General features: G+C 58.7%; 43 protein-coding genes and 1 pseudogene (1 of these 44 running past the window's edge). 32 read left to right on the forward strand and 12 right to left on the reverse strand.

The window, feature by feature from the left end; translation table 11 throughout:
• A protein-coding gene (gndA, locus tag ACI5FR_RS25375; RefSeq protein ID WP_405459616.1) for an NADP-dependent phosphogluconate dehydrogenase crosses the window boundary here: on the forward strand, positions 1 to 450 show its 3' portion. Its footprint begins 966 nt before the window's first position; only the last 450 of its 1,416 coding nucleotides appear in the window; the start codon falls outside the window, past its left edge; it ends in the stop codon at positions 448 to 450.
• A gap of 19 nt (positions 451 to 469) precedes the next feature.
• Here gndA and ACI5FR_RS25380 read toward each other — a convergent pair whose 3' ends face one another.
• Positions 470 to 787 (reverse strand): hypothetical protein, encoded by a 318-nt coding sequence (locus tag ACI5FR_RS25380; RefSeq protein WP_405459618.1) that lies wholly within the window; start codon positions 785 to 787, stop codon positions 470 to 472.
• 90 nt (positions 788 to 877) lie between these two features.
• Here ACI5FR_RS25380 and ACI5FR_RS25385 point away from each other — a divergent pair, with 90 nt between their 5' ends.
• A complete protein-coding gene (locus ACI5FR_RS25385; protein ID WP_405459698.1) occupies positions 878 to 1,411 on the forward strand; it encodes a shikimate kinase in 534 nt (177 codons plus the stop codon).
• On the opposite strand, the gene ACI5FR_RS25390 is transcribed toward ACI5FR_RS25385, so the two are convergent.
• On the reverse strand, positions 1,408 to 1,716 hold the full coding sequence (locus ACI5FR_RS25390; protein ID WP_405459621.1) for a rhodanese-like domain-containing protein: 309 nt from the start codon (positions 1,714 to 1,716) through the stop codon (positions 1,408 to 1,410). The two genes, ACI5FR_RS25385 and ACI5FR_RS25390, sit on opposite strands and share 4 nt — an antisense overlap.
• Before the next feature lie 86 nt (positions 1,717 to 1,802).
• Here ACI5FR_RS25390 and crcB (ACI5FR_RS25395) point away from each other — a divergent pair, with 86 nt between their 5' ends.
• The 10 genes from crcB (ACI5FR_RS25395) to ptsP all read left to right on the forward strand — a co-directional run bounded on the left by crcB (ACI5FR_RS25395) (position 1,803) and on the right by ptsP (position 10,068).
• Positions 1,803 to 2,222, forward strand: a complete 420-nt coding sequence (gene crcB, locus ACI5FR_RS25395; RefSeq protein WP_405459622.1) for a fluoride efflux transporter CrcB — start codon at positions 1,803 to 1,805, stop codon at positions 2,220 to 2,222.
• The gene (gene crcB / locus ACI5FR_RS25400) at positions 2,219 to 2,581 is read left to right on the forward strand and encodes a fluoride efflux transporter CrcB (protein WP_405459623.1); all 363 of its coding nucleotides are present in this window, start codon (positions 2,219 to 2,221) and stop codon (positions 2,579 to 2,581) included. The genes crcB (ACI5FR_RS25395) and crcB (ACI5FR_RS25400) overlap by 4 nt, the downstream gene beginning before the upstream one ends.
• Before the next feature lie 42 nt (positions 2,582 to 2,623).
• Positions 2,624 to 3,916 carry a 3-phosphoshikimate 1-carboxyvinyltransferase gene (aroA, locus tag ACI5FR_RS25405; protein WP_405459625.1) on the forward strand — a complete coding sequence of 431 codons (1,293 nt, stop codon included), beginning with the start codon at positions 2,624 to 2,626 and terminating at the stop codon, positions 3,914 to 3,916.
• Between the two features lie 25 nt (positions 3,917 to 3,941).
• Complete coding sequence (locus ACI5FR_RS25410; protein ID WP_405459627.1) at positions 3,942 to 4,742, forward strand: C39 family peptidase; 801 nt, start codon at positions 3,942 to 3,944, stop codon at positions 4,740 to 4,742.
• 23 nt (positions 4,743 to 4,765) lie between these two features.
• Complete coding sequence (locus ACI5FR_RS25415) at positions 4,766 to 5,197, forward strand: CoA-binding protein (protein WP_405459628.1); 432 nt, start codon at positions 4,766 to 4,768, stop codon at positions 5,195 to 5,197.
• A gap of 148 nt (positions 5,198 to 5,345) precedes the next feature.
• Positions 5,346 to 5,768: a hypothetical protein gene (locus ACI5FR_RS25420; protein WP_405459630.1), complete on the forward strand. Its 423-nt coding sequence runs from the start codon at positions 5,346 to 5,348 to the stop codon at positions 5,766 to 5,768.
• A 16-nt stretch (positions 5,769 to 5,784) separates the two neighbouring features.
• On the forward strand, positions 5,785 to 6,003 hold the full coding sequence (locus tag ACI5FR_RS25425) for a hypothetical protein (protein WP_405459631.1): 219 nt from the start codon (positions 5,785 to 5,787) through the stop codon (positions 6,001 to 6,003).
• 16 nt (positions 6,004 to 6,019) lie between these two features.
• Positions 6,020 to 6,349: a spore coat protein gene (locus ACI5FR_RS25430; protein ID WP_405459632.1), complete on the forward strand. Its 330-nt coding sequence runs from the start codon at positions 6,020 to 6,022 to the stop codon at positions 6,347 to 6,349.
• Between the two features lie 120 nt (positions 6,350 to 6,469).
• Positions 6,470 to 8,371, forward strand: a complete 1,902-nt coding sequence (locus tag ACI5FR_RS25435; RefSeq protein ID WP_405459634.1) for a glucose PTS transporter subunit IIA — start codon at positions 6,470 to 6,472, stop codon at positions 8,369 to 8,371.
• Complete coding sequence (gene ptsP, locus ACI5FR_RS25440) at positions 8,368 to 10,068, forward strand: phosphoenolpyruvate--protein phosphotransferase (RefSeq protein WP_405459636.1); 1,701 nt, start codon at positions 8,368 to 8,370, stop codon at positions 10,066 to 10,068. The genes ACI5FR_RS25435 and ptsP overlap by 4 nt, the downstream gene beginning before the upstream one ends.
• Positions 10,069 to 10,647: 579 nt before the next feature.
• On the opposite strand, the gene ACI5FR_RS25445 is transcribed toward ptsP, so the two are convergent.
• The gene (locus tag ACI5FR_RS25445; RefSeq protein ID WP_405459700.1) at positions 10,648 to 11,283 is read right to left on the reverse strand and encodes a transposase; all 636 of its coding nucleotides are present in this window, start codon (positions 11,281 to 11,283) and stop codon (positions 10,648 to 10,650) included.
• 72 nt (positions 11,284 to 11,355) lie between these two features.
• A pseudogene (locus tag ACI5FR_RS25450) lies at positions 11,356 to 11,529 on the reverse strand (transposase); the annotation flags it as partial.
• 723 nt (positions 11,530 to 12,252) lie between these two features.
• On the opposite strand from ACI5FR_RS25450, the gene ACI5FR_RS25455 reads away from it, so the two are divergent.
• The 8 genes from ACI5FR_RS25455 (at position 12,253) to ACI5FR_RS25490 (ending at position 25,541) form a co-directional block, all read left to right on the forward strand.
• Positions 12,253 to 13,224, forward strand: a complete 972-nt coding sequence (locus ACI5FR_RS25455; RefSeq protein ID WP_405459638.1) for an ABC transporter permease — start codon at positions 12,253 to 12,255, stop codon at positions 13,222 to 13,224.
• Positions 13,225 to 13,239: 15 nt separating this feature from the next.
• The gene (locus tag ACI5FR_RS25460; RefSeq protein ID WP_405459639.1) at positions 13,240 to 14,109 is read left to right on the forward strand and encodes a carbohydrate ABC transporter permease; all 870 of its coding nucleotides are present in this window, start codon (positions 13,240 to 13,242) and stop codon (positions 14,107 to 14,109) included.
• A 45-nt stretch (positions 14,110 to 14,154) separates the two neighbouring features.
• Entirely contained in the window at positions 14,155 to 15,738 is a 1,584-nt protein-coding gene (locus ACI5FR_RS25465) for an extracellular solute-binding protein (protein ID WP_405459702.1), read from the forward strand.
• 74 nt (positions 15,739 to 15,812) lie between these two features.
• Positions 15,813 to 18,317 (forward strand): glycoside hydrolase family 38 N-terminal domain-containing protein, encoded by a 2,505-nt coding sequence (locus tag ACI5FR_RS25470; protein ID WP_405459641.1) that lies wholly within the window; start codon positions 15,813 to 15,815, stop codon positions 18,315 to 18,317.
• Between the two features lie 38 nt (positions 18,318 to 18,355).
• Positions 18,356 to 19,558 carry a DegT/DnrJ/EryC1/StrS family aminotransferase gene (locus ACI5FR_RS25475; RefSeq protein ID WP_405459642.1) on the forward strand — a complete coding sequence of 401 codons (1,203 nt, stop codon included), beginning with the start codon at positions 18,356 to 18,358 and terminating at the stop codon, positions 19,556 to 19,558.
• Positions 19,559 to 19,588: 30 nt separating this feature from the next.
• Positions 19,589 to 21,337: a polysaccharide deacetylase family protein gene (locus ACI5FR_RS25480; protein ID WP_405459643.1), complete on the forward strand. Its 1,749-nt coding sequence runs from the start codon at positions 19,589 to 19,591 to the stop codon at positions 21,335 to 21,337.
• On the forward strand, positions 21,337 to 23,031 hold the full coding sequence (locus ACI5FR_RS25485) for a polysaccharide deacetylase family protein (RefSeq protein WP_405459645.1): 1,695 nt from the start codon (positions 21,337 to 21,339) through the stop codon (positions 23,029 to 23,031). Before ACI5FR_RS25480 ends, ACI5FR_RS25485 begins: the two co-directional genes overlap by 1 nt.
• 20 nt (positions 23,032 to 23,051) lie before the next feature.
• On the forward strand, positions 23,052 to 25,541 hold the full coding sequence (locus ACI5FR_RS25490) for a hypothetical protein (RefSeq protein ID WP_405459646.1): 2,490 nt from the start codon (positions 23,052 to 23,054) through the stop codon (positions 25,539 to 25,541).
• Here ACI5FR_RS25490 and ACI5FR_RS25495 read toward each other — a convergent pair.
• From ACI5FR_RS25495 to ACI5FR_RS25515, 5 genes are all read right to left on the reverse strand, one after another.
• Complete coding sequence (locus ACI5FR_RS25495) at positions 25,513 to 26,394, reverse strand: helix-turn-helix transcriptional regulator (RefSeq protein ID WP_405459648.1); 882 nt, start codon at positions 26,392 to 26,394, stop codon at positions 25,513 to 25,515. The genes ACI5FR_RS25490 and ACI5FR_RS25495 overlap by 29 nt on opposite strands.
• Before the next feature lie 112 nt (positions 26,395 to 26,506).
• On the reverse strand, positions 26,507 to 29,059 hold the full coding sequence (locus ACI5FR_RS25500) for a hypothetical protein (RefSeq protein ID WP_405459650.1): 2,553 nt from the start codon (positions 29,057 to 29,059) through the stop codon (positions 26,507 to 26,509).
• 114 nt (positions 29,060 to 29,173) lie between these two features.
• Complete coding sequence (locus ACI5FR_RS25505) at positions 29,174 to 30,241, reverse strand: response regulator (RefSeq protein WP_405459652.1); 1,068 nt, start codon at positions 30,239 to 30,241, stop codon at positions 29,174 to 29,176.
• Between the two features lie 14 nt (positions 30,242 to 30,255).
• On the reverse strand, positions 30,256 to 32,100 hold the full coding sequence (locus ACI5FR_RS25510) for a cache domain-containing sensor histidine kinase (RefSeq protein WP_405459654.1): 1,845 nt from the start codon (positions 32,098 to 32,100) through the stop codon (positions 30,256 to 30,258).
• 41 nt (positions 32,101 to 32,141) lie between these two features.
• A complete protein-coding gene (locus ACI5FR_RS25515; protein WP_405459655.1) occupies positions 32,142 to 33,296 on the reverse strand; it encodes a trans-sulfuration enzyme family protein in 1,155 nt (384 codons plus the stop codon).
• A 125-nt stretch (positions 33,297 to 33,421) separates the two neighbouring features.
• Between ACI5FR_RS25515 and ACI5FR_RS25520 the strand changes: the two genes are divergently transcribed.
• The 6 genes from ACI5FR_RS25520 to ACI5FR_RS25545 are packed head-to-tail and all read left to right on the forward strand — an operon-like array spanning position 33,422 to position 39,073.
• Positions 33,422 to 34,264 (forward strand): class I fructose-bisphosphate aldolase, encoded by an 843-nt coding sequence (locus ACI5FR_RS25520; protein ID WP_405459658.1) that lies wholly within the window; start codon positions 33,422 to 33,424, stop codon positions 34,262 to 34,264.
• Positions 34,264 to 35,448, forward strand: a complete 1,185-nt coding sequence (locus ACI5FR_RS25525) for a Gfo/Idh/MocA family protein (protein WP_405459661.1) — start codon at positions 34,264 to 34,266, stop codon at positions 35,446 to 35,448. Before ACI5FR_RS25520 ends, ACI5FR_RS25525 begins: the two co-directional genes overlap by 1 nt.
• Positions 35,445 to 36,674 carry a carbohydrate kinase family protein gene (locus ACI5FR_RS25530; RefSeq protein WP_405459663.1) on the forward strand — a complete coding sequence of 410 codons (1,230 nt, stop codon included), beginning with the start codon at positions 35,445 to 35,447 and terminating at the stop codon, positions 36,672 to 36,674. The genes ACI5FR_RS25525 and ACI5FR_RS25530 overlap by 4 nt, the downstream gene beginning before the upstream one ends.
• The gene (locus ACI5FR_RS25535) at positions 36,671 to 37,216 is read left to right on the forward strand and encodes a cupin domain-containing protein (RefSeq protein WP_405459665.1); all 546 of its coding nucleotides are present in this window, start codon (positions 36,671 to 36,673) and stop codon (positions 37,214 to 37,216) included. The genes ACI5FR_RS25530 and ACI5FR_RS25535 overlap by 4 nt, the downstream gene beginning before the upstream one ends.
• Positions 37,217 to 37,253: 37 nt before the next feature.
• Positions 37,254 to 38,297 carry an aldose 1-epimerase family protein gene (locus ACI5FR_RS25540; RefSeq protein WP_405459668.1) on the forward strand — a complete coding sequence of 348 codons (1,044 nt, stop codon included), beginning with the start codon at positions 37,254 to 37,256 and terminating at the stop codon, positions 38,295 to 38,297.
• 5 nt (positions 38,298 to 38,302) lie between these two features.
• Positions 38,303 to 39,073 carry a DeoR/GlpR family DNA-binding transcription regulator gene (locus ACI5FR_RS25545; RefSeq protein ID WP_405459670.1) on the forward strand — a complete coding sequence of 257 codons (771 nt, stop codon included), beginning with the start codon at positions 38,303 to 38,305 and terminating at the stop codon, positions 39,071 to 39,073.
• A gap of 191 nt (positions 39,074 to 39,264) precedes the next feature.
• Here the strand turns inward: ACI5FR_RS25545 and ACI5FR_RS25550 are convergent, their stop codons facing one another.
• Positions 39,265 to 39,792, reverse strand: coding sequence for a type 1 glutamine amidotransferase domain-containing protein (locus ACI5FR_RS25550; protein WP_405459672.1), 528 nt, complete (start codon positions 39,790 to 39,792; stop codon positions 39,265 to 39,267).
• A 158-nt stretch (positions 39,793 to 39,950) separates the two neighbouring features.
• Here ACI5FR_RS25550 and ACI5FR_RS25555 point away from each other — a divergent pair, with 158 nt between their 5' ends.
• The 5 genes from ACI5FR_RS25555 (at position 39,951) to ACI5FR_RS25575 (ending at position 43,254) form a co-directional block, all read left to right on the forward strand.
• Entirely contained in the window at positions 39,951 to 40,358 is a 408-nt protein-coding gene (locus ACI5FR_RS25555; RefSeq protein ID WP_405459675.1) for a VanZ family protein, read from the forward strand.
• Between the two features lie 113 nt (positions 40,359 to 40,471).
• A complete protein-coding gene (locus tag ACI5FR_RS25560; RefSeq protein ID WP_405459677.1) occupies positions 40,472 to 40,894 on the forward strand; it encodes a hypothetical protein in 423 nt (140 codons plus the stop codon).
• 123 nt (positions 40,895 to 41,017) lie between these two features.
• A complete protein-coding gene (gene ytxJ, locus ACI5FR_RS25565; protein ID WP_405459680.1) occupies positions 41,018 to 41,365 on the forward strand; it encodes a bacillithiol system redox-active protein YtxJ in 348 nt (115 codons plus the stop codon).
• A gap of 138 nt (positions 41,366 to 41,503) precedes the next feature.
• Positions 41,504 to 42,508 carry a catabolite control protein A gene (gene ccpA, locus ACI5FR_RS25570; protein WP_405459682.1) on the forward strand — a complete coding sequence of 335 codons (1,005 nt, stop codon included), beginning with the start codon at positions 41,504 to 41,506 and terminating at the stop codon, positions 42,506 to 42,508.
• Positions 42,509 to 42,543: 35 nt separating this feature from the next.
• The gene (locus ACI5FR_RS25575; RefSeq protein ID WP_405459685.1) at positions 42,544 to 43,254 is read left to right on the forward strand and encodes a 5'-methylthioadenosine/adenosylhomocysteine nucleosidase; all 711 of its coding nucleotides are present in this window, start codon (positions 42,544 to 42,546) and stop codon (positions 43,252 to 43,254) included.
• A gap of 200 nt (positions 43,255 to 43,454) precedes the next feature.
• Here ACI5FR_RS25575 and ACI5FR_RS25580 read toward each other — a convergent pair whose 3' ends face one another.
• Both ACI5FR_RS25580 and ACI5FR_RS25585 read right to left on the reverse strand, forming a co-directional pair.
• Entirely contained in the window at positions 43,455 to 44,639 is a 1,185-nt protein-coding gene (locus tag ACI5FR_RS25580) for an acetoin utilization protein AcuC (protein ID WP_405459687.1), read from the reverse strand.
• Positions 44,640 to 44,673: 34 nt separating this feature from the next.
• A complete protein-coding gene (locus ACI5FR_RS25585; RefSeq protein ID WP_405459689.1) occupies positions 44,674 to 45,306 on the reverse strand; it encodes a GNAT family N-acetyltransferase in 633 nt (210 codons plus the stop codon).
• A gap of 254 nt (positions 45,307 to 45,560) precedes the next feature.
• Here ACI5FR_RS25585 and acsA point away from each other — a divergent pair, with 254 nt between their 5' ends.
• Entirely contained in the window at positions 45,561 to 47,285 is a 1,725-nt protein-coding gene (gene acsA / locus ACI5FR_RS25590; protein ID WP_405459691.1) for an acetate--CoA ligase, read from the forward strand.
• Positions 47,286 to 47,572 lie beyond the last annotated feature (287 nt).

Here is a 47,572-nt window from a genome sequence, read left to right on the forward strand (position 1 = left end):
GTTCGCCAAGCCCTCTATGCGAGCAAAATTTGCTCCTACGCGCAAGGCTTCGCTCAAATGCGCTCGGCATCCGAGGAGTATGGCTGGAATTTGAAATACGGCAATATCGCGATGATTTTCCGCGGCGGCTGCATTATTCGCGCCCGCTTCCTGCAGAACATCAAGGATGCGTACGACCGCGATCCGGAGCTGCGCAACCTGCTGCTTGATCCTTACTTCCAATCCGTGGTGGACAACTATCAGGATTCCTGGAGAACGGTAGTGACGACCGCTGTGGCGAACGGCATTCCGGCGCCGGGCTTCGCCTCCGCGCTCGCTTATTACGACAGCTACCGGACCGAGCGTCTGCCGGCCAACCTGCTGCAGGCGCAGCGCGACTACTTCGGGGCGCATACGTTCCAACGCGTGGACCGGGAAGGCTCGTTCCATTTCGAGTGGATGAAAAACTAGGATCACTCCGGCGATTGCTCTAACGGGACCCGAACAGGCGGGGATCATATAAGCCGTAGGCCGCTTCCCGCAAGCAGACGCGGAGGCGGTCGGCTTCTTGCCCGTAGCACATTCTACGGTTCAAGAGGAGCAGGGACGCTTCGGCATAGTGTTGAAAATTTTGGAGCAGGCGTGGCTGATCCAGATCCAGCAACCGGGGATCTCCGTCAGCCACCTTTTTTTTGACGACTTCCAGCACCCACACGACATCTTCCTTCGTAAGCGGATGATCGGCGCTTAAGATAAGCTCCAGCCGGTCGCGGCGGGGGGACGGCATGCCCGAGAACGCTTGTTCCATACAGAGGTTCTCTCCTTTTTCTCTCGTTCTTGTACTATCATCATTACTATTTGGTTTGCGAAATATTCACGAAATTTTGGTAAAATGGGGATGATTGTGTTGCCGGAAAAGGCAATTATATTGGTGGGGTTTATGGGGACCGGCAAATCGACGGTCGCCGAGCGGCTTGCCGCCGAGCTGGGTTGGCGCAAGCTCGATCTGGACCAAGCGATCGAAGACGATCAAGGGTGCAGCATTCCCGAGTTGTTCTCGAGCCGTGGAGAAGCGTACTTTCGCCAAGTCGAGACCGATGTGTTAAAGCGAACGCTGGAGGAGTCGAGGGAGGTCGTCGTAGCGACGGGCGGAGGAGCCGTGCTCGCGGAAGCGAACCGGGAGGCAATGCTCGCTTCCGGCACGGTCGTGGCGTTGACCGCATCCGTCGAGACGATACTCGACAGGGTGCAGAACGACCCGAACCGGCCCTTGCTGAAAGGCAATGCGGCTGAATCCGTACCTCAGCTGCTGGAAGCGAGGAAGCACGCGTATGACTTCGCCCACCTGCGGATCGATACGACGAACCGCTCGGTGGACGAAATCGTGAGGCTTATTCTAGACGGGGCGGGGAACAGCGGAACAACCGCTTAATCGAGATTGTCCCACTCCAACATCCCGCCGTTCATGTTCTTCAAGTTCGGAACGCCGATGGAGTGCAAATATTGGCATGCCCGGTTGCTCCGATTGCCGCTGCGGCAGATCAGGATGATCTCATCAGTCCGCTCGATCTCGCCGTGCCGGTCCGGCAGCTCCCCGAGGCGGATATGCTTCGCGCCGGGGATCATACCGGCGGCCACTTCCTCGTCTTCGCGAACGTCGATCATGTTCAGTTTCTCTCCGTTTGCCAGGCGTGTTTTGATTTCGGCTGGCGTAATCGTTTGAATGTCTTGACTCATCGTTCGGGTTCCCTCCGGATTATGGATTTCATGACACTGTCACACACTCTTGCTACCGATCATAGTAGAATCGCATTGCGAAGTCAATGAAGGGAGGAGACGGCTTGATCGCCTTATACATAGGCCTCGCCGGGATGTGCGGCGCGCTCGTTCGGTATGCGATCGGCGTCGCCTTGGAGTCCGCCAACGCGAACGGATCGGCCGCATTTCCGCTTGCGACCCTTCTCATCAATCTGCTCGGCAGCTTCGCGCTAGCCTGGCTGCTGCACGCCCCGATCGTAAACGCCAGGATGTCCGAACGCTGGCGCACCACGATCGGCACGGGCTTCATCGGCGCATTTACGACGTTCTCCACATTTAGCGTAGAAACGGTTGCTTTGCTGGATTCGCACGCCTGGAGTTTGGCGGTCCTGTACGTTGCCCTTAGCGTGATAGGCGGGCTGGCGTTTGCATGGCTGGGGGGACGCCTGGCGGTTACAGCCGGGGAAAGGCGGGACCGCGTATGACGATGACGCTCACCCATGCGGCGGCGGTGGCGGCCGGCGGTTTTTTCGGCGCGAATGCCCGTTATTTTGCCACCCGGTGGTTTCACAACCGATTCCAAAACGATTTTCCGTATGGTACACTGTCAATAAACCTAATTGGCAGCTTTGCCCTGGGTTGGATCGTAGGGCACGGATGGAATGAGTCGCTCCGGCTCTTGTTCGGAACCGGATTCCTTGGAGCGTTTACGACGTTTTCCACATTAAAGGCCGATTGCCTCAGGCTGTACCGCTCCCGCAAGCTCGGAAGACTGGCACTATATTTGGTGCTTACATATGGAGCGGGCCTCGGTTTGGCGGCAGCCGCCTATTATATGCACTGATCCTGCAAAGCATGACCATGAACAGAGAGAGGGATTCCAGCCATGAAAGCCATCGTTCAGCCTACACCGACATTACAAGGGGAAATTAACGCCCTATCCTCCAAAAACTATACAACCCGTTACATGCTGATCGGGGCGCTTGCGGAAGGGACGAGCACGATCCAATACCCGGCCCATAGCGAAGACAGCGACGCGATGCGCCGCTGTATCCGCGATCTCGGCGCCGAGCTCGACGAGAACGAGGAGCGCATCATTATTAAAGGCTTCGGGCGTCACCCGCGCCCGGTGAAGGAGCTGAACGTAGGCAATGCCGGCGCAGTGCTGCGGTTCCTGATGTCCACGGCCGCTTTCTGTCCCGAAGTGACGTTCGTGAACACGTACCCGGATTCCCTCGGGAAGCGGCCTCATGACGACTTGATAGCGGCGCTGCAGCAAATGAACGTTCAAGTCGAGCACAGGGGCGGCCGGTTGCCGATTACGATCCGTGGCGGGCAGCCGAAGGGCGGGCGCATTCAAGTGTCCGGCTCGGTCAGCTCGCAATACTTGAGCTCCCTGCTGTTTATGACGCCATTGCTGGACGAGGACAGCGAGATCGAAGTGCTGCATGACCTGAAGTCGAAGGTCGTCGTGGGGCAGACGCTGGAAGTGATGCGCCAAGCCGGCATTCAGGTCGAGGCCGCGGACGACTTGATGCATTTCCGCGTACCGGGCCGTCAGCGCTACGCGGCCAAGGAATACGTCGTCCAGGGCGACTATCCGGGCTCGGCCGCCATCCTCGCCGCCGCGTCGGTCACGAACTCCGACGTCCGGGTGCTTCGTCTCGAGGAGAACAGCAAGCAAGGCGAGCGAGCGGTAGTCGACGTGCTGAAGGCGATGCAAGTGCCGCTCACGCATGAGAACGGCGTCGTGCATGTCAAGGGCAACAGCCGGCTGAAGGCCGGGGAATTCGACGGCGATCATTTCACCGACGGAGTGTTGGCGATGGTGGCCGCCGCCGTATTCGCGGAGGGCACTTCCCGCTTCTACAATGTCGAGAACTTGCGGTACAAGGAATGCGACCGCATTACCGACTACTTGAACGAACTGCGCAAAGCCGGAGCCAACGTGGAAGAGCGCCAGAGCGAGATTATCGTACACGGCCGACCCGAAGGCGTGGAAGGCGGCGTGGAGATCGACGCGCACTACGATCACCGCGTCATCATGGCGCTCACGGTTGTCGGCTTGCGCTCGAAGCAAGGGCTTACGATTCGCGACGCCCACCATGTAGCCAAATCGTATCCGCAATACTTCGATCACTTGCGGTCGATCGGCGCCAATGTGGAGCTGCGTCCTTAATATCAAAAGATCGAGTGATGCCTAAATGGTTCATGTGTGGAACGTTACGAAGTATTCGTTCACATTGCTGCTCATAGCGGGCCTTTTATTCTCGAGCGGCGTATTCAGTGTACTGCTCTATGCCAAAATATCAGGGAAGGACTTGGAGTGGTTCGCTCAGTCGGCACCTCTCGCGCCGCTTCCGGCGACGATCGCCACCCCGGCTCCGCAGCCGACGCTCCCGCCGCCGAAGCCGCAGTCCGTCCTTATCGACGCGCCGCTCGTCAGGCAGCTGCCGGAGCTTCCGTCCGGCTGTGAGGTCACGAGCCTGACGATGCTCCTGCAATTCGCCGGAGTGAATAAAGGCAAGATGGAGCTCGTTCCCGAAATGAAGAAGGATCCGACGCCCATCGTGTGGTCCGCTACCGGCATCCAATCGTGGGGAAATCCGAACGTCGGATTTGTCGGGGAGATTACGGCGAAGGGCAAAGGGTTCGGCATTTTCCACGGTCCGCTAATGGAGCTGTTGAAGCATTATGTGCCGAGCGCGATCGACTTGACCGGAGGCTCCTTCGAAGCGTTGGAGCAACAGCTGGCAGCCGGGATCCCATCCGTCGTCTGGACGACGATTGATTACGCGGTACCGTCGCAGTGGGTGGAGTGGGAGACGAAGCAAGGCAAAGTCGTAACGACGTTTATGGAGCATGCGGTGTTGCTGGTCGGGTACGACGACACGAACGTATACGTGAACGATCCGCTCAGCGGCAAGAAGAGCACGCCGATCAATAAGGCTGCATTTATCCAAGTGTGGGAAGCGATGGGCAAGCAGGCATTATCTTATCAATGATCCGGAAAGGCGGGAACGTAAATATGGCATTCGAAAATCCTTCTCGGGAAGCCATCAAGCAGCTGTTAATGAACACTCGTACAATCGCGGTAGTCGGCTTGTCGGATAAGCCGGACCGTACCTCGTATATGGTGTCGGAGGCGATGCAGGCGAAGGGCTATCGCATTATTCCGGTCAATCCGAACGCCAACGGGCCGATTTTGGGCGAGAAGGTATATGGATCGCTTACCGAGATCGAAGAGCCGGTCGACATTGTCGACGTGTTCCGGCGCAGCGAAGACATCGGTCCGATCGCGGAGGAGACGGTGCGAATGAAACACAAGCCCAAGGCGTTTTGGCTCCAACAGGGCATCGTGAACGAAGAAGCCGGTCAAGTCGTAGCGGAGCAAGGCATTCAAGTCATTATGGACCGCTGCATCAAGGTAGAGGACTCGATTCTGCTGCCGAAAAAGTAAGCGGATCTTCGATAGGTGTAAACAGGTTCCAGCCATATTTCCCGAACGGCGCGTGAACACTAAGAAAGGCTTTGGACGACGAGCACGTCTTGAAGAAGGCGATGCTTATGGCCCGAAGACTTTCTTTTTGTTTAGGAGGCCTTATTCGATGAATAGCGGAATGACAAACCGTGGGACCCAGAGCAGCTATCAGCCTGTCGGGTATGTACCGTCGCAGTATAAGGGTGGGCGCCGTGCCGGAGAGCAACCTATTCCGACAAGTTTCATCCAGCAATCCATTCAGCAATCTTTCCAGCAACCGATCCAGCAACCCATTCAACAATCTTTCCACCAGCCGATCCAGCAAACCTTCCAGCAGCCGATTCAGCAAACATTCCAGCAATCTTTCCAGCAACAACAACCATTCCAGCAGCAACAATCTTATCAGCAAACACAACCGTACCAACAGTCGTTCCAAAGCTCGTTCCAAAACGCGATCCAGAATTCGTTCCAGAGCACAATGATGAACCGGAAAAAGAACGAATTGTCATCGCGAATCGCGTCATCGTTCGGAACTTACGGCAGCCGGTAGAGGGGGACTTGAGACGATGCAGCAAAATATGGCCAACACAACGCCGAACCGGAATATGCTGACGGACAAGGAGCTGAACTACGTCAAGGACTTTTTGTCCTGGGAGCTGCTTGCGGTCAAGAAGTGTGAAGATGCCGCGAACGCCTGCACCGACGTGCAGATCCAGAACAAACTCCGGCAATGTGGGCAGAAGCACGTGCAGCACTACAATCAGCTTCTAACTCATTTACAGTAACTCGGGAGGTGTGACGATGGCTACAACAATTGCAATGCCGCAAACGGGCCAGCTGCCGCAAGTCAAAGGGCCGGAGATGAACGACCGGGACTGGGTCAACGACATTCTCTCTTATGCGAAATACTTGACTTACGGCTACAATACCGGGCTGAACGAAGCCCAAAATCCGCAGCTGCATCAGACGGTGCAGACGATCCTGAACGATGTTCATCAGTCGCAATACGAGCTGTTCGATCTGATGTTCCAAAAAGGCTGGTACAAGATGAAGGCGGCCGATCAACAGGAGATCAGCCAAGCCTACACGCAGTTCAACGGGTACAAAACTCAGTTTCCGAGCGGCAGCTGACTCGCACCCGGCAAGCGCCTTGAATCGCCTGATTCAAGGCGCTTCTCTTTTGACAAAATGAGGGGAAGCCAGTACAGTGGAAGAAGATTGCTTCATTATGGTTGGAGGTAGTTAACGCCCATGAATATCAATTGGAATTGGATGGGCAATTTGCAGCAGTTCGGCCGGTCGCTAATGATTCCCACCATTGCGTTGCCGGCAGCGGCCATTTTGCTGTTCCTGGGCAATTTGCCTTGGGATGCATTGAAAATGGGCCAGTTCGGGGACATCCTCGTATTTTCGGGCAATGCCATTTTTACATATTTGCCGTTTTTATTTTCTATCGGAGTCGCACTCGGATTAACGCAAAACGCCGGCATCGCCGCTCTGTCAGCGTTGCTCGGGTATTTCATCTTCGTAACGGCGACGCAATATTTCACCGGCTCGATGTTCGAGATGGGGGTGGCCGGGGGCATCGTCATCGGAGTCATGGCGGCGCTTTCGTATCACCGCTTCAAGACGATCCAGCTTCCGGAATACATTCAGTTCTTCGGCGGTCCGAGGTTCGTGCCGCTGTTCATGTGTTTCGTATCGATCCTTTTCTCCTACATCACGATTCAGATCGGTCCGTCCGCTCAAGCCGTGATGGACCGGTTCGGCGACTGGATTTTGTCGCACGGGGCGTGGGGCACATTCGTATACGGGGTGGCATATCGGCTGCTCGTCCCGTCCGGGCTCCATCACATCTTGAACAACGTCGTCTGGTTCCAGGTCGGCTCGTATCCGCTCGATAACGGTACGGTGCTGTATGGGGATTTGCCGCGGTTTTTCGCGGGCGACCCACAGGCAGGGATATTCATGGCAGGGCTGTACCCGATCATGATGTTTGCTTTGCCCGCTATAGCGTTTGCCATCATCCATGAGGCGCGGGAAGATTTGAAGCCGCAGGTGAAGGCGACCTTCATGACGGCGGCGCTTACTTCGTTTCTCACCGGGGTGACCGAACCGATCGAGTTCGCGTTTTTGTTCGTGGCCCCTTATTTGTTCGTCGTCCATGCGCTTTTATCCGGAGTGGCCATGTGGCTTGCCTACATGCTGGACATCCATCACGGCTTTTCCTTCTCGGCGGGTGTGATCGAATATATCATCAACGAGCATTTATCCCGCAACGGCCTCTTGTTGATCCCGATCGGACTGGTGTTCGGCCTCGTGTATTATATCGTGTTCCGGTGGGCGATCCGCCGCTTCCGCATCCCGACTCCCGGCCGGGAGGAAGGGTCGCAGCTGGAAGAATGGGCGGGAGATATACGCTACCGGGCCCCTCTCATCCTGCAGGCGTTGGGCGGGAAGAACAACGTCGTGCAGATCGAGGCCTGCATCACGAGGCTCCGGCTTACATTAGTGAGCGACAAGATTATGGACACGAACGCCTTGAAGCATTTGGGCGCCGCCGGAGTCATCCGGTTAGGCGGAGGTAACGTCCAGGTCGTGTTCGGCACGTTCTCGGAGCTGATCCGGGAGCAGATCGTGAAGGTGCTGCACAAAGACATTCGTAATGTGCATTTCCATGCGCCCGTGCAGGGCAACATGATTCCGATCGAGGACGTGCCGGACGCCATATTCGCGCAAAAGCTGGTGGGCAATGGGGTTGCATTTTTTCCGGAGCGGGGTGAACTTGTAGCGCCTGTAGCGGGAACAGTCGTGATTCTGTACCCGACGATGCATGCGATTGGCTTGAAGACTGAAGACGGGCTGGAGGTGCTGCTCCACATCGGCATCGATACGTCTCATTTGACGGGAAAATGGTTTCAGGCGGTGGTGCAGGTCGGGGACAACGTCGTGCCGGGGCAGCTGCTGATCAAGTTTGATTTGCAGAAAATCAAAAAGCAAGCGAAGTCGCTCGCCACGCCGATGGTCATTACGAACATGGACATCGTCAAATCCTTGACATTCGCGCCGTTCAAGCATGTGAAAAAGGGACAAGCGTCGGTCATGTCGGTCATCATGAAAGAAGACGCTGCAGGGGGGGACGAGACGAAATGATAAAAGGCAATGGAGCGTCATCCGGCATTGCGATCGGCAAAGCATTCGTCATGCCCGACTGGGAGTGGGAGCTTCCGGATGACGTCATCGACGTGAACGATCTGGCCTTTGAGTTCGAAAAGCTGTACGAAGGCATCCGGCTGTCCAAAACCGAGATTCAAACGATCAAACACGACATCGCCGAGGTGCTCGGTGCGGAAGAATCGAATATTTTTGACGCGCACCTCGCCATTCTGGACGATCCCGTCTTTATGAACGAAGTGTCCGGGATTATCCAAAGGCAGTATAAGGCGGCCGAGGTGGCGGTCAAGGAAGTCGTCGATAAATTCGTAGGGATGTTCGACTTGCTGGACGACGAGTATATGAAAGATCGCGCGATCGATATCAAGGACGTCGGTACGCGGCTGCTCAAGCATTTGCTCGGTTCGGGCGAAGCGTCGCAGCCGCCGCAGGATCAACCGTTTATCGTCGTTGCGAGGGAATTGACCCCATCCCAGCTCGCTCATCTGGATCCGACGCAGCTCCTCGGCATCATTACGCAGCTGGGAGGGACGACCTCGCACACGGCGATCATGGCCCGAGCGATGGGCATCCCCTTCATATTCGGCGTGGAATGCCCATCCCAGACCGGAGACTTGATCATCGTCGACGGAGACGAGGGGATCATTCATTTGCAGCCGGACGATGTCACGATTGAGCTCTACCGGGCCAAAAAGCGCACATGGCTCGAGTATCGGCAAAAGCTGCAGCGCATCATCGGCCTGCCTCCCGTGACCTTGGACGGACGTTCCGTTCGGCTGGGAGCGAATATAAGTTCCCTGAAAGACTTGGAGCTCGCGCTCAGCTACGGTGCTTCCGGCGTCGGGTTGTTCAGGACGGAATTTCTGTATATGGACCGGCATCATCTGCCTCGGGAAGACGAGCAGTTCGAGGTGTACCGCCAAGTGGCGGAACAGCTGAACGGCAAATCGCTCATCATTCGGACACTGGACATCGGCGGAGACAAGCAGCTCGATTATTTGCCGCTGCCTGAGGAGGACAACCCGGCGCTCGGGTATCGGGCGATCCGCATCCTGCTAGACCGCCGTGACATGTTCAAGACGCAGCTCAAAGCGATTCTGCGGGCAGGCTGCTACGGCGATGTGAAGATCATGTACCCGATGATCTCTTCGGTCGAAGAGCTGCGCCGGGCGAATGAAGTGCTGGAGCTGGCCAAGCGCGAGCTGCGCGAGGCGAATGTGCCGTTCCGGGAGTCGATCGACGTCGGCATCATGATCGAAGTCCCGGCCGCTGCGGCTATCGCCGATCTGCTCGCGCAGGAGGTCCAGTTCTTCAGCATCGGGACGAATGATCTCGTCCAGTACGTGCTGGCGGTAGACCGAATGAACGAGCAAATCGCTCACCTGTACAATCCATACCATCCGGCTGTCATCCGGCTCCTGAAACATATCGTCGAAGCTGCCCGGGCCAGCGGCATCACCGTCGGTGTGTGCGGCGAGCTGGCCGGCGATGTGCATGCGCTGCCGATCTGGCTCGGCCTCGGCGTACACGACCTGAGCATGTCGGCCCACTCGATCTTGCCGGTCAAAAACCGGCTGATCGAAACAACCGAGCAGCACTGCCGCGAGCTGTTGAATCAAGTGCTCGCTTGCCGTACAAGCGAGGAGATCCGTGCACTGCTGCATGGCAAGGAGTAGCGGGATTTGATTCGGGTAGCCATGTTTTACAAGTTTGCGAACCGTCCGATTGTGTTCAATCGGGCGGTTTTCTGTATTTGCATAAATCTCCCAGGGCTCCGAGAGAGTGGGGTGGCGCGCCTCTTATGGCCAATATCCCCTCGGCTCAGAAAATGGGATCGAAGGTGATTGGATTCGAATGCCAACAGACAAGACATGCCCAAGGGGACACCGAATCAGCAAACGACCTTGAGATGCATAAAAAACTCCCAGGGCCCGAGAGAGTGGGGGTCTCGCCCCCTTATGGCCATTATCCCCACGGCTCAGGAAATGGGATCGAAGGTGACTGAATTCGGATAACAACAGACAAGACATGCACAAGGGGACACCGAATCAGCAAACGACCTTGAGATGCATAAAACTCCCAGGGCCCGAGAGAGTGGGGGGGCCCGCCCCCTTATGGCCATTATCCCCTCGGCTCAGGAAATGGGATCGAAGGTGATTGAATTCGGATAACAATAAACAGACATGCGCGAAAGGACTCCGAAAGAGAAGATGAGCAAATAACAACTAATTCATAGTGTAATCTTATGTGAATGGTTAAGCAGCGGCTGTTGTCAGATCGGCATAACGAATCTTCTTGGAGGAAGCACAATGGGTGAGCAAAGACAAAAATGGAGGCTGGTCGAGAAGAGATTGGTTGAACCGGTAGCCAAATTCGTTCAAGTAGGCTTGAAGATGTTTGCGGCCCAGACTGTGAAAAGTCGTATTGATCCATCGGCAGGCAGCACGGGCTACTTCCAGGAGCGCTCGAATTCGGTTTCGGGCGTATTGGTTTTTCACAAACTCCAAATCATGTGCTTGAGGATCGATATGCCGATTTGTGAAAAATTGAATGCCGGAGCGAAGAATCCCCTTAGACTCGTTCATATGTTGGTGGACATTGAGCAGTACGAGCTTAATTTGTAGAGGGCTGCCTTGTTCATCCACCGAGGAACCAACGAGGAACGGGTGCTCCTGGGGGTGCCGAAAAACAGAAGGATTATGGGGTCGCCCGTAACAGGCGGGATTCACTCGAACGATACCGGACAATAGACGGTCATCCTCAGATTCGCTTATTGCGTGACGGATTTTGTGCAGCATCAGCCAAGCCGTCTTATATGTAACGCCGATGATCTCGCTCAGCGCAGCTGCAGTGGTGCCGCATTCGGATCGTGAGAGTAACCAGATGGCCAAGAACCACTTCCGGAGATCGGTACGACTCCCTTCCATCACGGTATCTGTAAGCAGGGAAGCCTGATAACTACACTGCCGGCACTCATATAGCGGCAGCCTGCGAGAAGTCATCAAATAGGCATGTCCATGACCGCATCGAGGACAAGCATACCCTTCGGGCCACTTAGTTTGAAATAACTGTTCCAAGCAGGCCTGCTCCGTTGGAAATGATCGATCAAACTCATCAATTATCGAACTCGGAATCATTCGAAATCACCAGCCAAATAGAACGTATGTTTGCATTTTGATTTTACCAAACATTTGTTCTCTTGTCCAGAGCTCGGGTAAACCAAACCTAATGACAAGCTTGATTCCTGAGTCAAGGGGATAGTGCCCATAAGGGGCGAATGGTGCCTTTGTGGAGGGGAAGTCTACCTCGAGGGGCTCTTGTGGAATGATACAGTAGCGAAGGGTACTCAAGGTAATGGTACTAGAGAAAAGGCAACTCGGTGTATACGCGTCTGTATCCGTGCAAGAGTAGTTGAAGAGTGGATCGGAGTCGGTACGAGTGGGTTCAGAATATGGAAAGGGAGCCGAGAGGTTGCCGGGGTCGGCGCTGTTTGTAGGGTTAAATAGAAGGTGGGGAAAATGCAGCTGGGGTGAAGTGGGGTTCAGAGAGGGTACGGAGCGAGTGTAGCTGGGATGAAGCGGATTCAGAAAGGGTACGGAGGGAGTGTAGCGGGATTGCAGAGAAAGCAGTTCGGGGTTCAGTGAGTGCGGAGTGGACACAGTGGGGAAGCGGGAAAGGTTCCGCAGTATTGGAGTGGGTTCTGGGGAAGGGAACACATCTGATTATGAAGATCGGGTAAAGGAATAACAAGCTTTCACAAAAAATCACATGTAAGCGTCATCAGGGAGTCGGTATCATAAAAGCATAAGATTGATTCACCCATACAGGACAAGCCATTTGACAGCAGGAGGGGATGTATGATGGCCGCTCAACCATCCGCGGCAAGCCGGACCGCCGCTAACAGGAAGCCGGCGCCCTCCCTAGCGGTACCGAAGAAGCGTAATTATTTTGTGAAACATTGGCCGATTTACTCGATGATCCTGCCAGGACTGCTCTTCTTCGTCATTTTTAAGTATATTCCGCTTGGGGGAAGCGTCATCGCTTTTCAGAACTACAACATTTTCGACGGGGTGTTCGGCAGTAAGTTTGTGGGATTTAAGCATTTCGAAAACTTGTTCGCCTATCCGGAGTTTTACCGCATTTTCAGAAACACCTTGCTCATCAGCTTATACCAGCTTGTATTTGGCTTTCCGGCCCCTATTCTCTTGGCACTGCTGCTGAATGAGGTCGGGAAGGCGGTGTTCAAACGCACGGTCCAGACAATCCTGTATTTGCCTCACTTCTTATCGTGGGTTATCGTCGGGGGTTTGGTCATCAATTTCTTGTCGCCTAGCGCAGGGCTCGTAAACGATGTGATCGAATGGTTCGGCGGCGAGCCGATCTTCTTCATGCAGGAGCCAAGCTACTTCCGGACGATTATCGTCTCCTCCGGCTTGTGGAAAGAGATCGGATGGAGTACGATCATCTACTTGGCGGCCTTGACCGGCATTAATCCGGACTTGTACGAGGCCGCGGAGGTCGACGGAGCCGGCAAGCTCCGGCAAGTGTTCAGCATCACGCTTCCCAGCATTCTGCCTACCATCATGGTGCTCTTGCTGCTGCGAATCGGGAACATTTTGGACCTCGGCTTCGAGCAAATCTACATTTTCCTGAACCCGCTGGTGACGGAAACCGGTGAAGTGTTCGACACTTACATTTACCGAATCGGGCTGTTGGGCGGACAGTATAGCTATACGACAGCAATCGGGCTGTTCAAATCGGTCATCGGTTTCGTGCTGCTCGTAGGGGCCAACTTCATCAGTCGCCGGACAACCGGCAACTCGATCTATTAAGGGGGGGGAACGCTCATGATTAAACCGGCAAGTTCCCGACGCTCGTTTCTAGTATTCAACTACGCCTTTCTGACGCTGTTCAGCATCTCGATGCTCGTTCCGTTCCTTCATATTTTGTCCGGCTCGTTCAGCGGCAACCGGGCTTTGCTCGAAGGTAGAGTCAGCTTGTGGCCCGTCGATTTCACATTGTCCAACTATGCGGTCGTCTTCACGGATCCATCCATCTGGAGATCGTTCGGCACTACGGTGCTGATTACCGTCCTGGGTACGGGGATCAACTTGGCGATGACGTGCTTGATGGCATACGGGCTTTCGAAAAGCGACCTTAAAGGACGCTCATTCATCTTGCTGCTCGTCCTGTTCACGATGATTTTTCAAGCGCCTCTCATCCCGACATATTTGCTGGTCAAATCGCTTGGGCTGCTCAACAGCATCTGGGCGTTGGTTCTCCCGGGCGCGATCAGCGCGTTCAACATGATTATTATGATCTCGTTCTTCCGGAATATCCCGGACGGTTTGCTCGATTCCGCCAAAATCGACGGCTGCGGCGAGTACCGCACGTTGCTGCAAATCGTGGTGCCGCTTTCGAAACCGTCACTGCTCACGATCGGTCTTTTCTATGCGGTTGGTCATTGGAACAGTTATTTCGCCGCTATGATGTATGTTCGTAATCCGGCGCTGCATCCGCTGCAGGTCAAGCTGCGGCAGCTTATCGTAGAGAGCGACGTCGAGTCGATGATGCAGAATACGGTCGCCTCCATGCAGTCGGTGGAAGGGATCAAGATGGCGTCGATCATGTTCGCCACACTTCCGATTCTCGTGATTTATCCCTGGATCCAGAAGCATTTTGTCAAAGGCTCGATGCTAGGTTCCGTTAAAGGGTAAATTATATAAAAGACAACATGAAAAAGGAGAGGGTTTCAAGTGAAGATGAAGAAAACGTTTTCCGTCTTGCTGAGCACGGTGCTTGTCGGTTCCGCCTTGGCAGGCTGCGCCTCCAAGGATGAAGGCGGCACGTCGCCGTCGAATGGCTCGGGCGGCTCCAGCACTCCCGCTGCCCCTGCGAAAATCAAGGTCGCGTTAGGCACCGGCAACTTGGCGTACGTAACCGGTTCACGCGATATCAACAGCGACAAGTACGTGACCAAGCTGGAGCAATTGTCCAACACCGATCTGGAGCTGCAGCTCATTCCGCATGAAAACTACTCGCAAACCATCACGCTTATGTTCGCCAGCGGCGAAATGCCCGACCTGCTTCAAACGAAAGGCATCAACACCCCGGAGGTAGCGCCGGCCGTCGATTCCGGCAATCTGATGCCTCTGAACGAACTGATCGATAAATACGGCCCCAACTTGAAAAAATACGTCCCTCAAGAGTCCTGGGATTCGGCTCGGGTGAGCAAGGACGGCAAAATCTATGGAATCCCGCAAGAAAACCCGATCCGCAACGGTACGGTCACTTACATTCGTCAAGACTGGCTGGACAAGCTGGGTTTGAAAGCGCCTAAAACGGTAGATGAGTATATTACGGTCCTAAAAGCGTTCAAGGAAAAAGATCCGAACGGCAATGGCAAAAACGACGAAATTCCATTCACGGCGCGCTCGAAATTCTCGTTCGGCAACGCATTCTTCGGGGCGTACGATGTCATTCCAAGCTTGTGGAAATATCAAAACGACCAGCTCGTACCGAACTTCATCCGTCCCGAAATGGTAGACGCTCTGAAAACGTACCGCAAGCTGTACGAAGAAAAGCTGCTAGACAACGAGTTCCTCGTCATGGCTGGAAAAGACTGGGACGCTAAAATCAAGGGCTCTGCCGTAGCCGGCATGTGGGCACACGCCGCGACCTATCCGGACAAGTGGCAGTCGGACGTGCAAGCGGGCGATCCGAACGCCAAAGTAGCCGTCATCTCTTCGCCGGTTGGCCCAAGCGGCAAGCCGGGCGCCGTGGACGAAATCGGCTCCTCCGTGTCCGACTACGTCTGGACCCTTCCGAAGAATACGAAAAATGCGGCCGAGGTTATCAAGTTCCTCGACTGGTACTACAACCCGGACAACAAGGACAAGGACAACTTCTTGCTGTACGGCCTTGAAGGCACGGACTACACGGTAGAGAACGGCAAAATCAAGTACAACTATCCGAAGACGGCAGAAGAGACCGGCGCCGAATTCATGCACCAAGGCTGGTTGGCCTTCACGGGTCCGAAGAAATACCTGACCGACGAGGAGTACATCAAGAATAAGCCGGGCGGCGACAAAATTTTGGCAGCGCTGAAGGTCGCGCAAGCCGAAGGGGCGAAAAACGACGGATTGGGCATGCCGAGTCTGCCAACCCTCCAAGCGCGTCCAGAACTGAAATATGACGGACTGTGGCTGGAGTTCGCCTCCAAAGTCATCACAGGCAAAGAGTCTGTTGACAAATTCAACGATTTCGTAGCAGATTGGAAGAAACGCGGCGGCGATCAGTTGATCAAGGAAGCGACCGACTGGTACAAATCCACTCAGAAGAAATAAGCAGTCATGCCTGGGCGCCCCCGATGCTTCATCGGGGGTTTTCCGTTCAGGCGACCTTAAGGGAGGGTTATAGTGTGGAGAGGAAGCTGCATCTGATTTGCAATGCCCATCTCGATCCGGCGTGGCTATGGGAGATCGAGGAGGGTGCGGGGGAGGCGTTGTCGACGTTCCGAATCGCGGCGCAGTTCTGCGAGGAGTTCGACGGGTTCGTATTCAACCACAACGAGGTAATTCTGTACCAGTGGATCGAGGAATACGATCCTGCCTTGTTCGCGCGCATTCAGAAGCTTGTGCGGGATGGGAAATGGCATATCATGGGCGGCTGGTATTTGCAGCCGGATTGCAATATGCCGAGCGGGGAGTCGTTCGTCCGGCACATGCTCGTCGGGCGGCAATACTTCGCGGAGAAATTCGGGGTGAAGCCGACGACGGCGATAAACTTCGACCCGTTCGGCCATACGCGCGGGCTTGTGCAGCTGATGGCGAAGGCCGGCTTCGACTCGTATATCGTCTGCCGTCCCGGCGACAACGACTGTCCGCTTCCTGCGGAAGACGTGAACTGGATCGGATATGACGGCTCGTCGGTCATCGTCCATCGGGCGTACAAAGCTTACTTGTCGGGAAAAGGAAAAGCACACCTGAAAGTACAGGATTGGCTGAACGACCATCCCGATCGCCAAACCGGCATGCTGCTATGGGGCATCGGCAATCACGGTGGCGGTCCGTCGCGCGTTGACTTGTCGAATCTCCAGGAGCTGAAGGAACAGACGACGAGTCATGTCCTTACGCACTCCACGCCTGAGGCGTACTTCAGGGAACTGCGCGAGTCAGACGCGGAGCTGCCCTCCCACGAAGGGGATTTGAATCCATGGGCGGTCGGCTGCTATACGTCGCAAATCCGGATCAAACAGAAGCACCGGAAGCTCGAGAACGAGCTGTTCCTGACGGAGAAAATGATGTCGCATGCCGCTCTCGCCGGCTTGGTCCCTTATCCCGCGCAGGCGATTACGGAAGCGCAGCAGGATTTGCTGATCGCGCAGTTCCACGATTTGCTGCCCGGCTCTTCGGTACAGCCCGTCGAAGATTACGCGCTGCGGCTGATGGATCACGGCCGGGAAATATTGGCCCGTCTCCGCTCAAGGGCGTTCTTCGCCTTGACCGCGGGCGAACGCCAGGCAGAAGAAGGCGAAGTGCCCGTATTCGTCTACAATCCGCATCCGTACAAGGTGAAAGGATTGTTCGAGTGCGAGTTCCAGCTGCCCAAGTCTTCCAAGGGCCAATATGCGGATATCGTCATGCATCGTAACGGGGAGCCTGTGCCTTGCCAAGTCGAGAAGGAGCTCAGCAACTTGTACATCGATTGGCGCAAGCGGGTCGTCTTTTACGCGGAGCTCGAGCCCGGGCAGCTCAACCGGTTCGACTGCACGGTGCGGTTCTTGGACGAGAAGCCGAAGCCGGCATTGCAGGCAGAAGACGGGAAGCTGGTGTTCCATAACGGCCGGCTGAAAATCGTGGTAAATACGGCTACGGGGCTCATCGACGAGTGGACGTTGGACGGCGTTGCCGTACTGGCGCCAGGGGCGATGCAGCCGATCGTCATGGAAGACAACGATGACGCCTGGGGCAGCCAAGTGCAAAGCTTCCCTAAGCGGATCGGCGCGTTCAAGCTGATGACAAAAGCCCGGGGTTCTCGGATGTCGGGTGTCCGCGGCAAACCGATCCCATCCGTACGCGTCATCGAAGACGGGGAAGTCCGTACCGTCATCGAAGCGGTGATGGAATATGGCAGCTCCACTTTGGTGCAGCGGTATGCGTTGCCTAAACATGGCTCGGATGTCCGCGTTGACGTGCAAGTGAATTGGAACGAAACCCGTAAAATGCTGAAGCTCGCCGTGCCGACGATATGGAAAGAGGCGGCATATCACGGCCAAGTAGCGTATGGCGTGGAAATGCTGCCTACGAACGGCCGCGAGGTTGTCACGCAGAAATGGGTTGCCGCGGTAGGCGAGGAGACCGCTCTGACGTGCGTAAATGACGGCATCTACGGCTCGGATATGTCGGACGGAGAATTCCGGCTGACGCTGCTTCGATCGCCGGGGTATTCCGCGCTTCCGGGCGGAAAGATGAAGCACACGATGCCGAACGACCGCTATTCGAGCCGCATCGATCAGGGCAGCCGCTCGTATTCGTTCTGGTTCCAGGCGGGGCCAGCGCAACAGCGGCTCGAGGATATCGATCGCGAGGCGCTTGGCTACAACGAGAAGCCATATATTTTGTCGTACTTCCCATCGGGAGCCGGCGAGTCGCCGCAGCCGCTTGTCTCGCTGAGCGATCGCGTCGTGCAAGTGGCGGCGTTCAAGCAAGCTGTGTCGCAAGATACCGGCGCGGCTGGCGGTGAAGGAGAGAGCTACATCGTTCGGCTGTTCGAGCCTACCGGTGAGGCGCGCGAGACGGTTTTGTCCATTCCGCTGCTTGGCATTGAGAAGCCGGTTCGCTTGGAGGGCTTCGAGGTTAAGACGTTCCGTGTAAATGTAGGATCGAGGGCGATCGTGGAAGATACGTTAATGGAGTCGATCTAGGAGTCGATCTAGGAGTCGATATAAGGGGGAGAGAGCAAGTGAGCTTGCAACAGTTAGCTATCCATGGCGGAACGCCGGTCCGAACGGAGCCGTTTCCCGCCTGGCCGATATTCGGGGAAGAGGAGGAACGGCTCGTTCTGGAGGTCGTCCGCTCCGGCAAGTGGGGCGGATCCAACCGCAACAAGCTGCCGGAGTTCGAAGCTCAGTTCTCCGCTATGCATGTAGCGAAGCATGCAGTAACGGTCGTGAACGGTACGATCGGCTTGACGATCGCGCTGCAGGCTAGCGGCGTCCGTCCTGGCGACGAAGTGATCATGCCGCCCTACACGTTCATCGCGACGGCGTCGTGCGCGCTGCTGTTCGGCGCGATCCCGGTGTTCGTCGACGTCGAACCGAACTCGATGCTGCTCGATCCCGAGCTGGTCGAAGCGGCCATCACGCCGCGGACGAAAGCAATCATCGCCGTTCATATCGCGGGAGCGCCCGCGAATATGAACCGGCTGAAGGAAATCGCCGACAAGCACGGGCTGCGTCTGATCGAGGATGCGGCGCAAGGCGTCGGAGCAGCGTGGGACGGGCACTCCGTAGGCGCGCTTGGCGATTTTGGGTCGTTCAGCTTCCAGTCCGGCAAAAACGTCACGTCGGGCGAAGGCGGCATCCTGCTGACGAACGACGAGGCGCTGGCCGATATGGCCTGGTCGCTCGCCAACGTCGGGCGCGTCCGGAACGGCGCCTGGTACCAGCACGAGCACATTGGCTGGAACTTGCGGATGACGGAGTTCCAGGCGGCGATTCTGCTCGCGCAGCTGACGCGATATGACGCGCAGCGGGAGCTGCGTGACCGCAACGCGCGGCTGCTGAATGAGCGCGTACGCGAAATTCCCGGCTTGCGGACACTGCAGCTGGATTCCCGGGTCACCAAGCATGCCCACCATATGTTTATGTTCGCTTTGGACATGGAGGCGGTCGAAGGGAAAATAACGAAGGACACGTTCATCCGCCAGATGAATGCGGAAGGCATTCCGCTGCTCCCGGGTTACATTACGCTGAATAAGAACAAAGCCGTCTTGAACGAGATTGAAAAATGGACGGGCGAGCGCCGCGAGACGAGCTGTCCGGTCAGCGAGCGTTTCGCCGAGCAGGAAGGGCTCTGGCTGCATCAGAACGTGCTGCTCGGCAGCGAGTCGGACATGGACGATATTGTGCGGGCCTTAACCAAAGTGATCGGAGCGAGCCTATAGGCATGCTCCGTCCGCTAGGAGGAGACAAGGATGAAGCTGGCAAAAATAGGGGTATTGCTCGATCGGGCGACGATGGAGCGCCGTTGGCAATTCCGCCTGAACGTCTTCGAGCAGTATGTGCTGGAGCTGCTCGGGCATCGGGGCATCCCGTATTCGATCCTTCACTCCATGGAGGAGTTGGACGCGCCGGGCGCGGCGTATGACCTGCTGCTCGTCGCGGTAGCGCCGGACACGCGCGCCGCAGCCGATCGGTTGTGGGCATACGCCGCCGAAGGAGGCCGCCTGATCGCCTGCGGCGGCCTGAACGCGCTCGCGCCGCGCCTCGGCTACGTCCGCGGCGAGACGGCGGGCACCGGCTATGCACGGCTGCCGGAGGCACTCGGCGCGGACCGGCCGCTGCGCTACTTGCAGGCTTTCCCTTGGGTACGCCTGCAAGTAGAGGCGGCGTCGGCGGCGGACGCTCCGGCAGCGGAGAGCGTCGGCGACATGGCCGACGGCCGGCCTGACGGGCCGCGGCTCGGCCCGGCGCTGCAGCGCTTCGCGATCGGGCGAGGGCGCCTCGACCGCTGGGCGGTCGATGTGCCCGGCACGATCGTCGGGCTGCAGCAGGGCGGGGGCCCCGTGTTCGAGGACGGCGTTCCGGCGCCGGACGGCACGGCTGCGGTCGATGACGGCGTGCTGAAGGCCGACGACGTCGTCGAGCTGAACTGGACGTGGGACCGGCTGCACACGGAGACGGGGGCGCCTTACTTCGCCCACCCGTACGCGGACTTGTGGCGCGAAGTGTTCGTCGGCCACCTCGTTCGCTCGGCGGCGGAGCTCGGGCTCTCGCTGCCCTTCGTCGGCTATTGGCCAGACGGCATGGAGCAAGTCGCCCTCGTCTCGCACGACAGCGACGGCAACCAGGACGTCCATGCCGCCTCGACGCTGCAGACGCTGGCCGATTGCGGCATCCACTCGACCTGGTGCATGCTCGAGTCCGGCTATTCGGCCGAGATGTACGAGCAGATCGTCGCGGCCGGGCATGAGCTGGCGTTCCACTATAACGCCGTGGAAGCGGACAACGGCTTCTGGGACGGCGAGGAATTCGCCCGGCAGGCCGAGTGGCTCCGGAGCGCGACCGGACAGGACCGGATTGCCTCCAACAAAAACCATTTGACCCGCTTCGAAGGCTGGGGCGAGCTGTTCCGCTGGTGCGAGACGAACCGGATCGCGTCCGATCAGACACGCGGCCCGAGCAAGAAAGGGAACGTGGGCTTCATCTACGGCACATCCCACCCTTATTTCCCGATCGCCTGGGCCGATGAGCGCAACCGCACCTACGACGTGCTTGAAATCGGGTTTCTCACGCAGGACCTCGACATCGGCAAGTGGTCGGACAGCAGCGTGATCGTGCCGTTCCTGGACGAAGTCCGGAAGGTCGAAGGCGTGGCGCACTTTCTGTACCATCAAGTCCATATTCACAACCGGGAAGAAGTTCGCCGCTCGATGCGCTATCTTGCTGAAGAGGCCCGGAAGCGCAACTATGTCTTCTGGACGTGCGAAGAGATCAACGACTGGGAGCGGGCTCGCCGGGCTTTGAACGTGTCCGGTCTGGATGCGGAATCGGTTGTGATGGCCGTCGATAGTAGGGAGGACGCTACCTGGAGCGGGGGAACCGATTATGACGCGGTTGTCTGGGTCCCTGTATCGGCTAAAGAAGCGGAGTTGGATGGAATCGTTCTAAAATACGGCGTGCCTTGCCGAAAACAGCAGGTGCGCTTGGGAGGACGAGGCTGATGAACCCGAATGCCGATCTGAAGCTGGGCCGGTTAGGCGTGCTGCTCGACGCCGCGTATTGCGAGAAGCGATGGGCGCTCGGCCTGAATGTGTTCGAGCGGTCCATCACCGAATGGTTGGGGCGTGCCGGGTTGACGTTCGAGCTGTACGAAACGGCCGCCGAAGCCGTGCAAGCGCGCCCCGACCTTTTGATCGCGGCGGCGGACTCCGACCGGGAGACCGCGGGCCGGCTGTGGGCGTACGCCGAGCAAGGCGGCACGCTCATCGCCTACGGCGGCTTGAACGCGTTCGCGGCCAAGCTCGGCTGCATGCGAGCCGGGGGGACCGGCCCCGGCTACGCGCTGTTGCCTGACGGGCGGTACACGGCGGACCGCCCGCTCCGCTTCTTGGGCGCCGAGCCGTGGCGCGCCCGTCCCGAAGCCGACGCCGCCGGGGAGGCGGTCGGCGAGCTGCGCCGCGCGGGCCCGGACGGCGAGACCGCCGGGCCCGCGCTGCAGCGCTTCGCGATCGGCCGGGGGCGGCTCGATCGCTGGGCCGTCGCCGTGCCGGCGACGCTCGTCGGCCTGCAGCAGGGCACGCGGCCGGTGCTCGAAGACGGCGTCCCCGCGCCCGACGGCAGCGCCGCCGTGAATGACGGCGTCCTGAAGGCCGACGACGTCGCGGAGCAGGACTGGACGCTCGACCGGCGGATTACGGAGGCGGGCGAGCCCTACTTTGCCCACCCGTACGCAGATCTATGGAAGGAAGTCCTCGTCTCGCATTTGCTGCAGACGGCGCTCGAGCGCGGGTTCACGCTTCCGTTCCTCGGGGATTGGCCGGAAGGCGTCTCGCATGTGGCGCTACTGTCGCTCGACAGCGACCATACGCAGGACGAGGAAGGCACGACGACGCTCGAGCTGCTGGAGGAATGCAGCGTCCCCGCCACATGGTGCATGATGGCGCCGTGGTACAGCCCAGCGCTGTATCAGCGCATCCAGGCGCAGGGGCACGAGCTGGCGCTGCATTACAACGCCGTCCCGGTGGACGGCGGCACGTGGTCGGAGACGGCATTCCGCGAGCAGGCCGAAGCCATGAAGGCATCGGCCGACTTGCCCGGGATCGTCTCCAACAAGAACCACCTCACCCGCGTGGAAGGGTGGGGCGAGCTGTTCCGCTGGTGCGAGGCGAACGGGATCGCCTCCGAACAGTCCCGCGGGAACAGCAAGAAAGGCAGTGTCGGCTTCCTGTACGCCACGGCGCAGCCTTACTTCCCGATCGCCTGGTCGGACGAGCAGAACCGGTTCTATGACGTGCTGCAGATCGGCTTTCATTATGGCGATTTCCTGCAATGCGACCCTAGCATCATCCGGCCTCTTCTGGAGCAAGCGGCTCACGTGCGGGGCGTCGCGCATTTCGTATTCCACCAGATTCACATTCATCGGAAGCCCGCCATTCGCGATTTCCTGCGGAAGTATGCGGAGACGGCGCGGCAGTTGGGTTTCGTCTTCTGGACCGGGCAGCAAATTAACGATTGGGAGCGCGCCCGACGGAAAGTCCGCATAACCGGGATGGGCGCGGATGGCGTCGTCGCTGTAGACTTGCCCGCTTCCGTGCCGAGCGGGGCGATCGTTTGGATTCCCTGTTCCGAGGAGACTACGGTCGGCGGACCTACCGAATACCGGTTCGGCGTACGGTGCCGCCGGCAATTATTATGATCAAGAGGTGAACGTTCATCATGGACTATACCCTATCCACACATATCTGGAGCGTGCCGCCGGTCCGATGGGAGCGGGCGGCGGAGAACGAAATGTCCCGCCGCTTGCACGGCGTATTGCTCCGCTGGGTGCCGTTCGCGGCTCAGCAGTACGGGCGCTGGGAAGGCCGTCCGAACTGCGGCCATTTCTTCGGCGGCACGTTCTGGTATCAGGCCGATTCTGCCCATGTATCCGCAATCTTCGCCACGCTCTCCAAGCTGGGGGAGTTCGATGAGGCGGTGACGGGCGGCATTACGCAGGCGCAATTAAAAGCGATGGCGATCTCCGCGATCCGCTACATGGGCTTCACGCACGACACCGGTCCGGCGGATTGCGTCCGCGCCGCGGGGGTGTTGCCCTATACGAGCGAGAAAAAGTGGGGCGGCCGGGGCGACAGCTTCTTCATGGCGAGCCAGAACGGGCGCAGCGTAGCCGCGATGGCGTGCGCCGCCTGGCTGCTCTGGGACGACCTGGACGAGGAGACGAAGCTCCTCGTGCAGAACGTGACGTCCAGCTACGCCGACCGCTGGTGCGACGACGAGCCTCGCAACGGCGTGTACTACGACACGCAATGCGAGGAGAACGCCTGGACGGCCGCCGGCATATCGGCCGCGCTCGCGATGTTTCCCGAGCATCCGCACCGGGACGCTTGGCGGAAAGGGTTCGTCAATTGGTCGATGAACACGATCTCCACGTTCAAGGACCGGCTCGCGCATCCGTCCGGTCTCGTCGATACGACCGACGGGATGAAGGTGAGCACCGTTACGTTCCATCCGGACTATACGTCGGAGAACCATGCCTTCGTCCATCCGAGCTACTATTCGGCGGGGACGAATCTGCGGGCCGTCCATGCCGTGCTCGCCCTCATGAGCGGGCAGCCGGTATTGGACAGCGCCCTGCACAACAATGTGGCGCTCTACGAACGGACGATCAAGATTTGGTCGCAATTCGACGGCTTGAACGTGCCGGTGCAAGGCCAGGACTGGTGGTACAACCGGCAGCATGAGCGCCAACTGACTCACACGATTCTCAATGTGCTGCACGGCCATCCGGATGCTGCGAGGTTCGCTCGAAGCGCCCTGACGAGTATCGAGTCGATCCAGTCGAGCAACTCGAAGGGAGCATTGCTGGAGGAGAACGGGGAAGAGTGCGTCATCAACCGGGCGCACGCCCAGTTCGCCAAAGATCTGGAGCACGGCTCGGCGTACGACCTGGTTATCTCCTACTTGCTCCACGCGTTCGGCGGGCCCGGCGCCGAGCCGAGCGAGCCGGCGGAGATGGAGCGGCGGCTGGCCGGCGTCTACAGCTACCCGTTCGGCGGCTCCATCATCCAGCGCACGCCCGATACGTTCACGAGCTTCACATGGCGCAACAACGTCATGGCGCTCACGTTGCCTGCTCACGGGTTGTGGAACGTAACGCCGCTGTATGCGAGCTATACGGGAACGCTGCAGGTGGAGGCGCTGCATGAAGAGACTCAGGCCGTCCCTCAAGCGCTGTCCAACGAAGCGATTATTCGCAGCGCAGAGAAGGAGCAGATCCACACGCTCGACCGGGGATTCGGAGCGGTCGTCACGCTTGCCCGCGGCAAGGGAAGGGAGCTGCGGCAGGACGTCGCCTTCATCGCGCTGCCGGACGGGAAGAGCGTGTACGTGGAACATAGCCGTGTCGAGAAGCCCTGCCGCATCGTGAACTGGCAATCCGGCACGATCGGCATTCGGAACGAACGGTACGGGGCGATGCCGCACCTTGCACCAGGGGAGCGAACGCTTTATTTGGAGAGCGGCAGCAAGACCTTCCAAGGTTTTTACGGAAAGGAGCCGGACAGGATCGAGTCGCTCGGCAGACAAGCCTATGTGAACATGGACAACAAGATCGGCTACGTCCTGTTTGGAGGGTCCGGTGTGCGATACTGGAATCGGCATGAGTATCCGAAGTGGAAAGGCGTGGAGGATATTTTGACGCTGAACGACCGGGGAACCGTGGCATATGACCGACCGCAGGCGCTCGCTCCGTTCGCCGTCGTGTCGCTGCCGAATCAGACGGCGGCCGATACCGCGTACAGCCGGGTGAACACGCATCGTTGGGAGACGGGACATGGAGATATCGAGCTGTTCGACGTGGACGGGACGCTCGCTTATGCTTCCTTCGCCGAAGCCGACACCGTGATCACGGCCGCCGTTCCGTTCGAAGAAGGTACCGTGAGCGTATTCGGAGGCAGCTATGAGATCCGGAACAGCGTCTGCACATGGACGGGACGAATCGCCGCCTACCGCAGCGGGTACTGGACGAGCCGCTATCGGCTCGAGGTGGAGAACATCGAAGCGGCCCATCTGGAAGTGATCGCAGCGGATACCCGCACGATCCTCCTGAACCGCTCCGATCACGAACTCTCGGTCTACGTGACCGATCGGGGCTCCGGGCGCCGCGACCGAATGGTGATCAGTCCCGGGGCTTATGCGTTAGTGTAGCTTCCCGGTACTGCTTGGGCGGCATGCCCCGCAATTCCTTGAACACTCTGGTAAACGTGTGGGGATGCTCGAAACCGACTTCGAAGGCGATATCTACGATGTTCATGGTGGTTGTTGCGAGCAAGCTGGATGCCATTTCGACGCGCAGGGCGTGGAGGTAGTCGGTTAATGTTTGGCCTACATGCTGCTTGAAGATCCGGCTTATGTAAGAAGGATGCCAGTTGAACGTACGGGCGAGGGAAGTGAGCGTTATTTCTTCTTGAAAATGCAGATGGACGTACTGCAGCAAATCCAGCACTTTACTTGGAGCAGGAAGCGCAGGTGTTGGGGCAGCAGCATAACGATGGGCGCTCCGAACGAGAAACACAAGCGCTTCGAGCAATTTGGAGCGCAGCAACGAGTCTTTGGCATAGTGCTCGCTCTCATATTCCCGCTGCATGGCGGTAAACAGCTGTTCCATGTACTGCGTGTCCTCTTCATCCAGCTCGTAATGGGAGGGCAGCTCCTTGCCGGTTCGGAGCAAATCGTTAGCCAGCGCAACATCGGTGGGACACGAGAACAGCAGCTGGAAATCGAACATGCAGTTGAATTTGTGCACGTTGGGCCGGTCGATCAGAATTTCATGCATATGATGCGGGAGCAGAAGAGAGACGGTCCCTCGACGGAACCGGTGCGGCTTGCCGTTCAAAATCTCGGTCCCGGATCCGCCCAGGACGATGCTCAGCTCGGCAAAATTGTGGTGATGGAGCGGATAGTTGAACTGCATTCGCTTCTCCAGGATAAAAATGGGCAGCCGGCTCTTGCCGTACAAGCTGTGCGTCAAAACGTCCTGGTATACCGGAGAGTAGGTCATCAGCGCATCCCGCCTAGTTTTTTGCCTTTATTGTAACACAACCGACGAATCGCGAAGAAGCGGACTTCCCCTGGAGGAGAGGTCCGCTTTTTCAGGTTGGACATCGGGTTGATTAAAAGGAGTACCGCCACAAGGCCGTGTCGTTCTTGCGGTAATACAAATTGCCGTCCTTGTCGGCCGCCAGCATGTCGGCCCCTCCGGTGGACTGCAGTACCGTCACGGCTTTCGTCGCTTTGTTCAGCTTGAACAAATATTTGTTGCCTATCGTGCCATAGAGGTGCTCCGGATCCTTCGCCACCGAGACAAGGTCGGCGTCCCGGTATGTGCCGGCCGCGTACGTCACGTCGGCGAATTTCTCCTCCATGTAGTCGAACGACGCCGTCGCCGGATCAAACACGAACAAATACCCTTCGGCGAAGCCCCACAGCTTGCCCTCCACCGAGATTAGCTCCGTGATGGCCGTCAGCTTCTTGCCGCTCGGAGTTGCTGGCAGGCTGTACTCCGCGGTCTTTGTGCCCGACACAGGATCGTACACGAACAATTTCGCTTCCGTCTGCGACGGAATGCTCTCCAGGCCGCCTCGGATCGTAGTACCGCCGTACAGCTTCCCGTCCTGATAGGCGAGCGCGATGATGCTTTGATCGACGACGATATTTTTGTGCACCGTCGTCGTTCCGGTCGCATAATCGTAGACGGACAGAGCGCCAGGCCGGGCTCCCGTCTTGCCGGTCGTGCCCATGAAGACGCGGTTGTCCCCGTATGCAATCGCCTTCGGACGGTCTTGGTCATACCCCGACGTGCTGATAAGAAGCTTGGGGTTAACCCCCGGCGACCATGGCTGTGACGGATCGTATTCATGAAGCTGTCCGCCCGGATACACGCCTAGATACAGCTTGCCGTTAAACGATTCGATTTTGTCGACCTGGCTAATCGGAGCGTAGACGTATTCCGGCTGGCCGTCGTTCGCGTCCCCGGCGAACGGTCGGTATAGGCCCAAGCCTCCGGTCAAGTAGGCGCTTGTGTAGATATTGCCGTCCGGTCCGGCACCGATGCTGTTGATGGCCCCTGGAATACGGGGCGAGCCTTCGACCCGGGCCATACGGAATGCGCCGTTCTGCGGATTGTATTTCATGAGATACGTCTCGTTGTTCGTCGAGCAGAGCGCTATGAGCGTCTCGCCCGGATAGTTCGCCTGATCCTCCAGCGTAACCCAACCGAACCGCTGGACGCGGCCGGGTACGGTTTTCTCGAGCGAGGTCACCGTGGCTGCAGCAATATCGTAGCGGGCCAGCTTACCCGACTTGATCAGATAGACGCTGCCGTCCCGCGCCGGCGACACGCGTGGGGTGGTGCTCGTAATCGCGGCCTCTTCCGTAGTCACCACGCTGCCGTCCGGCTGAGCGTCGACACGCATTACTACGATGTATCCGCCGATGGAGAGGAAGACCCGGTCGCCCTCGTATTCCACCGCTCCCGCCAGCGTGATGTTGGAGTACGCCGCCGGCAAAATATCGGTCTTGGCTCCCGTGGCATGATCGTACCGGACGAGCGAAGCGTTGGCTCCGACCGCCAAGTAGGAGACGTCATGAACCGCATCGTAGGCGAGCGCTCTCGTGTAAGTGATGTTGCGGCCGGGCGGTGCGTAGATCGGCTTGCTGCCGATGGTAGTGAAACCACTCGCCGGGTCGTATTGGAAAAATCCGGCATGATTGTACGTGCCGCCATATACTTTGCCGTCCCGGCCCGCGGCAAGATCATAGACGTACGACTCGCCGGGGATCGCTTGTCCCAAGTCGGTCAGCGACGATGATCCCGGTTCGTACTTATACATTCTTCCGTTCGTGTACGCGCCCAAGTATACATTGCCGTCCGTAGCCGTCGCCGTGGCCCAGACGCCGGTCGGACGTGCGCCTGTCGCCGGCAATGTTACCGAGGTCGTTACATGCTCGGAATCCGCGTCGATCACTTGCATGATGGGCAGGTCGTTGGCATTGCCGGTAATGACCGAATAAATTTTATCCTGGTTGCCGCCGTTGCCGAATGTCGAACCGAGCGGAGCGGCACCGCCGACCTGAACGCCGAGGTTCGTAAACGATTGGGTAATGCGCACGCGATCCCAGTAAGCGGTGCCTGTGTTGGTTTTGTCCGTATAGAGCAGGATAGCAGCGTCGGTCGTGCCCGAAGGCGCTTCCAAGCTTGCCTGCACGGAGGACCAGGCTCCTGCAGCAGGCGTCTTCGCGACGGCTTCGTCCAGCAGGCTGCCTGCCGCGTCATAGAAGCGGAGATGCAGCTCACCTTCGCCGCTAAGCGCTTTCACATCGGCGTAAGCGATATAGGTCGTGCCGGCGGTTACAGGCAGCTTGCGGCTCTCCAAACCATAGGCCCGCGATTTTTTGTTGTCGACCATCATAACGCTGTACGTTCCGTCGGTGGAGCTCTCACTCGAGATGCGGAAGCCGCTTCCTTGATCGTCCTGATCGTTGCCGTTGTCCTTGTCCGTCACGGGCGTCCAGCCATTCAAGTTTTGTTCGAAGCTGAAATTGTCCGTTTGTATATCCGCGGCTCCCGCAGGATATCCGAACACCAGACTGGCCAACATCACCGACACGATCGATGTCGGGACTGCTCGGCGCAGCAGCAGCTTCAACTTGGTCCTCTTGACCATCAACAATTCCTCCATTCCCGGATTGGATGTGTCGTCTGTTCGACAACCCGGAATCATTATCCCATTTCATCCATCTGGAAGCGGTGCAAATGTTGACTTTCGGCCCGCGAATTTTTACCTGATGCCCAATCTCTTCCGATAATCCGTCGGCGATACGCCGAGCTGCTTTTTGAACACTTTGGCGAAGTGCGGATAGTCTTCGTAGCCGACCTGGAGCGCGATCTCGTACGTCTTGAACCGTGCGTCCTCCAGCATCGTCTTGGCCGCGTCGAGACGGAGCTGGGTCAAGTAATGGACGAAGCTGACGCCGAGCTCCTGCTTAAACATCCGGCTGAAGTAGGAAGGCGACATTTCCGCGACAAGGGCGACCCGGTTTAAGTCCACTTCGGATTCGGCATAATGCTCCTTCATGTATTCTACAGCGCGGTGCAAATAATGATGGGCTCCCCATTTCCGCGTGGCGCGAAGCTCCTCCATCCAGCCGCTCAGCACGCGGCGCGCGGCTTGCAGCTGCTCGTCCGGGCTATCGGGCCACCCGTCCGGAGAGGCCGCGATCGGCGAGGCGGTCGACTGCAGCGGCTCCTGCTGCCGGTTCTCCAGCTCTCCGGCGAGCAAGGTGAACAGATCGGCGTACCGCTCCATCAATTGCTCCGGCAACGGGTCGTCGGCGGTGTAATCGGCGTGCAGCCGATCGAGCGCCTCGTAGGCGGTCTCCTCGTTCAGCAGCCAGATGGCGTCGGCGAGCGGGGCGGAGCGGCTGCTCGTCAGGAGCAGCCATTCGCTGCGCTTCGATGCCGCCTCCCGCTTCCGGTCCAGCTTGTCCATCAGCCGCTCCAGCATGTCCCGAAACATCGCCGGCTTGATCGGCTTGAGCAAATAATCGAACGCGCCCATCTGAAGGGCGCGCTGCGCGTAGCTGAAATCGTCGTAGCCCGACAGGATGACGATCTCGGTCGTCCAGCCTCCCGCCGCGATCGCTTCGATCAGCTCGAGTCCGTCCATGACCGGCATCCGGATGTCGGTAATGAGCAGGTCGGGCGACCAGCGCTCGATGAGGGCAAGCGCCTCCCGGCCGTCCTCGGCTTCCCCGACGACCTCGAACGGCGCACCGCTCGTCTCGATCAGCTTCGTAACGCCGCGTTTGATCATATATTCATCATCGGCGAGTACAATTTTGTACATGGTCGTTCCTCCTGCTACGGCTTATCATATGGCAGCTTGATCTGAATCTGCGTACCGGATGCGTCCGAGCGTACAATATGCAGCCCGTAAGCCGGTCCGAACACGAGCCGGATGCGCTGATGGACGTTCCACAAGCCGATGCCTTGCCGAACAGGGCTGTCCCCGGTCGAAGAGTCGTTCTTGGACTCCTGCTCTTCGATAGAATCGGTCGACAAGTCGGCGAATCTGCGATTGAATGCCTCTACCTGCTCGGGCGTCATCCCGCCGCCGCGGTCGGACACCGTGAGCACGTACGCATCCGGTTGGCCGCTCCCGGCGATCCCGATATAATCCGGACGCAGCTTCTTGCGCTCATACCCGTGTTTGAACGCGTTCTCCACGAGCGGCTGGATGAGCAACCGGATCGCCTGCACTCGAGCCGTCTCGGCGTCGTTCGTATCCAGCTCGACGGAGAGCGACCGGTACCGTTCCTTCTGAATTTCGAAATAGCTGCGCAGGTGGACGATCTCTTCCTTCAATGTGACGATTTCATTCGGACTGCCTACGCTGTACCGGAACAAGTCGGACAAGGCGGTCGTCATATTGCTGATCGGAATGACCCCTTCGACGAGCGCATACGAATTGATGACCTCCAGCGTATTGTACAGAAAATGCGGATTGATTTGGGATTGCATCGCCTGTACGACGGCTTCGCGCTGCTTCAGCTGCAGCTCCTTTTCCTTCAGCTCCGACTTGTGCACGACTTCGATCAGCCGGCGAATCTCGCCTACCATCTTGTTGAAGCTGCGGTTGAGCTTGCCGATCTCGTCCTGGCGCCGCTCCGGAGCCTGAACGGTCATGTCGCCGTTCTCCGCCCGCTGCATTAGCCGCTGCAGCAGCAGCAGGGAGCGTGACAAGTAGTAGGAGAAGCTGCTCAGCGCGACCAGAACGAATAGCACGAGCGCGAGCAGCACCCAGACGGACAAGTTGCGAATCCAGATCAAATCCCCGACCAGCTCCCGCAGCGGCACCTCCGACATAATGATCCAGCCGTTCAGCGGGGATCGCTGGAAGACGGTCAAAATCTCGCTTGACCCGCTTCCCTTGAAAAAGTACCCTTCCTGCTTGTCCGCGAACTGGCGGCGGTCGTCTTCGGCGACTTGCTTGCCCCATAGAGAGGGGTCGGTATGATACACAATCGCGCCTTGGGCGTCGATGAGAGACACTTTACCCGTTTTGCCCAATTGGATGTTTTTTACGATCCGGGTCACTTGATTCAGGTTCAGATCGAACATAAGGAAGCCGGTCGTTTCGTACTTCTGGGTATCCCAAAATTTGCGGATGATCGTAACGAGCGGAAGCGGGGTGCCCTTGTCGAACGAAAGGCCCATCACCTTGTACGTTTCCCGGTCGGACAACTCGATCCGGTTCAGCAGCTCCACGGCGCGTTCCCGATCTGTATTTCCGTAGATGGCGTAAGCGCCTTTGCGGGAGACGATCGAAAAACCGTAAATGTCGGTACGCCCCGAGAATAAGTTCGGCAGCAGGGTGGTCTCCGCTTGGGACCTGACATTGAGCAGCTCCAGGTAGTTGTCCGGCTGCAGCGTCATAAATGTCTGGATGAGCGGATTGGACACGAGCGGGAACGTCGATCGCTCCAGATCGGTGAAATAGCTGTCCAGCTGAGAGATCGTCTGGCGGAGCAGCTCCTGGTTGATCAGCCTGGCGTTCGCTTGGATCGTCTCGGTAGACTTTTGAAACCAGACCAGCCCGAAGACGGCGAACGGCAAGCACAGGAACAGGACGATGATCGCATTGAGCTTGGCATTGATGGACAGTGCCGTTAAGGGGCGAAACAAACGTACGATCCACGGTCTCATCACGGTCCTCCTAGATGTTAGTCAGCTCGACCATCGCTCCGCTATTTCAACGTCTGCAGCGCTTGATCCAGATCCTCCATAATCGTCTGCGGCTGTTCCAGCCCGATGGAGAGCCGGATCAGTCCGTGCGGGATGCCGGTCGCTCGGGAGACCTCATCGCTGATGCCGAGGCCCGGAGCGTTGACGAGACTCTCGAAGCCGCCCCAGCTCGGGCCGAATTCGAAAAACCGAAGCTTCCCGATCATGTCGTGGATCGCTTGGTCGCTGCCTCGAGGGACGAAGCTGAACAGCCCGGAATAGCCGGTCATCTGACTGGCGCCGAGCTCGTACTGCGGATGGCTCGTCAAGCCGGGGTAGATCACCCGTTCCACGAGCGGGTGCTGCTCCAGGAACAACGCGATCTGCAAGGCGCTTTCCTGATGCTGGCGCATGCGAACCGGCAGTGTGCGGATGCCCCTCGTGAGCAGCCACGACTGGTGCGGGTCCATGTTCGAGCCGAACAAGGCGCGCTCTCGATGCATGATCTTCTCCATGTCGGCCGCTTTCCCGACGATGACTCCGCCGATAATGTCGCTGTGGCCGCCCAAATATTTGGAAGCCGAATGCACGACCATATCGATGCCGTAGACGAGCGGGTTCTGGTACAGCGGAGTAGCCCATGTATTGTCTATGACGGTCGCGATGCCCTTAGCTCGGGCTAACTCGGCGACCGCCCGCAAATCTTGCATTTCGAACAGGTGCGAGGAAGGGCTCTCCAGAAAAATGAGCTTCGTATTCGGCCTCAGAGCCTCTTCTATGTCGGACGTGCTGCCCGAACGGACGAACGTCGTCTCGACGCCGAACGGCTTCAAGTACGAGCCCAGAAACTCCCTCGTCGGACCGTAAGCGCTGCGGACGCAGACGACATGGCTGCCATGGGACATCCAATACATGATCGCAGCGGAGATGGCTCCCATGCCGGACGAGAAGCATTTCGCGGCTTCGCCCTCTTCCAGGGCGGCGATTTTTCGCTCGGCAACTTCGGTTGTGGGGTTGCTGACGCGCGTGTACACATACCCGTGGTCGGTCGTTTTGCGGGTGAACAGCGAGTTTTGGAAGATCGGGGGGACGATTGCGCCCAAATACCGGTCATACTCGTCCCCCAGGTGGGAACAGATGTCTTCTTTGGTCCAGCGGACTGAATCTTGCTTGTTCATGCAGGCGGCTCCTTTGAAATAATATGAGGCTGTAGACAGTAAATCGAAGATGTTGTTATAATGATAATGTTACTGATTAACATTATATGTTCTTTTATAACAATTGGGAAGGTGTTGTTACCATTATGTCCGTTACGTCCCGAATGAACCGCTTGTTTGCCGCCGACGGCAAATGTTTTGATGTCGCGATCGATCACGGCTTTTTCAATGAATATTCGTTCTTGTCCGGCATTGAGAATATGCAGCAGGCGGTCGCCACGATCGTCGAGGCGAACCCTGACGCCATCCAGCTGAGCGCAGGCCAAGCGCGTCTATTGCAGAGCTTGCCGGGCAAGCAGAAGCCGTCGCTCGTGCTGCGTTCCGATATCGCGAACGTGTATGGGCCCACGCTGCCGAAGCATCTGTTCAGCCAGCTCATTCACAACCCGGTGGAGCAGGCGGTTCAGCTGGACGCGGCGTGTATCGTCGTGAACGTCTTCCTGCTGCCGAATCAGCCCGAGCTGTACCATCAGTGCATCGAGAACGTCTGCCGGCTGAAGCCGGACTGCGAGAAATACGGCATGCCGCTAATGGTAGAGCCGCTTGTCATGATGCCGAACGAGAAGGGCGGCGCCTACATGGTCGACGGCGACATTCGCAAAATCGTGCCCCTCGTGAGACAAGCGGTCGAGCTCGGGGCGGACATTATTAAAGCCGATCCGTGTGACCCGATCGAAGAATACGGCCAGGTCATCGAAGCGGCTGGAGGCATCCCCGTCCTGCCTCGCGGAGGCGGTCGGGCGTCGGACGATGTGATTTTAGCACGAACCCATGCCTTAATCCAACTCGGCGCCTCCGGCATCGTATACGGCCGCAACGTAGTGCAGCATCCGAATCCGAAACGGATGACGGAAGCGTTCATGGCGATCGTGCACAACGGGGCTTCCGTCGAAGAAGCGTTGAGCATTTTGAACGGAGGAAGTGAATAATGAACAGTGCCATGAGCGGAACCTCCAAGCGCATCATTCGGTTCGGCGTGATCGGCTGCGGACTGATGGGCAAAGAATTCGCGAGCGCCGCCGCGCGCTGGTTGCATCTGCAGCAGGTGGACTTCCAGCCGGTTATCGTCGCGGTTTGCGACATGAACCCGGATGCCACCGCCTGGTTCCAGGCCAATGTGTCATCCGTCTCACTCGTCACGACGGACTACAAGGAACTGCTCGCTTCGCCCGATGTGGAAGCCGTCTATTGCGCCGTGCCGCACAACCTGCATGCGGAGCTGTATGCGGACATCATCGCCGCCGGCAAGCACTTGCTCGCGGAGAAGCCGTTCGGCATCGACGCCGAGGCGAATGACCGCATCCAGCAGGCGATCGCCGCACATCCGGACGTACTCGTCCGCTGCTCCTCGGAATTCCCGTTCTTCCCCGGGGCGATGCAGCTCGTTCAGTGGGTGCAGGAGAACCGCTTCGGGCGCATCATCGAAGTGGAGGCCGGCTTCTGGCATAGCAGCGACCTCGATCCGACGAAGCCGATTAACTGGAAGCGGCGCATCGCGAGCAATGGGGAATACGGCTGTATGGGCGACCTCGGCATGCACGTCGTCCATCTGCCGCTGCGCTTCGGGTGGAAGCCGACCTCGGTCCGCGCGCTGCTGTCCAATGTGATGACGGAGCGGCCGGACGGCCGAGGCGGAATCGCCCCCTGCGAGACGTGGGACAATGCGATTCTGGCGTGCGAGGTGAACACGCCCGACCAGCAGTTCCCGATGGTGCTCTCCATGAAGCGCATCGCGCCCGGGCATGCGAACAGCTGGTTTCTGCGCATCGTCGGCACCGACTTCTCGGCGGAGTTTACGACCAAGCTGCCGAAGCAGGTCGCCTACTTGCCGTACGAGCCGGGCGGCGCTCAAGCCTGGCACGTAGTTGACGCGCCGTACAAATCGGCCTATCCTACCCTTACAGGCGCCATCTTCGAATTCGGCTTCTCCGATTCGATTCTGCAGATGTGGGCGGCGTTCTGCGACGAGATCGCACATCGCGACCGCATGCTGCAGCCGTTCCGCTGCGCGACGCCGGACGAGGCCGCGATGAGCCATCGGCTGTTCTCGGCGGCGCTGGAGTCGCAGCGTACGGGCAACGCCATTTCACTCGTATGGGGGGATCCTGCTTGAATGCTGGAGCAGCGCAAGTCGTAGTAGCCGGCGTCATCTGCCTCGATCTGATCCCGCAGATGGACCGCGTCATGGGAGCGGCCGACCTGGAGCGGCTGCTCGTGCCGGGCCGCCTCGTCGGCATCGGGCCGGCCGTCACCGCCACGGGCGGGGCGGTCCCGAATACCGGCCTCGCGCTTCACCGGCTTGGCGTGCCGGTCCGTCTCATGGGCAAGATCGGAGACGACTTGTTCGGCCGGGCGATCTCCGACATGCTGGAAGCGCATGGGGAAGGGCTGTCGGCCGACTTGATCGTGTCGCGGGGGGAGATGACGTCGTATACGATCGTCATTAGTCCGCCCGGCGTCGACCGTATTTTCCTGCATTGCCCGGGGGCGAATCATACGTTCTCCGCGGCCGACGTGGCGGATGAGCACGTGAAGGACGTGCGGCTGTTTCACTTCGGGTATCCGCCGGTCATGCAGGCGATGTACAGCCGGAACGGGGAGCAGCTGACGGCGATGTTCGAGCGCATGAAGGCGCTCGGACTCACGACGTCGCTCGATATGGCGAAGCCGGACCCCGAGTCGGAGGCGGGAAGAGTCGATTGGCCCGGCCTGCTGGCTCGGCTGCTTCCAGTGGTCGACATCTTCATGCCGAGCTTCGAAGAGCTGCTCTTCATGCTCGACCGCGAGGCGTACGACCGGCTGGAGCGCTCGTATGGCCCCGGCCAAGCGCTGTCCGGCGCCGACGCGGAGACGCTCACTCGGCTGGCGGACGCCTTGCTCGGCATGGGCGCGGCCGTCGTCGGCATTAAGCTTGGCGAGCACGGCCTTTACTTGAAGACGACGGCCGATCCTGCCCGCCTGGAGCGCTTCGGCGCCTGCCGGCCGGCGGCATTCGCCGGCCGAGACTGGCTCGGCCGCGAGCTGCTCGCGCCGTGCTACGCCGTCGACGCGGCCGGGACGACCGGCGCCGGCGACTGCACGATCGCCGGCTTCCTCGCCGGGCTGCTGCAGGGGCTGCCGCTCGAGCGCGTGGCGCTCGGAGCGGTCGCCGTCGGCGCCTGCAACGTCGAGCAGCGGGACGCCGTAAGCGGCGTCCCGGCATGGGAGACGGTCCGGCGGCGGATGGACGCCGGGTGGGCGCAGCGGGCCCCCGGCATCGCGCTGCCTGCATCAGAGTGGAAGCGGGACGAGGGCACCGGGCTTTACTTTAGAATCGGGGAAGGAGAGACGGACCAATGACGAAACGATCGGAAATCGAATCCGCCCGGCAGCGGGCTGCAGGGCTGCTGAAGCAAGCCGGAATCGTGTTGACCGAGGCGGAGCAGCAAGGCATCGAAATTGCCGATTTTGGCTTGAACGACTTGGAGCGGCAGGGGCTCGAGCTTGTCACGTACATCAACAACGACCGGTATTGCGCCAAGGAGCTCGTGCTGTTCCCGGGCCAGACGTGCCCGGAGCACAAGCATCCTCCGGTCGGCGCGGATCCGGGCAAGCTGGAGACGTTTCGCTGCCGGCTGGGACGCGTCCTCCTATATGTGGAGGGGGAGCCGGCCTCTCCAATTAAAGGGATTATCCCTTCGGGCAGCGAACCTTACTATACCGTGTTCCACGAGGTGGAGCTGCTTCCAGGGGAACAGTATACGATTCCGCCGGGGACGCTGCATTGGTTCCAGGCGGGCGACGAAGGGGCGATCGTTTCGGAGTTCTCGAGCACGAGCCGCGACGAATTTGATATTTTCACCGATCCCCGGATCCGGCGGGTACCGGATTCGCTGGAGTAAGCAACGGTGGAGTTTGAACTAGCGCAAGGGGTGTAAAATGGTGCAGTGGAATGGAACTACCTGGACCCGCCGCGAACTCGAAGCCCGCGTCGGACGGCTGGAGCAGGTCGGGGGTGTTCGGCGGCTCAGCTGGACGGAAGGCATGGAGGCCGGCACCGAGCAAGTGCAGGTCCGCACGGGTGCGGGGCTCAGCTATTATGTCAGCTTGTCGCGCGGGCTCGACATCTCGCTCGCGGAATTTCGCGGCGCGCCGATCAGCTGGCAGTCGGCGAACGGCGACATGCATCCGGCTCATTATGACGCGAGCGGCGCGGAGTGGCTCCGCACGGCGGCGGGCGGCCTGCTCATGACTTGCGGGCTGACGCAGGCCGGCTCGCCGAACGTGGACCGGGGGCAGCCGCTCGGCTTGCACGGGCGCGCGCACCATACGCCGGCGCGGCATGTGGCCGTCACGGGCGCATGGCACGGCGACGAATACGAGATGACCGTGCGCGGCGTAGTCGAAGAGACATGCATCTTCGGCGAGCAGCTGCGCCTCATCCGCGAGATTCGCAGCCGGCTGGGGGACAACCGCATCTCGATCCGCGATACGGTGGAGAACTTCGGCTTCCAGCCGTGTCCGCATATGATGCTGTACCATTTCAACTTCGGCTATCCGCTTCTGAACGAAGCAACCCGGATCGCGCTGCCGACGGCCGGCGTTAAAGGACGCGATGCGGATACGCCGCTGGAAGGCTATACGTCCTGGCAGGCGCCGGATCCGACGTACGCGGAGCGGGTGTACTACCACCAGGTGCAGGCCGGGGAGGACGATTGGGCCGCCGCGACGATCGAGACGCCGACGTTCCCCGGCACGAGCCGGGGCGTGCGGGCGCGCCTCGCCTGGTCGACCGAGCATTTGCCGCGCCTCGTGCAGTGGCACATGCCCGGCGCCGGCTCGCACGTGCTCGGTATCGAGCCGGCCAACTGCCATGTCGGCGGCCGAGCGGACGAGCGGGCGCGGGGGGCCCTCGTCATGCTGGAGCCCGGCCGGTCCATCGATTATGAGCTCGAGCTTACGTTGGAAGCGTTAGGAGAGTAGCCGCGATGAAACCCAATCTGAATGAACGGCAGGAGCAAATTGTGGCGCTGCTGAAGGCCGAAGGCGAGGTCAAAATCGCCGCGCTCAGCAAGCAATTCCAGGTGACGGAGATGACGATCCGCCGCGATCTGGAGAAGCTGGAGCAATTGACACTGCTCTACCGGACGCTCGGCGGGGCGATCTCGAGCACTTCGGTCGACATGCCGCTCGGGGAACGGACTAGCGTCCGGACCGACGAGAAGGCGGCGATCGGTCGGGCGGCCGCGCAGCTCATCCGGCCCGGCGAGGCCGTGTTCCTCGACGCGGGGACGACGACGCTGCAGATCGCCCGGCGCATCCCGAAGGGCGCCGACATTACCGTCGTCACGAACGCGCTCAATGTGGCCGCCGAACTGAACGGCAGGCAAGTGCAGACGCTCGTCATCGGAGGCGTCCTGAGGGAGGCGACTTCTTCGCTGGTAGGGCCATTCGCGGAGGAAATCATGCAGAAGATGGCTTACGACCGCGTCTTCCTCGGCGCCTCCGGCTTTACGCTCGAGCATGGCTTCAACAACTCCAACGTGTATGAGGCGGAGCTGAAGCGGATCGCGATGACGAAGGGGGCTGAAGTGAACATGGTTCTGGACCATACGAAGTTCGGTTATCAGTCGCTCGCCTCGTTCGCCACGTTGCGGCAGGTGAACCGCATCATCACGAACGCTGCGCCTCCCGACGAGATCGTGGCGGCCTGTCGGGAAGCGGGCGTCGACCTGCTGATCGCGGAATCCGACGATTAGCCCTGCAGGAATATGTGGACTTGATCGTCACGGTCAAGAAAGTGGAGACGCGCGAGTCCCGGATCGGCAAAGCGTTTGAGATGCTGCGCCAGGTGAACCGGTTGATGGAACGCGAAACCTCCTCCCTTGACCCGCAAAAAAGACCCTCATCGGCCCGAAATGTTCCGGCGGCGATCAGGGTCTTGCCGGGTTTACGACCGTTCGGCGAGTGCGTCGCAGAACGCTTTGGCATACGGCGGCAAATCGGGCGGTCTGCGGGCGGACACGAGGTTCCGGTCCACGACGACCGCTTCGTCGAACCAGGCCGCGCCGGCGTTTTCCATGTCGTCGCGGATGCCCGGGGTGGACGTGACTTTTCGGCCTTGTAAAATCTTGGCCGAGATGAGCACCCACCCGGCGTGGCAAATTTGCCCGATCGGCTTGCCCGCTTCGTCCATTTCTCGCACGAGCTGCTGAACCTTACCGTATCGTCTGATCTTGTCCGGGGCCCAGCCGCCCGGCACCAGAATGCCGTCGTAGCCGGCGCTCTCTACGTCCTCGTAGGCCAAGTCCGATACGGCAGGCACACCGTACTTCCCCGTGTATGTATGGCCTTTGGCATGTCCCACGAGGTGCACTTCCGCGCCTTCCTCCCGAACCCGATAGATCGGATACCACAGCTCCAGGTCCTCAAACTCTTCATCGACCAGACAAATGACTTTTTTACCGTTTAAACGCATCGTTTTCGTCCTCCCTCGGCTAGACTCGCTGCAACGGAAGCGCAACTACATCTATCTTTACCCTGCTTATTGTACCACAAATCTCGCGGATGGATTTTTGTCTCCCGGTTCGTCATAATAGAGGAGCCACTTTTACTAGAATCAGGGGTTGATCGGATTTGGTTAAGCAAGCCATTCGCTGGATCCCCGCCGTTGTCTGGATGGCGGTCATTTTCGCGCTGTCGCATCAGTCCGGAGACGAGCTCGGCACGCTGCTCCCGTTTTTTCAACGGTGGTTTCCGGCGATGCAGAGCTTCAATGCGGGGCACTTTGCCGCCTATTTCATACTGAGCCTGACGTTCTACTGGGCGCTGCTGCCGCGCTCGCTGACCTGGGGAGGGAAGGGGATCGTGCTGCTGCTCTGCTTGCTGTATGGGCTGTCGGACGAATACCACCAATCGTTCGTGGCGGACCGGACGCCGGACATCATGGATTGGCGCAACGACGGCATCGGAGCCGCCCTTGCGCTCGCCATCTTGTCGATCCCCGCCGTGTCCCGGTACGTAAGCAAACGATTCCTGCCTTAACAAAAAATACTATCCGGCTCGTGAAGGAAATTGCAAAAGCCGAGTCGAATATAGTATTTCAAATGCCGTTAACAGACGAATATTGCTTTTTGGGCTGCAGAGAAGGGGTGGCTATGTTGCAGAAAACCTGCAAGTGCGGGGAAACGATGGTCGTTCGTTTGCGAACCGTCATTTTTCAGAACAAAGTAGAGATTGAGAACGTACCGATTTATTCCTGCGAGGCGTGCCAACGCACGGAAGTGTTCCCGCCGGTGAAGCCGGAGCTGACCGGGTTTATCAAGACGCTGGGTCATGAGCCGGAGAAAAAACAAGTATATTTCAACGAGCTGTCCGAGCTCGCCCATCTGATGCATCAGGTGACGAACAAGGAAAATATACATAGCGCAGTCGAACGTATCATCGAAGAACGGATCAACGAGCTGCTGGACCTGCTGCTGCTCGCACAGTCGCTGGACGACCGTGCCTGGATGGAAGACATCCGCCATCGTCTCTCGCAGATTACGAGTCACGTGACGACCACGTACGGCTTTTCTTGAGTTACTGCATGCCTGATTTATACATGTCGAAGCTGACCCCGGTTAGCTTTTTTTTTCTTTTTTTGTTAGTATCAAATGTAATAGCGCACTAGAGAACAAGACACGAAGAGAGGCGGTCACCCCATGGCAGACGTACTGCAATTGCAATCCGAGAAAGAATGGCTTCAACTGCTGCAATCGAGCAAGGAGCAGCCGGTATGCGTGCTCAAGCACAGCACCCGCTGTCCGATCAGCTCAGCCGCGTATGAACAGTGGAATACGTATTTGGACAATTCGCCCAACGAGGCGGTCGATTACGCGCTCGTGCTCGTAGTGGAAGATCGGCCGGTATCGAACTTGATCGCGGAGACGCTCGATGTGACGCATGAGTCGCCTCAGCTCATTGTCGTCAAGCAAGGCAAGGCCGTCGCGCATACTTCGCATTGGCATATCACGGAGTCGAAGCTGAACGAGTTGCTTAGCGAAGTATAGCCGGAAAAATGGAAATGAATTGAAATGAATTGGTTTTCATTGCTTTACAACTGTATTTGTCGTATCATCAATATGAAGCACTTACAACGGATGTAGCAGCCATTCGTACCACACATTACCCTAATGGAGTAGATAAACGTGACCGTTACGATCTATGATGTAGCAAGAGAAGCCGGCGTGTCGATGGCTACGGTATCGCGCGTCGTGAACAACAACCCGAACGTGAAGCCCCAGACCCGCAAAAAGGTGTTCGAGGCGATCGAGCGGCTGGGCTACCGGCCGAACGCCGTTGCGAGAGGGCTCGCGAGCAAGAAGACGACGACCGTAGGGGTCGTAATTCCGGATATTTCGAACTCGATCTTCTCCGAAGTCGCCCGCGGAATCGAAGATATCGCGAATATGTACCACTACAATATTATTTTGTGCAACGCCGACAAGAAGAAGGAAAAGGAGATCCGCGTCATCAACACGCTGCTCGAGAAGCAGGTGGACGGGCTCCTGTTCATGGGCGGGACGGTGACCGACGAGCACGTGCAAGCGTTCAAGACGTCGTCGGTGCCGATCGTGCTTTGCGGCACGAAGTCCGACCACAGCAGCATGCCTTCGGTCGATATCGACCACGAAGCCGCGGCTCACGATGCCGTGAATCTGCTGCTGAACGAAGGCCACCGCCGCATCGGCATGATCAGCGGGACGCTGCAGGATCCGGCCAACGGCTATGCGCGCTACCAGGGGTACAAGAAAGCGCTCGAGGGAGCGGGTCTCTCGGTGGAGGAAGAGCTGGTCCGAGTGGGCAATTACCGGTACGAATCCGGCGTGGAAGTGATGAAATACTTCCTCGAGCTGGCGGACAAGCCTTCGGCGATCTTCGCCGCTACGGACGAGATGGCGATCGGCGCGATCCACGCGATCCAGGACAGCGGCCTGCGCGTGCCGGAGGACATCTCCGTCATCAGCGTCGACAACGCGCGGATGGCATCGATGGTTCGCCCGCAGCTGACGACGGTGGCGCAGCCGATGTACGACATCGGCGCCGTATCGATGCGGCTGCTGACGAAGCTGATGAACAAGGAAACGGTGGAGCTGTCGCAGGTGACGCTTCCGCACGAGATTATTATTCGGAAATCGGTGGCTCATGCTTAATGAGCCATCTTTTTCTTGAAGAGGAGAGACAACGCATGGCGAACGGAACTTGGTCGGTTATCGGTCTTATCGGGGCAATGGCCGAAGAAATTGAGTTGATCGAAGCGAAGCTGGAAGGCTTGGAGGCGACGGAGAAAGCGGGTATCCGCTTCCTGGAAGGCCATTTGCACGGCAAGCGGGTTGTGCTGTGCAAGTCCGGCGTCGGCAAAGTGAACGCCGCGGTGTGCACGCAGCTGCTCATCGATCGCTTCGGGGTCGAAGCGATCGTATTCACCGGCGTGGCCGGGGCGCTCGAACCGTCGCTCGAGATCGGCGACATCGTCATCTCCACGGACTGCCAGCAGCATGACATAGACGCGTCGCCGCTCGGCTTCCCGCGCGGCACGATCCCGTTCGCGGACGCTTCGGTGTTCCCGGCGGATGCGAGGCTGATCGAGGTCGCGGCGGAGGCGAGCCGAGTTGGCTTCAGCGGCCGCGCGGTGCAGGGTCGCGTGCTGTCCGGCGACCAGTTCATCGCGAGCCGCGACACGGTGCGGCTGCTGCACGAAGAGCTGCAGGGGGCCTGCACGGAGATGGAGGGAGCCGCAGTCGCACAGGTGGCCGCCATGAACGGGGTGCCGTTCGTGGTCATCCGTTCGATGTCGGACAAGGCCGACGGCTCCGCGCATGTGAACTTTGCGGAGTTCACGCAGCTCGCGGCGAAGCATTCCAGCACGATTGTGGAAGAGATGCTGAAGCGGCTGTAGGGCTCGGTTTCTTCATATCAGCATCCGAAATCAAAAGGACTCGTTCCCATGGGGAGAAACGAGTCCTTTTTTTCGTAGAAAATGTTGGGTGTCCTCGGCCCTTTCCGGAGTTTATTATTAGCCGAAGATAGGTTTACTAACGTTGTTAACGACCGCTGACTAGGTGCTACGCCACTCTGCAAGGTGGTTGCTTGCCGTCGTCAATCCCTCGGCAAGTACAGCATCGCGATTTCCTTCGTCTGCCGGTTCTTCTCCTCGATCTTGGCGCGCCGCGGGATCGGCTCCCACTCGTCGACCGGGTCGAGCCACGTCTCCGGCAGCGGCACCGGGCTCTCCGCGGCCCACGTCTCCCGCCAGGCGGCGGGGAGCGGGAGCAGCGGAGAGCGCCCAAGCTCCGCGATGAGCGGGTGGTCCGTCATCGCGAGCCAGAGCAGGCTCCATGCCCGCGGCACGACGCGCCAGATGTCGTAGCCGCCGCCGCCGAGCGCGATCCAGCGTCCGCCGCAATGTTCATGCGCGAGCCGGTGTATCGTGAGCGGCATCTCCCGGTAGATGCGCATGCTGCAATGCGTGTGCGCGAGCGGGTCGTAAGCGTGGGCGTCGCAGCCGTGCTGGCTTACGATGACGTCCGGCTTGAAAAATTTCACCACGCCCTCCAGCACTTCCTCGAAGCATTCCAGCCACGAGTCGTCTTCCGTGTAGGGCTCGAGCGGGACGTTGATCGAGTAGCCGAAGCCTTCGTCCGTGCCTCGCTCGTTCACGGCCCCTGTGCCGGGGAACAAATATTTGCCCGTCTGATGAATCGAGAGGGTGCACACCTCCGGGTCGGAATAAAACGACCACTGTACGCCGTCTCCGTGATGGACGTCGGTATCCAGGTACAACACGCGGGCCCCGTATTTGCGTCGAATATGGGCGATCGCCACGGAGGCGTCGTTGTAGACGCAGAAGCCGGAGCCTTTGCTCGGCATCGCGTGGTGCAGCCCGCCGCCCGGATGGAACGCATGAGGGACGGTCCCTGTCATCACGGCATCTGCGGCCGCGATCGAACCGCCGACGAGTAGGCTGGTGGCTTCGTGCATGTGCTCGAAGAACGGGGTGTCTTCCGTGTCGAGGCCGTATTGCTCCGCCCGCCGGATCGTATCTGGCGACGGGTTCGCGGCGCTCAACGCTTTTACGATGTCGACGTAAGGGGAGGAATGGATCAAATGGAGTTCCGATTCCGCCGCCATTCCATGACTCGTGATCCGGGTATCGTCCAGCGCCTTCGCCTGCCGCAGCAAATCCATCGTGAGCACGATTCGTTTTTGGTTAAACGGGTGTGTATCGTTAAAACGGTATTGCAGCGCCCGATCGTGATACACAAACAGCGCATCTTGGCTCATAGCAATTCCGGTTCCTCTCTCATTGGACTCTGGGTTAATACATAAAGCGCTGGCGAAACCGCACCGTATCGAACTTTTCCACCGAAGAGAGCGGAACGTCCCGTCCGACGCGGACCATTAAGCAATTGGCGGGATGAGAGCAAATCTCTGGATCGTCGGTCGCGAACCAGACCATGTTCACGGACTTCATCAGCTGCTCCATCATGCGGCGGTAATCCCACACGTTCGAGAGTTTGCCTTTCAAATCCCAATGCCAGTAATATTCGGTTGTGAATACGATCATATTTTCCAATTGATCGCCCTTAAAAGCAAGCTGAATCAACCTTTTGCCAATACCCAGACAGCGATAGGCGTCCGCAACCTCGATGGCGCCCAGCTCTACTAGATCATCCATCTTGGCTTCCGACCAGCGCTCCATTTCATCAGGGTAGTGGAACGTGACGTATCCGACGATTACGTTGTCCTCGCGGGCGAGGACGATGCGTCCTTCCGGCAGCTCCGCGATCTCCACGAGAGCGGCGTGCTGCTCCTTGGGCCGGCGGAAGGCATCCAGGTCCCGGTGCATATCCATCTCACGAAGCCGCTCCGGCGGGACGGGGCCTTCTACCACGATCGTGCGGCCCTCGTGTTCGAATGGTTCGGCGTGATAAAGCTTGAAGTGTTCCATGGAGGCATCTCCTCTCGGGATTGTCGTCCGACTCCAAACAACATCCGTTAAGCTTACTTATAGCAAAATTCGGACTGTATGAAAAGGAAATAGTCGTACAAAAGCGAGTATGTTATAATAGACGTGCCACAAAATGTCCAAATTTATTAAGCTGCGTTCACGGCCGACACGAACGGAGCAGCGCTTACGGCAATGTAAGCGCTTGAACGGTAGAAGCAATTTCATGGAGTTCACAAAAGAGAGGAGAAAGTGGGATGCAAGGGGAAACAGAATTGATTCAACCAACCGCAACGAACTCGAACTTAAAAAACTACGAGGACGCGCGCGCTTCCTTTGATTGGACCGAAGTGGAAAAGCAGTTCAGCTGGTACACGACGGGCAAGGTGAACATGGCTTATGAGGCGATCGACCGTCACGCCGAATCGAGCCGGGCGAACAAGGTGGCGCTCTACTACAGCGACGCGTCCCGCGATGAGAAGTATACGTTCGCCGATATGAAAGCGAATTCGAACAAGTTCGGCAACGTGCTGCGCAAGATCGGCGTAGGCAAGGGCGATCGGATATTCATCTTCATGCCGCGTACGCCGGAGCTGTACTTCGCTCTGCTCGGCTCGCTCAAGGTGGGTGCGATCGTGGGCCCCTTGTTCGAAGCGTTCATGGAAACCGCCGTCCGCGACCGTCTGGAGGACAGCGAAGCGGTCGCGATCATCACGACGCCGTCGCAATTGTCCCGCGTCCCGGTAAGCCAGCTCCCTCACTTGAAGCATGTGATCCTCGTCGGCTCGGATATCGACACGTCCGTCGCGGGCCAAGTGGACTTCCATAAAGAAATGGCCGGCGCGTCCGATCAGCTCGACATCGAGTGGCTGGACCGCGAGGACGGCCTCATCCTGCATTACACCTCCGGTTCCACCGGCAAGCCGAAGGGCGTGTTTCACGCCCAGAACGCCATGATCCAGCACTACTACACCGGCCGCATCGTCCTGGACCTGCAGGAGGACGACGTGTACTGGTGTACGGCCGACCCGGGCTGGGTCACGGGGACGTCGTACGGGATCTTCGCCCCATGGCTGAACGGCGCGACGAACGTCATCCGCGGCGGACGCTTCAGCCCGCAGGACTGGTACAACACGCTGCAGCGTTATGGCGTCACGGTCTGGTACAGCGCGCCGACCGCATTCCGCATGCTGATGGGGGCGGGCGACGACGTCGTGAAGCAGTATGACTTGTCCAAGGTACGCCACGTGCTGAGCGTCGGCGAGCCGCTCAATCCGGAAGTCGTCCGCTGGGGGATGAAGGTGTACAACCAGCGTATCCACGATACGTGGTGGATGACCGAGACCGGCGGCCAGCTCATCTGCAACTACCCGGCGATGGCGATCAAGCCGGGCTCCATGGGCCGTCCGATTCCGGGCGTGGAAGCGGCCATCGTCGACGACGAAGGCAACGTGCTGCCGCCGTACCGGATGGGCAACCTGGCGATCAAGACGCCATGGCCGTCGATGATGCGCAAGATCTGGAACAACCCTTCGAAGTACGCAGAGTACTTCCGCTTGACCGGCTGGTACGTGTCCGGCGACTCGGCCTACATGGACGAGGACGGCTACTTCTGGTTCCAGGGCCGCGTCGACGACGTGATCAACACGTCCGGCGAGCGCGTAGGGCCGTTCGAGGTCGAGAGCAAGCTCGTCGAGCATCCGGCCGTCGCCGAAGCGGGCGTCATCGGCAAGCCGGACCCGCTGCGCGGAGAAGTGATCAAGGCGTTCATCTCGCTGCGCGAAGGGTATCAGCCGTCCGACGAGCTGAAGGCCGACATCGCGAAGTTCGTCAAGGAAGGGCTGTCCGCCCACGCCTCGCCGCGCGAGATCGAGTTCAAGGATAAGCTGCCGAAGACGCGCAGCGGCAAGATCATGCGCCGCGTGCTGAAGGCTTGGGAGCTCGGCCTGCCGACCGGCGACCTGTCGACGATTGAGGACTAAGAGCATATTACAAAGGCGATATCCCAATTAATGGGATATCGCCGTTTTTTATGCGGTGTTATGAAATATACATTAGATCCGCTCCTTTGCTCCACTATCCCTTTCGCTCAGGATACGGCGAGCGAGCCCAGTTACGAAGTTCGTCGAAGTGACGCATTTGAAGAGGCGGCGAGCAGGGGGCTAACTGGTAGGCTAACAGCATTTTTGCACGGATGCAGGTGGGCTAACAGGCTTCTGAGTGAAGGGGATAGTGCTCATAAGGAAATCAGGAAGATCAAACCAACAAC

It is taken from the genome of Paenibacillus sp. HJGM_3 (genome assembly GCF_045062745.1).
Taxonomy (GTDB): domain Bacteria; phylum Bacillota; class Bacilli; order Paenibacillales; family NBRC-103111; genus Paenibacillus_AA.

Coding starts and splice junctions, on each gene's coding strand:
- ACI5FR_RS25380 (WP_405459618.1), bottom strand. CDS start 787: ATGGAACAAGCGTTCTCGGGCATGCCGTCCCCCCGCCGCGACCGGCTG.
- ACI5FR_RS25385 (WP_405459698.1), top strand. CDS start 878: ATGATTGTGTTGCCGGAAAAGGCAATTATATTGGTGGGGTTTATGGGG.
- ACI5FR_RS25390 (WP_405459621.1), bottom strand. CDS start 1,716: ATGAGTCAAGACATTCAAACGATTACGCCAGCCGAAATCAAAACACGC.
- crcB (WP_405459622.1), top strand. CDS start 1,803: ATGAAGGGAGGAGACGGCTTGATCGCCTTATACATAGGCCTCGCCGGG.
- crcB (WP_405459623.1), top strand. CDS start 2,219: ATGACGATGACGCTCACCCATGCGGCGGCGGTGGCGGCCGGCGGTTTT.
- aroA (WP_405459625.1), top strand. CDS start 2,624: ATGAAAGCCATCGTTCAGCCTACACCGACATTACAAGGGGAAATTAAC.
- ACI5FR_RS25410 (WP_405459627.1), top strand. CDS start 3,942: ATGGTTCATGTGTGGAACGTTACGAAGTATTCGTTCACATTGCTGCTC.
- ACI5FR_RS25415 (WP_405459628.1), top strand. CDS start 4,766: ATGGCATTCGAAAATCCTTCTCGGGAAGCCATCAAGCAGCTGTTAATG.
- ACI5FR_RS25420 (WP_405459630.1), top strand. CDS start 5,346: ATGAATAGCGGAATGACAAACCGTGGGACCCAGAGCAGCTATCAGCCT.
- ACI5FR_RS25425 (WP_405459631.1), top strand. CDS start 5,785: ATGCAGCAAAATATGGCCAACACAACGCCGAACCGGAATATGCTGACG.
- ACI5FR_RS25430 (WP_405459632.1), top strand. CDS start 6,020: ATGGCTACAACAATTGCAATGCCGCAAACGGGCCAGCTGCCGCAAGTC.
- ACI5FR_RS25435 (WP_405459634.1), top strand. CDS start 6,470: ATGAATATCAATTGGAATTGGATGGGCAATTTGCAGCAGTTCGGCCGG.
- ptsP (WP_405459636.1), top strand. CDS start 8,368: ATGATAAAAGGCAATGGAGCGTCATCCGGCATTGCGATCGGCAAAGCA.
- ACI5FR_RS25455 (WP_405459638.1), top strand. CDS start 12,253: ATGGCCGCTCAACCATCCGCGGCAAGCCGGACCGCCGCTAACAGGAAG.
- ACI5FR_RS25460 (WP_405459639.1), top strand. CDS start 13,240: ATGATTAAACCGGCAAGTTCCCGACGCTCGTTTCTAGTATTCAACTAC.
- ACI5FR_RS25465 (WP_405459702.1), top strand. CDS start 14,155: ATGAAGAAAACGTTTTCCGTCTTGCTGAGCACGGTGCTTGTCGGTTCC.
- ACI5FR_RS25480 (WP_405459643.1), top strand. CDS start 19,589: ATGAAGCTGGCAAAAATAGGGGTATTGCTCGATCGGGCGACGATGGAG.
- ACI5FR_RS25485 (WP_405459645.1), top strand. CDS start 21,337: ATGAACCCGAATGCCGATCTGAAGCTGGGCCGGTTAGGCGTGCTGCTC.
- ACI5FR_RS25490 (WP_405459646.1), top strand. CDS start 23,052: ATGGACTATACCCTATCCACACATATCTGGAGCGTGCCGCCGGTCCGA.
- ACI5FR_RS25495 (WP_405459648.1), bottom strand. CDS start 26,394: ATGACCTACTCTCCGGTATACCAGGACGTTTTGACGCACAGCTTGTAC.
- ACI5FR_RS25500 (WP_405459650.1), bottom strand. CDS start 29,059: ATGGTCAAGAGGACCAAGTTGAAGCTGCTGCTGCGCCGAGCAGTCCCG.
- ACI5FR_RS25505 (WP_405459652.1), bottom strand. CDS start 30,241: ATGTACAAAATTGTACTCGCCGATGATGAATATATGATCAAACGCGGC.
- ACI5FR_RS25510 (WP_405459654.1), bottom strand. CDS start 32,100: ATGAGACCGTGGATCGTACGTTTGTTTCGCCCCTTAACGGCACTGTCC.
- ACI5FR_RS25515 (WP_405459655.1), bottom strand. CDS start 33,296: ATGAACAAGCAAGATTCAGTCCGCTGGACCAAAGAAGACATCTGTTCC.
- ACI5FR_RS25520 (WP_405459658.1), top strand. CDS start 33,422: ATGTCCGTTACGTCCCGAATGAACCGCTTGTTTGCCGCCGACGGCAAA.
- ACI5FR_RS25525 (WP_405459661.1), top strand. CDS start 34,264: ATGAACAGTGCCATGAGCGGAACCTCCAAGCGCATCATTCGGTTCGGC.
- ACI5FR_RS25535 (WP_405459665.1), top strand. CDS start 36,671: ATGACGAAACGATCGGAAATCGAATCCGCCCGGCAGCGGGCTGCAGGG.
- ACI5FR_RS25540 (WP_405459668.1), top strand. CDS start 37,254: ATGGTGCAGTGGAATGGAACTACCTGGACCCGCCGCGAACTCGAAGCC.
- ACI5FR_RS25545 (WP_405459670.1), top strand. CDS start 38,303: ATGAAACCCAATCTGAATGAACGGCAGGAGCAAATTGTGGCGCTGCTG.
- ACI5FR_RS25550 (WP_405459672.1), bottom strand. CDS start 39,792: ATGCGTTTAAACGGTAAAAAAGTCATTTGTCTGGTCGATGAAGAGTTT.
- ACI5FR_RS25560 (WP_405459677.1), top strand. CDS start 40,472: ATGTTGCAGAAAACCTGCAAGTGCGGGGAAACGATGGTCGTTCGTTTG.
- ytxJ (WP_405459680.1), top strand. CDS start 41,018: ATGGCAGACGTACTGCAATTGCAATCCGAGAAAGAATGGCTTCAACTG.
- ACI5FR_RS25575 (WP_405459685.1), top strand. CDS start 42,544: ATGGCGAACGGAACTTGGTCGGTTATCGGTCTTATCGGGGCAATGGCC.
- ACI5FR_RS25580 (WP_405459687.1), bottom strand. CDS start 44,639: ATGAGCCAAGATGCGCTGTTTGTGTATCACGATCGGGCGCTGCAATAC.
- ACI5FR_RS25585 (WP_405459689.1), bottom strand. CDS start 45,306: ATGGAACACTTCAAGCTTTATCACGCCGAACCATTCGAACACGAGGGC.
- acsA (WP_405459691.1), top strand. CDS start 45,561: ATGCAAGGGGAAACAGAATTGATTCAACCAACCGCAACGAACTCGAAC.